Here is a 55148-nt window from a genome sequence, read left to right as displayed (position 1 = left end):
ATGAAAGGTTTCTCCTTAATGTGGTTTGGTAGATTTACATTATATCAGAAACCTTTCTTTTTTTGTATATGCTTGTCACATATGTATTATCTCACAACATATAAAAGATTTTTATTCAATAATTTTTCGAAGAAGTTTTTATTTTAAAAAATATTTTAAATTTTCTTCCTGAATTTCCCATTTTCCATTCTGGCTTGTTCCTTCATATCTTAAAATATTCTTTTGCTTAAATTTTTTCATGTAATATTTTACTTTATTTACTGTCCAGTTTAGATTATCAGCTATCTGTTTTTGAGACATTTCAGGATTATTTATTATTGTGTTTATTATAGTTTTATCTGTTTCTGTAAGATTTTTTATATCTAATTTTTCTTTTTCAGAAATATCTTGGGTAGTGTTGATTCTATTTTGGGTACTACCTTGGGTACTTTGGGTAGTATTATAGCTTTTTCTGTAAATATTAACTCTAAAATCATTTTCAAAAGCGATAAATTCAGGCTCTTGCAATCCATATTCTCTTATTTCATCCATAATTCTAGGAATACCACTTCCCCATTTCTCAATAATATTTACATAAGCAAAAACTGAGGCGATTGCACGGTTACGAAGTTTGGAATATCCCTCTTTCATTCTTTTTACATTTACTCCTGAAAGCAACATTCCTGGCGAAGTAATTTCTAACCTGTTATCATAAAGTGCAACTTGAATATCGTTTGGCTCAAGATAGCTTCGATGAATTACAGCATTTGCAATTACCTCCCTTATTGATTTAGGTGGGATTTCATATTTATCAACTCTGTAAATTCCAACAATATCTGAACCCAAATTTATTTTTTCAAGCACATATTGATACGCTTTTTCCAGCTGCATAATAATTGAGCCTTCAAATTCCTTCTTATCAACAAATATGCTTCTAGTTTCTCCTTTAAACACACCACATTGTATCTTTCGTGAAACTTCCCAATTTTCCTTGCCAGATAGTAAAATATAGGCATTTGTCGGAAAAATTCTACCATTTTTTTCTTCCAGAACTTTCCAGCTTAACAAAGTATTTCTAGTAACTTTTCTTATTTCTGTATCATTTTCAGAATTTTTCCTTGCCAATTTCTCCAGCCATTCACAAAATTTTTCAATTTCTTCATCGCTAACACTTTCCCCATGGCAAACTTGCTGATCAAAATACTTGTTTTCCCCTTCTAAAACTAATTCCTTCAAAACATAATCTTCTTCGATAATTCTAGTTGTAGCGCCACTTCTAATATAAGTTCCTTTCTGCATCCCTTTTGACTTCAAATAATAAGGCTTTTTCTTACCTCCTTCAATTTCCACAAGGATAACGGTCTTATTTTCAAGCGTATGCAAACTTATATCTGGCACAATCATTGGATAACAGCTATCTGAAATCGCATTAATTATTCCATCCATAACTTCAAACTCATTTTCAACTCCAACAATTTCTCTATTATCTTTTACTCCAAAAACTATTTTTCCACCATTTCCATTTGCAAATGCTACAACTGTTTTTATATAGGTATTAGTTTTAGCATTTTCCTTAAATTCAGTCTTTTCGCTTTCCCCTTTCAATATTTCCTCAATTAACATTTGAAGTCTCTCCTTTAATTTTTTATTTTTGTTCTATTATACAATATAAATTTATCCTTTTCAATTAAAAAAAATAAAGTACCTATCCAAATTTCTTCAAAGCACTTTATTTAAAATTTTAAATTATTTTTCTCTTAAATATTTTTCAATACCATTTACCATTCCTGTTACCATCTTTTCCTGATATTCTGGTGTTGACATTTTTCTGTCTTCTTCTGGATTTGACATAAATCCAAATTCAATCAAGGTGTTTGTAACTTTTGACCAGTTTGTTCCTGTCAAGTCATCTCTGTATGAAACTCCGCGATTTTTAGCCCCTGTTGCCTTTACATATTCTGATAATATGTCACGTGAGAATTTGTCGCTTGATTTTTGAACACTTTTTGTGTATGGATTTTTTGATGAAGATGTTAGTACTGAAGCCCCTTGTGTTGAGGAATTATTAATTCCGTCAGCATGAAGTCTTATGTATAATGAACATCCTGCGTTATTTGTCTTGATTGCACGTTCTTTATTACTAATGTTGACATCATGAGTCTCTCGTACCATGAACACTTTATACCCTTTATTTTGCAACGCATCTCTTAATTTTAGCCCAACTTCAAGTGTAAGCTCGTATTCATATTTTTTGGTTGCCACTCCTCTTGTTCCGGATGATACTTTGGGCTTTTTCTTAGTTGAACCAGGCCCAATTTCTTCAAGTCCTGAATTTCCCTTAAGCTGATGCCCTGGATCGATACAGATTAACTCATTGCTTTTTTCAGCCGCATTCAATGGAAATGCCATCATCAATCCTGTTATTGCCAAACACAATATTTTTTTTATTCCTTTTTTCATTATTTTTCCTCCTAAATTTTATTTTAAAATCTAAAATATCAGTATATTTATGTCTAACCTCTAACTCTCCTTTTTAATTTTACTTTTAAAGTTCTCCATCATTTTAGTCTACCACATATCAATAAAATTGACAACAACTTTTTTTAAATTTATGTTAATTTTTTAAAAAATACACTTGTTTTTTTGCAAAATCAGGCTATCATATTAGTAGAATGATTTTAAAAATTTTTATATGATAAATAAATGAATATTTAAAATTATAGGAGGTTTTTATTATGATTTCTTTTATTTTGGCAATTGTCGCACTTATTTTAGGTTACGCATTTTACAGCAAGTTTGTAGAAAAAGTTTTCGGAATAGAACCTGACAGAACTCCACCTTCAATCGAATATTACGATGGTGTCGACTATGTAGAAGTTAGCACTCCAAAAGCGTTTTTGATTCAATTTCTGAATATTGCTGGAACAGGTCCAATTTTTGGAGCTATTGCAGGTGCTTTATGGGGTCCAGCTGCATTTTTATGGATTGTCTTTGGATGTATTTTTGGAGGAGCTGTTCATGATTTCTTGATTGGTATGCTTTCACTTAGGGATAAGGGAAGCAGTATTGGTGAACTTGTGGGACAAAATTTAGGCGTTGTGATGCAGCAAATTATGAGAGTTTTCTCAATTGTTTTACTTCTTTTAGTTGGAGTAGTATTTATAAAATCACCTGCTGATATCCTTCACAATCTGATTCCAGGCGTGAGTGCCATGACTTTTACAATCGTTATCATTGCTTATTATATCTTGGCTACAATTCTTCCACTTGATAAAATCATTGCTAAAATTTATCCAATTTTTGGTTTTGCGTTGCTGTTTATGGCGATTGGTATTGGAGGAATGTTAATTTATGGACAATTTACAGGTGCTTTTGCAATTCCCGAAATTACTGAAATTTTTAAAGGAAATCCACATCCTAAAGGAGTATCAATGTTCCCTTACTTGTTTATCTCAATTGCCTGCGGTGCTGTAAGCGGTTTCCATGCTACTCAGTCTCCAATGGTTGCACGTTGCATAAAAAACGAAACTGAAGGAAGAAAAGTATTTTATGGTGCAATGATTGCAGAAGGTGTTGTTGCATTAGTTTGGGCTGCTGCTGCAATGACAGTATTTGGTGGAATTAAAGAACTTGCCGCTGCTGGAACTCCTGCAGTTGTTGTAAATAAAGCATCTGTTCAATTGCTTGGTGTATTTGGAGCATTTCTGGCTGTGCTTGGTGTTGTTGCCTGCCCAATTACGTCAGGAGATACTGCCTTTAGAGGCTCAAGATTAATTATTGCTGATATTTTCAAAATTAAACAAGCTCCAATAAAAAATAGATTTTTAATCGCAATACCTTTATTTGTTGTTGGTATTTATTTAACAACTATTGATTTTAACATTATCTGGAGATATTTTGCGTGGGCAAATCAAACTTTGGCAGCAGTTTCATTATGGACTGCGACAGTATGGCTTGTTAAGAAAGAAAAACCATTCTTATTCGCATTAATTCCTTCAATGTTTATGACAATGGTTGTTACAACTTACATCATAATTGCTCCAGAAGGATTTGTAAGATTTTTCAAGAATGTGCCTGTTCACACTATTGAATTTTACGGAATATTAATCGCAAGTGTAGTTACAATTATCTGTACAGCATTATTATTTAACTATAAACATCATTTGCATGGAAAATCTCATCACGCTGGACATTTACACATTGCAAAAAATAATTAAATAAACAAAAAAAATACAGTCAAACAAGGTTTTATTCAGAATTCTTTGCTTGACTGTTTTTTTATATTCTCTATTATTTCAAGGGATTCCAGCTTCTTTCAACGTTTTTTTGCATTTCATTTACATTTTGAGGCGAGCCTTCAACACTTATTAAATAAATCTTTCCATTATATCCAATATAGTTACTTATCCAGCTCTTTCCAGAGATTCTTTTAACTTTTACCTGTTTACCTTTATATCCATTTATTATAATACTTCTCATTTCAAGATTATCTCTTGTATGCCCAGCATTCAAAAGTCCATTATATTGGTTTTTTGCCACTTCATCTAATAAATCTATCAAATTATTATTTTTATTATTTAAATAAATTATATCAAGCGTGTAAATATCAAATCCATCTCTTGTGATTTGCATAGTTGTTTTACCCGAATCTGCGTCTACAAACATTTTCCATCCTCTCGGAAAATCAATAAATCCTACAGTTTTATTTCCAAATCTGCCATTTTTCAAACTTTCTTGCGATTTTTCAAAAAGTTCTGATTTTTGTTTTTTCATCTCATTTAATTTTTTCTTTCCAGTTTCAGTTGTTATATCTGTTACGCAAGTCAGTTCACCCTTCGGAATATAACATCCTTTTTTGCTATTTGTTGCAGCATTTGAATTAATCACAATTCCAAAATTTATTAGCCAAATTATTAAATTTATTTTTTTCATTTCAATACCTTCTTTCTTATTAAAAAATATAGTAATTTTAGTATAAAACAAAAGTAGAAAGTCAGACTGTATTTATAAAAACTCATTACTTTTATATATTTATTTCCGTTTTTAAGCGGATTGAGTATAATTCCTACTTTATTTTTCAAGCTTTTTAATATATAATATCTGTAAAATAAATTATTTAGGAGAAAAAATGTTAAACTTTATACAAAATATTGATATTTTTATTATTAAACAATTTTACAATTTTCAGCACAGCTTAAATTCTAAGCTACTAAGCAGTATACTGATATTTTTTACCAACTTAGGAAATCACGGATTAGTATGGATTGCAATAACATTATTTCTGCTTTCTAGCAAAAAATATCGAAAAATCGGATATTTAGCCATAATTTCATTGATTATAAATGCAATTATTGTAAATGTCATTTTGAAAAACCTTACACATAGAGCAAGGCCCTTTACAGAAATATCTGACATTATTCTTTTAGTCAAAGCCCCAAAGGATTTTTCTTTTCCTTCAGGACATACCTCAGCATCTTTTACAATGGTATATATTTTTTACAAACATTTAAAAAAATATTTTCCAGCTGTACTGATAACAAGCATTATTATTGCCTTTTCAAGGCTATACTTAACTATGCATTTTCCAAGTGATGTTTTGGCTGGATTGCTTATTGGATTGTTTGCAGGGTTTTTGGGGGAGAAAATTTTTAATAAGAAAAATAATTTGATGAAAAGTTAGGATTTCCTAGCTTTTTTTTATAAAAATTTATTTTTCATAATTAATACTCCGAACATTTTATAATCAGTTGCAGTATAAAAATTATAATTCCAAATATCATCCAAAGATTTGATTTTTTTCTTTCATAAGTTTCTTCCTTTATATTTCTGCCTTTAGAATTTTTTTCTATAAAATATATCAAATCGTTATCGTATTCAATTTCATAATTTTTTTCTGAAATTTTATCGCCCGCATATTCTCCCATTTCTTCCAGAAAATTCTGTGCATCTCTTATTGTTTCTCTCCCAAGTTCGATCAATCCTGTTTCATTTAATACTTTAAATGCCCATTCCTTTGATTTGTTCCCATTTTCCTGTCTATTAGTGTAATATATCATATCACTAATTGCAGGAGCATATTTCATATTAGCCGCTTTTTCATATAGCGTGTATATTTCCTCTTCACTTTTTCCAAATTCCCTACTGCATTCATAAAGTATCCCAAGTTTATAAATAGATTTTGCATCTTCCATTTCCTGTCCAATTTTATACCATTTTTCAGCTTCTTTCTCATTTTCTTCAACTATATCAAAATATTTCCCCAGTTCATAAGTCGCTTCTTTCACTCCTAAAGAATAAGCCTTTTCATACATATCTTTGGCTTTTTCTCCATTGCCTGCAACATAATATGATTTTGCAAGCGACAAATATCCTCTTTCATTATATTGTGCCGCTTCAAGAAACAGTTTTTGAGCATTTCCCTTATCTTTCTTTTCCAAAAGTTCATTTCCCTGATTAATCAATTCCACGTATTTTCTGTCTTTTTCATTTCCGAGCATAAATTCAATATTCTTGATTATTTCAGAATTCAATCCCATAATTTGCTTTTCATTTAACAATTTTTCCTGCCATTCTAGTATTTTTTCTCTTTTATTCTGCTTAAAGTAAATTCTTACAAGATTGTATATTAATTCAGCATTTTTTGTATCAGCAATTTTTAGATAAATACTTTCTGCTTCTTCATAATCCTTCTTTTCTTCAGCAATTTTTCCTAGCCTAATTATCGAATTAATTTCGCCATTTTCCGCACCTGCTACATACCAGCCTTTTGCAATTTCATAATTTCCCGATTCTTCTTCAATCAACCCTATGTAATACATAGCCTCCTTTATTCCTGAATTGTATGCCAAATTTAATGCGTTTACAGCACTTTGGTTATCTTTCTCGCAATAATAGTAATACTTTCCAAGCTCGTAATTTGCTCTTTGGCTGAATTTCAAGGATTCAGCTATTTTATCCCTTGCTTCTCCAAAAAATCCTGACATTATAAATATATTCGCTGTTCTAATATTTTCTTGATATTCCTCGCTTTCCTTTTTATCATATTCTATAAAATCTTTCCCATAATCTTCTGTAACAATATCATCCAATGAAACTATCTTCACGCCAAATTTATCTACATTCGATGTCTTTTCATTTTGTTTAGGCTCACTTTCCGAAGAAATTCTATTTTCATCATAAGCACTTTCACTAAAACTTGCTCTTTCTTCAGCTTCATATTTTTGAATTTCACGAACTTTTCTTTTTCTTTTTTTCCTTTCCTGCATTTCTCTCGAAAAGTCATCAAATTCATCCATTTTTTTACGATTTCTAAAGTTCATTATTATCAAAATTACAATTCCAATAACTGCGATTAATACCGATATTAATATTTCCATATTTTATCTTCTACTCCTGCACTCACTGTTATATTTACGATTTTATCCATTATCTTAAACATTATCAATTCAGAATCTATTTTTATCATTCAATGTAAATATGTCCAATATAACACTCATTATTTTTTTAGTTTGTCGCAATATATTATACAATCTATGTTATATTTTTCTAAAACTTATTTTTATCTTTTATCCGACAATATTCATCGTATTCATGATTTTTATCTTTTATTTTCACAATTTCTTCTCTATTTTCATCTTTTTCTTTAAAAATTCTAAATGTTTTATAATCCGCACCTTCTAATATTCTACCCTTACAATAAATATTCTTTCTGTCCTTTGCATAAGATGTATAGTCTTCTCCAACTTTAATCAAATTAAATGACTTTCTATCTGCCTCCATTTTTATTGGCATCATATATTCCAAATTTGGATACAAAAAATAAATATTGCTTTTATCCCTTGCATAGCCGTTCCCGATAACTTCAAATGTATTTGCATCTGCCTTTTCAAATTTTATAAATTTATTATCTTTAAAGAAATATACATTATTTTTGTCTTTTATAAGTTTATCCTCCAAAGGCTTAAAAGTTTTTACATCTACTTGCTTTAATTCTTCAAGTTTAAAATCCTCTTCAGAATATGGATTAGATTTCATAAAATATAGTTTCCCGTCATTTTCGACAAATATTTTATCATAATCTGAATTATCTATAATAACTTTAAAATTTTTAGGAACTATTCCTTTTATTTCTGGCATACCAAGAAAAAATGATTGACAATAATCACCTGAATAACTACAAAATCCACCAGATAGTCTAACAAAATAAACTTTATTTTTATCTTTCACAAAATTTCCAGATACTTCTTTAAAAGTTTCATAATCTACATCTTGTATTCCAAAAAAAGATTCACCACCGAGTCCATACACAGCATATATTTTTTTATTATACTTAAAAAAATAAAAATATCTGTCTTTTTCTCTGCTAGGAATTAACTCAATCTTTTTAACATCATATTTTATTTCTTTTTGTTCTTCTTTTCTTTCTTTTGAAAAAACACCAATAAAATCTTTTGAATTCCTAACATATGGCGAAATTGTCCTATATCCTCTAAAATATACATTCTGACTATCTGCCGCAATTTTATCATTTAAAATCCTAAAACTCTTCATATCCTCAACCCAAACTTCTTTCCCATTATAGAAAACTTTCCCGTCTTTCACAACATATTCTGAAAATGATAAATTCCCAATTAAAAATAATAGCATTAATATTTTCAATAACTGCTTTTTCATTCAAACCTCCTTTTACAAATCAGTATAATTTCAAACATTTACTCATATATTTATCACATCATATTTTCTCATATTTTCATATTCATAAGACTGATTAATCCCTTTCATGAATATATCTCTGCTTTCCACATCTTCCGTCAAATTCTCCTTCAAAAGAAATTTCAATTCCAAATCATTAACCACACTTCTTTTTATCGCTGATAAATAGTCATTTCTATTAATATTTTGCCAATTCACACACATTCCAAGCCTTTTTATCAACATCTGATCTAGCCAAATCCTAGTCGTTCTCCCATTTCAATCATAAAACGGATGCATTATATTCATTTCAATATATTTTTCAATTATTTCCTCAAAAGTATTTTCAGGCATTTTAGAAACTGTCTTTAAATTATCTTCAAGATACATCGCACGACAAAACACTGTATCGCCTTTTCGAATATCGTGTTCCCGTATTTTTCCTCCAGTTCCATAACATTCCTGAAACAAATACCAATGTATTTTCTTCAAGCCTTCAAAAGTTCCCACTTGAATATTTTTTAATATTCCATTATCAAATAATTCTTTTGCCCTTTTTTTACTCAAAAATTCTTCATCATCTTGTGAAACTAGCCTTTTTAAGATTTTGTTACTTTCGTTTTCCCAGCTGTATTTATTGTTTGCCATTTGTTTTTCCTGCTTTCATAAAATTATTCTTATTTTTGAAAAACCATTGAATTATACAATGCCTCAAATAAAGGAAGTTTTACTACCGCTGTTGCCCTTTCAGAAAAAATTATTTCATCTTCTCTTGTTTTTATTTCTAACATTCCTCCAAAATTTCTAGAAACTTTTATTGGCTGTAGTCTATTCCACGGATAAATTGCACCATCTACAACTAATCCTTCTTTTTTTATTATCAACTTATTATTTGGGGTTTCAAAAACTTTACGAGCCTCATTTTGAAGTCTGTCAAGAGGCACAACTTTATCTCTCATAGCTCGATAAACTCTATCTCTACGCTTTCCAAGAAAATCTCTTTTACGGTAATCAGCTTTTATATCTTCTTCTGAACGTACACCAAAAACTTCTTCCCCACCTGAATTTATAATTTCTTTGGAAACAGGGATTCTGTCAAGCAGATGATTTTTTAGAAGACTTTGTATAGTTTGTGATGGAAAAGCTATTTCAGATATTGTTCTCCAGTAGTTCTTATTATTTCTATAAGCCAGGAAATCCCCTGAATATGTTGTTATTATAAAATATCCCAAAGATTTATAATCTATATCTTCATTTTCAACATTTGTAACAAAAGTATTTTCCTTCAATTCCACAGTTCTTATCCCATTAAACAATATTGTCATCAATATCGAAAAACAGCAAAATACCGAAATTATCACACCAAGCATCGCCACTTGAAAAAAAGGCATCAAAATCCCACAAATTCCACCAATAATAACCCATTTTATTAAATTTCTATACGTAACTGTGCTAAATTTTATAAACACTTTCTGACTGTCTGAAATATCCACACAGTTTACTATTTTTTCTTCTTTCCTCCCTAATTCTGATTGCTCTCTTATTCTTTCCGTTTCTACGTAGCTTTTTTCATCTTTCATAATTTTTATCCTCCTACGTTTTTTGTATTTTTATTTAAACATTATTTTTTATTATTTTTAAATTTTTCCAAATGAATTTAAATCCTACTCCAAACTCTCCAACTCCCCACTCTTCACATCCCATTCTTCCATCTTCTCCATCTCTTCTTCTTCCAACCTATCCAGTTTTTCCTGCACTTCCATCAGTTTTTCAATATTGTTTTCTTTTCCAGCTTTTTCGTATTCGGCGTTCAAGTTTTCTCTCATTTCTGTGATTTTTTCCATTTCCTTTTCCAGTTTTTCAATATCACGTTTCAATTTTGCGATTTTTCTTGACTGTTCCTTCTGCTCCTGATATGAAAGTTTTTTCTCTTCCTTCGTTTCTAGGTCTGTTCCTTGAGAAGCTGATTTTGCTGTTTTTAGGCTTTCTTTGTAGTCTTCGTAATTTCCTTTGAATTTTGTCAGTCCGTTTTCATCAAGGCAATAAATTGTATTGCAGACTGTGTCTAAAAAGTGTCTGTTGTGGGAAACAACAAGCATTGTTCCGTCAAAATCCTCCAAAGCGTCCTCCAGCACTTCGATGGAATAAACATCCAGATGGTTTGTCGGCTCATCCAGAATCAAAAAGTTGGCTTTTTCCATATAAAGTTTCAAAAATGCCACACGGACTCTTTCTCCACCGCTTAACATGCTAATTTTTTTCTGTACATCATCTCCTGAAAACAAAAATCCACCTGCGAGTGTTCGCAAATATTCTTCTGTCAAGTCAAGTGAATTGTTTATTTCCTGTAAAATCGTATTTTCTTGCGAAAATTCCTGATGATTCTGATCATAATATCCGATTTTTAGCCTTGTTCCAAACTCAATTTCCCCTGTATCTTTCGGCAATTTATCCAAAAGTATTTTTAGAAGTGTAGATTTCCCAATCCCATTTTTTCCAATAATTCCAACTCTTTCTCCACGAAAAAGCTCAAAATTTATATTATTCAAAACTTTTTTCCCATCAAAGCTTTTAGACAAATTTCTAACTTTCAACACATTTTCCCCGCTCATTTTAACCGCTTCAAATTTTAGCCTCATTCTTTGTGGATTAAATATAGGATCTTCCATTCTCTCGATTCTATCCAGTATTTTTTGCCGTCCTTTCGCTTGTCTTGCCTTTATTCCAGCCCGAAATCTGTCAATATATTCCTCCATTTTCTTAATTTTTTCCTGCTCCTTCTCATACCGCTTGATTTCCCCCTTCAAAATCATCTCTTTTTGAAGAATAAACGATGAAAAGTTGCCATCATACTTATGTAATTTTTTATTTTCCAACTCAAAAATTTTCGTACAGACATTATCCAAAAATATTCTATCGTGAGAAACAAGCAAAAACGCCTTATTATACTTTTTCAAATAATCCTCAAGCCACTCAATCGAAATCAAGTCCAGATGGTTTGTCGGCTCGTCCAGAATCAGCAAGTCAGGTTCAGACAAAAGCAGTTTTGCAAGCGAAACACGTGTTCTTTCCCCACCGCTCAAATCCTGTAATAACAAATTCTCGTATTCCCCAGTAAGCTCAAGCCCTGTAAGCACCTGTTTAATTTTGTATTCAATCTCATAACCATTTTTTGCCTCATAAATAGAAGAAAGTTCAGCAGACTTGTTAATCAGCTTTTCCATTTCATCCTCATTTGCTGTTCCCATAAGCATATTAACCTTCTGAATCTCGTCCCAAATTTTTCTCTCTTCCTCAAAAATAGTCATCATTTCCTCGTAAATCGTATTTTTTTCATCCGAAAACTCCGTATTCTGTGACAAATACCCAATTTTTGTAGCCCCACTTTTCACAATTTCCCCAAACTCATTAAGATTATTCTCATTTCCATCAATCCGCTCTTCCCCCAAAAGCATCCTGATAATTGTAGACTTTCCAGCCCCATTTACCCCCACAAGCCCAATCTTATCCTTCTCTTCAATCGTAAAATTAACATCTCTCAAAATATATTCCCCTGCAAATTGCTTATATACCTTGTTAAACTGAACTAAACTCATTAAATTTCCTTTCCTTTTCTCCATTATTTATCAAATTATTTTTATTTAAATTTATTTTTTAGATTATATCACTTTTGGTATTTGTTTACAATGTTTGTGAAATTTTATAAAAACTTGAAATAAAAGAAACATTCAGGTATAATATTAATAAAAAGTAAATACAAAGTTAAGGAGATAGAAAATGAAAAAATTTATATTTTTAGCAATTATTTTATTGTTTGTAAGCAGTTGCGGAGTAATCCAAAGAGCAAATATGAGAAGAGCAATAAGAAATAGTGGCGGTTCGTGTGAATACGTACAAGGTGTTGGAGAAATCTGTGCAGTGCCTATAAGACAATAAATTCTACTGAATACTATAAAAATAAAAAAGGCTTCTATTCAATCAAGAACAGAGCCTTTTTTCATAAATTTTACTCCTCAATTCCTAAAACTTTACAATTTCTCACAAATAAAAACGAAATATCTTCAATCATTATCTCAGATTTAGCAACAAAAATTCCAGTCATTTTATCTATTTCTTTTAAAATTATTTTCTTGTTATCAAATCTTTCAATTATCCCAAATTTTTCAGAATATGATTTCTCATGCTCAAAATGCACTAATATTTTATTTTCAAAGCATTTTTTCAAAACTTCTTCTATTTTCATTTTTACAATATTTTGAAAAATTTCTTCTAAATTTATCTCTTTTGTTTCTATTAAATTTATTCTATCATTAATTTCTTCAATATCAGACATTTTTAATATTGTAAATTTATAATCGCCAAAAAATAAATCCTTTTCATAAATCAAAATATAATTATCATCTTGAAAGATAATATCACCTAAAACATCATCTAAATCGTAAACTTTTATTAATTTATTTTTTTTAATTTCGCTATCTTCTACAACAATATCTTTTATAACGTTTTTTCCTGTTCTTATAATTTTTACTCCATATTTTCTTATAATTTCTTCTTCGTCTTCATTTTCTTCATCACAAAAATGAAACCAAAAAAACTCATCTGAATTTTTAATTAAATAGCCATTATTATTCCAATCTCTATCATAAGAAATTTGTAATCTTATTTTATTTTTTACAAAATACTCAAATAAATGTTTAAAAAAACTATCTTTTCTTAAAATAACCGTTTTTCCCTCATTGGAAAGTCTCTCTTTTATATTTCCCTTCATTAATTCTAAATACCATTTTTTTCTTCCTAATTTTTTCAATTCTTCATTTTTTAAAAATTTGTATCCTTCATACTTTCCGTAAGGGTTAATTGATGTGAAAATATGAAATTTACTACTATTTCCAATATAATTCCCAACAGAAAATCTATCTCCTAAACGTGAATACTCCAGCAACTCATCTTTCCCAATTTTCTCTAAAATCTTTTTCATAAAATTCTCCTATTCTACAAAACTTTTACTCAGTTGTAAAAGTCTAAAAATCACGATAAACACAATATTTTTTAATGTTTGATTTTTTCTACACTCTTTGACAAGGGGTCTTGACTCCTTGCTATACTATTCAATTTCTGTAACTTTTTACTCTTATAACTGGCTACAAACCAATTACAGTTCTTTCTTACTTTCATCAGATTTACCATTAACATTCTCTTCCTTATCCACGTTTTGTTCATCAGAATCCTCGTTTTTTCCTTTATTAGAATGAATAACGTATCTTGAGCCTGAAAACATTATTTTGGAAAACATGCTTTTTATTCTACTGCTTCCGCCAGGATACACAAATGTTTTTTCAAATGAATAAACCCTTGTTAATTCCAGCAATGAAAATAATCTCAAAATAAATCCTATAACAAAGGCAAATCTTATTGTGTAAAATTGTTCCCCAAAAATATAAATTACTCCGTTATTTATGAATTTTCCCAGCATACCACCGAACAATCCTGCCGATATTGCTGAAAGTCCCGAAACCATCGCATAAGCTCCTACATAAGCATCAGCAGGCTCGCCTGAAACTTCCATCATAAGATTCAGTAAACTTAATGTTATCGCTGTAAATCCTATTGCATCAATTACTGCAGCTGCAAAAAGCATTGACATTTTATTGTCCTGAGTCATTGAAAAATAGGTAAGCACGTAATATGTCGTAAAAAATATTCCCATTCTAAGCATTGTCTTGTTTCCGTATTTATCAGATAATTTCCCGTAAACTAGGTAAAGTACACTTGACAATATCGCTGTTAAAACTCCCATTTGGGAAATAAACATTGTATTTACACCAAGTATTTTTATCCTGTAATATTCTGTCATTGGCTTTAGAAATTCCCATGTAAACAGCCATACAGAAGCAAATTTCAGATAAACGACAAAATTTTTATTTTTAAATGCCGTTTTAATACTCACATTTTTTATATCCGTTCCCAAATCAGGAACATAATGAAGGCACATGAATATCGCTGAACCTATTGCCGAAAGCGACATTATTGTTGTCAATATAAGCATTGCAGTTTTTCTGTCAGGCATTGATAAAACATATCCATAAATCAACGTGTAAACTACGGTAGAAAGAGATGAAAATAAATTACGCACTCCAAAATACTTCCCTCTTTCCTTTTTATTAATAATCTTCGTCATTACAGCCGTCCACACATTATTTGAAAAAGGTGCGACAAGCGCATAAATAAGCATTACAGCAAAATATACTTCCTGCTTTCTGACATCAAAAAAAACAGCAAAAGGCATTACACATATAACCAACCTTGAAAGAGTAGCCGCTATTACCATTGTCCTTTTCCTACTTCCAAGCAAAATATTTACCCGCTTAGTAAATATTTGAAGCAAATATCCCGCCGTTGGCAGCGATGACACAATTGATATAAAAAAAGAACTCATATTAAAATAAATCGCCAAGCTCAAAAGCACAAAACTCTGCATTCCTACTGTATATCCATTAAAGAACATAACCTCCATTATTGCATATTTTTTCGTATTTTCTATTGAATGTTCGTTATCCATACTAACTCCTTCACTAAATATCCAAGTTTTTATACCAAAATTTAATAAAAATATTCAAATTTTTTTACATTACAATCTTTATGCCGCTCTAACAACTCCCCTTCCAATAAAAACTCCCACAACCGACAGCACAATACTCAAAACCGCATATCCCAATGCAATCCAAGTATTCCCCTTCTCAATCAAGTTATACGTTTCCAGCGAAAATGTAGAAAATGTCGTAAATCCTCCACAAATCCCCACTCTCCAGAATAAACTCCAATTCTGTGAAACCTGCTTCCCAGCCACCATCTCAACAACAATCCCAATCAAAATTGCTCCCAAAATATTCGTAACAAAAGTCTGCACAGGAAAACTCACTTTTAAAGGCACAGCACTAATCAAATATCGAAGAATCGCCCCAATTCCCCCACCAATTCCAATCATCAAAAATTTCATTATTTACCATCCTTAATAATTAAAAATTTATCTAAAAAAAAATTAGGCTTTTGTGAGATACCTTTAAAAATAAAATAGTCCCTTTGCCTAATTTCATACTTATTTTTTACACTTTCTATTTTTTACCGCCAAAAAATTTTCCAACTAATCCCATTACATCATCCATTACGTTTCCATCTTTATTTGCATCCAGCATATTTGTAATCATACTCATCATTCCACCTTCACCTGTAAAGTTTGCTGCAAGGTTTGAAGTTAAGTTACCAATTCCTTCTGCATCTAGATTATTTTCCTTTTTTTGCTGTCCTAATGCACCTAATACAAGTGGAGCCAATGTTTGCAAGATTTTCATGCTTCCTTGGTTATCTAGTCCACTTGACTGTGAAACAGCGTTTGCCACATTTTGTGTATTATTTCCAAACAGATGTCCCAATATTCCCGCTCCATCTTTTAAATCAGGATTTTGCAAATAACTTCCAAGGTTATTTAATATTGAACCATCGTGCTGATTTAATGCGTTATTCAACCCTTCTGCTTTTTCACTGTTATTTGCATTTTTATTAACTGCTGCCAATATTGCAGGTAAAGCTGCCGTTACTCCATCTTTTACTTGCGTACTGTTTCCTCCTATCTGTTCTGTCAATTTTCCTAGATCCTGTCCCTGTAAAAGTCCAAATAATGCTTCTAAATTCATTTTACCTCCTAAATTCTATATTATAATTTATTCTATTTTTTTATATCTAAATCTTTTTCATATCAATAAAATCAAATAATATTAAAAGTTTGAACGAAATAATAATTTTTTATTTACAATCCAAGTTTATTTAGATTAATAAATATTTATTTTTTTTCTTTTAGGTTTACTATTTTTTCAGAAGTTCCTTCATTTTTATTATTAAATTTCAGATTTTGAATACTTGTAACTGCATTTTCATTTTCTGATTCTCTAGCAAAAAATATGAATTCACCTGTAATTGAGTCTATTCTTATTCCATATATTATTCCATTTGTATATGATAATAAGCTTGATAGCTCCTTTTCTCTCATGCTTGCTAAGATTTTTGTATAAATTGCTCTAGCTTCAGAGTCATTAATTTTTTCATCAGATACCTGTATAAGATTAACCACCATATTTTCAATTATTCCCAAGTTAGCTCCATCCACCTTGCTAACCTTCAGAAATATACTTGTTGCACTTATCCCGCTATAATCAAGTGCATAAATAGCATCTCCTCTAGAATGTATCTTGGCATAGTAATAATTTTTGTTCTCATATACCAGTTTTTCAAAATTTCCTATGCTTATCTTATTCTCTTTCGATTTTTTCGTAAAAGTTTCAATTATTTTCTCTATTGATTTATTCGAAAAAACATTTTCTTTTGTGGTTTTATTTTGTACATTATCGTGTTTCTTTTCTTTTTCTTCGCTCTCCTTTTTACTACAACCTATTATAAAAACAAATAAAAAAAGTAAAAATAACCCCAATTTTTTATTCAACATTTTTACTACCGCCTAATTTTTATTATATAAAAAATGTCTTTTTAAATACATTTGATACATTATACAATATAAATCTTAATTTTTCCATATTTTTTCACAAAAAAAGACTATCTATAACAAGTTAAAACTTATTTTAAATAGTCTAAATTTATCAAAAAATAAAATTACTATTATTTTTCAATTTTTGTATAAGGCATCAAAGCGATTTGTCTAGCTCTTTTAATTGCTTTAGCAATTTTTCTTTGAACTTTAGCTTCTAATCCTGTTACTCTCGCTGGAGAGATTTTACCTTTATCATTCATAAAGTTTTTCAATAGTTCAACATTTTTATAATTAATATCTTCTACTTTAAATTTAACTTTTGGTCTTCTTTTTCTTCTTTTAAATTCTGTAACTGGTTTAGCTCTCATTAATTTACACCTCCTAAAAACTTTTATAGTAAATTTCATTTTTAAAAAATATCTAAAATATTTTAATTTACAAAATTTACTTAGTTATTATTAAAATGGAAACTCTTCATCGTCATCCATATCATCGTTATCATTTTCAAATGAATTATTTTGTACTGGTTTGCTATTGCTGTTATTATTGTTAAAAGTCTGCTGTTGTTGGTATCCTCCACCATTACCTGAATTTTCAATAAATTCAAAACTATTTACAACAACTCTTGTCATTCTCCTTTTTTCACCGTTTTGCTCGTAACTGCTTACGTTTAATCTTCCTTGAACAAGAATTTTATTTCCTTTTCTAAAATATTCTGCAATAGTTTCTGCTGTTTTTTCCCAAACAGTACAATCAATAAATTCTGCTTCATCTTTTGTTTTTTGTACAGCTAATGTAAAATTGGCAAATGCTTTTCCTCCTGAAGTATATTTTAACTCAGGATCTCTTACCATTCTTCCCATCAGTATTACTACATTCATAAATTTTCCCCCTATTTTAATATTTTTAACATTTAAAATAACAAAACCTCAAATTTTTATAAGTTTAACCCTCTTATAATAACGCTATTTTAAATTAGTCATTTTTAACAATCATGTATTTTAAAATTGATTCGTTAATGTTTAATTTTGATTCGATTTCAGTAAATTTAGTTCCATCTGCTTGGAATGTTGTTAAAACATAGTATCCGTTTTCTTTTTTCTTAATTGGGTAAGCTAATTTTCTATCTCCCCAAATTTCTGTCTTAACTTCAGTTGCTCCAGCAGCTGTTAATGTTTTTTCTACAAATTCAACTCTAGCTTGTTTTTCTTCATCTGTCAATTGTGTAGACAAAATAAACATAATTTCGTAATTTCTCATTTTCTTTCTCCTTTCCTATGGCTTTTTAGCCCTACTTCTGTAAATAGAGCAGGTCTTATTATTATACCAAAAAAGTCCAATAAAATCAAGTCATTTTCAAAAATATCGAATATATTTAAATAACTTTAATCATACTAGACTATTTTTATTAATAATTACTCTTCAAAAAATGGTGGTAATACAAAATCAATATCGTCTTCTTCTTTTTCATAATTATCTTCTTCTTGATAATCATTTTCTTCAAGATTTTCTTTAGTATCATTTTCTGTTTCTTCTTTTTCTTCAGATGGAGCAAATCTAATTGTATTTGAATTATCAGCTGTCAAAAATTCTTCTTCAAAGTCTGTTGCTACTAGTGATACACTTATTGTTCCTTCTAATTCAGGTTCCATAATATAACCCCACAACAAGTTAGCTTTGTCATGTCCAGCTTTTTCTGAAATTGTTTGAGCAACTTCTTGAATTTCTTGTAATCCAATATCTGGTCCTGCTGTAACGTTTATTAGAATTTTTCTTGCTCCTTCGATAGATTTTTCCAATAATGGACTGTTTAATGCTTGAGCTGTTGCACTCTTAGCTTTTTCATCGCCATTTGCTTCTCCAAATCCTAACATTGCAATTCCAGAATTTTGCATAATAGATTTTACATCTGCAAAATCCAAATTTACAATTCCTTGCTTTGTAATCAAGTCAGAAATACCTTTTATTCCCATTTTAAGAACTCCATTTGCTTCTTTAAAAGCATTCATTAATGAAATATTCATTCCAGGTATCTCAAACAATCTATCATTAGGAATAGCAATCAAAGTATCTACATTTTCTTGTAAATTATCAATACCTATTGCAGCATTATTTTTCTTTAATGGTCCTTCAAACCCAAATGGTTTTGTTACAATAGCTACAGTTAAAATCCCCATTGCTTTTGCTACTTCAGCAATAATTGGAGAAGCTCCTGTTCCTGTTCCTCCACCCATTCCAGCTGTTATGAATAACATATCTGTGCCTTCTAGCACTTCTTTTATTTTTTCTTCAGATTCTTTTGCGGCAATTCTACCTTTTTCAGGATCTGCTCCAGCACCCATTCCTTTCCCTAAAAGTACTTTTATAGGTGCTTTTGATCTGTCTAAATCTTGCTGATCTGTATTTATTGCTATAAAATCAACAGTTGTTATATTACTCTCAATCATATCATTTATTGCATTTCCACCTGCTCCACCTACTCCTACTACTTTCAGTTTCGCTGCATTACTAAAGTTATCCATTTTTTCTTTGCTACTTATGATTATTATAACTTATTTAAAGTAGCTTCTCCTTTCCTTTTTTTTACGATTTCACAACAATATCTATAAATCTCAAATCCATAGAGATTACTGGACGTTCTTTTCTTAGTCTTTCGTATAATTTGTATGCATCGTTGTATTTTTTTTCTGTAACTAATGTATCTGTTATTATTCTTACATTATTAGTAAGAAGTATTTCATAATTTTTTTCAGATTGTCTTATCTCTGAAATCATAGCATAAAAATCTTTATTTTGTATTTTAGAAAGTATCGTTTTTATCTCTTTCAAACTTTCGTCATTTGTGTAATTTATTACAGGGATATTTTTGGATGGTTCTTCTAAAATATCACCATATATATTTAAATCTTTATCTGCTAAAAATGTTTCATCTCCTTTTTTCACATATACATAAGGTTCTCTCTCTTCTAAAGTGACCACAATTTTACTTGGAAAAAGTTTTTTTACTGATGCTTTTTTTACTCTTACATCAGCTTTTATACGCTTTTCAATCTCATCAGTATTTAAATATACAATATTTTTGCCTTTCATCTGTTCAAGTTGAGTTACGATATCTTGTTTTAGTAATTTAGATTGACCTTCTACCAAAACTTCCTGAACTTTGAAGTAATCTGTATCAATAAATCTTTTACCAAAAAACATCATTCCTGCTAATAAACACAATAAAATCAATACATTAATCGACTTTTTCATATTAAAACTCCATTTTTTCTATTATTATACACTTTTTTTTGATTTTATTCAATATATTAACATAAATTTATTTTAATTTAATAGTAAAATTATTTATAATTAACTTTTTAAGACGATAATTTCTGTTTCTAATTTTACTCCAAATTTTTCAAAAACTACTTCCTTTACGTGTTCAATAACTGAAATTATATCATTAAATGTTGCATTTCCCAAGTTTGTAACAAAATTTGGATGTTTTGGAGAAATTTCCACATCTCCAACTCTATATCCCTTTAAACCAGCATCTGAAATTAATTTTGCCGCAAATGTACCTTCTGGATTTTTAAATGTACTTCCTAAATTTGGTAAATCTAATGGATGTTTTGTTTTTCTTTGCTCCCTTTTATCCTGTGAGGCAGCCTTATCAAATCCAAAACCAAATTTAAACAAGGCAGAGATTACAATCCATTTATTTTCTTTTATTTCAGTAGTTCTATATTTAAAGTTCAAGTCCGTTGTCTTAATTTTTACAATTTCTCCATCATTTTTACAAACTTCCACTTCTTCAATGCAGTCAAAAATCTCTGTTCCATAAGCACCGCCATTCATATTTACAAGACCGCCTACAGATCCTGGAATACCAGTAATATTTTCTAGCCCTGAATAATTATTTTTTTCCATAAAATCTATCAAATCATCCAAGTCCAATCCAGCTTCCACTCTTACCAAATCATAGTCACCTTTTTTTTCTTCAATTACTATTTTTTTTAATTTTTTTAATGATAAAAAGTTTATATCTAAATTTCCATCATTAATAAGAGTGTTTGTTCCATTTCCTAAAAGAAAAATATTATTTCTAGTTTGTAAAACTTCCTTTAATTCATTTTTATCATCTATGAAAATAAGCTCTTTTGCAGTTCCGCCAACTTTCATATTTGAATATTCCTTCATCTTGGCATTTTTTATTATTTCCATTCTTATTTCATTCTCACTTTCTACGAATCTTTATATAAAAATTTCAGTTATTCTACAATATTAGTTATCCTAACCGTCAATCTCCATCTTTTTCAAGTCATCGGCAATCTCATGAGCAACTCTTGATACACTTCCAGCTCCCATAAACACATACGTATTTCCACTATTTCTGTCCTTTTTTATAATGCTTTCTATTTCTTCTTGAGTTTGCACTCTGACATTTCCTCCAATTTTTTCTGCAAGTAATTCTGAACTTACGCCATAAGTATTGTCTTCGCTTGCCGCATAAATTGGAAGTAAAATCAAGTCATCGGCATCTTTTAATGAATTTACGAAATCATCAAAGAAAAATTTTGTACGGCTGTATCGGTGAGGCTGGAAAATTACAGTCACTTTGCCTTTTTCAGTATTATGTGCCGCATTAATTGTTACTTTTACTTCTGTTGGATGATGTGCATAATCATCAATTATTCTCAAATTATTGTCATAAATAACTTGGTATCTTCTGTTTGCACCTTTAAATTTAAAGATTCTATCTTTTACTTTTTTCATATTACATTTAAACTCGTGAGCAAAGTAAATTACTGGAAGTGAGTTTGCAACATTATGGTCTCCAGGAATACTTAAACTAAATGTTCCTAAATCTTCACCTTTTTTTATAACTTCAAAACTTGTTATTCCATCTTCTACCCTTATATTTTTAGCATAAATATCAGCTGTTTCATCTTTTATGCTATACCATACTACATTTTTATTTTTTATATTAAGACCAACTTTTTCAACTGTATCTTTACAAAGTATAGCTATTTTTTCTGTACTATCAATAAACTGTTCAAATGATTTCTTTATATTTTCAAAAGTCCCGTGATGATCCAGGTGATCAGCTTCGATATTTGTTACAACAGAATATTTGGGTTTTATGTACAAAAATGAATTATCGCTTTCATCAGCTTCAGCAATAAAATATTCTGAATTACCAATCTGGCTGTTGCTGCTTATTTCTGGAATAATCCCTCCAACCACTATAAACGGATCCTTTTCCAAAAGTGCCACGCTCATCATTGAGCTTGTAGTAGTTTTTCCATGAGTTCCTGCCACAGCAATTCCATCAAATCTATTCATTATTTCAGCAAGCAATTCTCCCCTTTTGACTTTTTTTATATTATTATCTACAATATATTTATATTCAGGGTTTGTTTCCTTAATCGCTGTTGAATATACAAACAGATCTATTCCTTTATCTTTCACATTTTCTTCTACTTGTCCAATATAAACTTTTATTCCCATATCTTCCATATCTTGTGTTACAGACTTTCTTTCCAAATCTGAACCTGCCACATTAAATCCATCTGCTGCCAAAATTTTTGCAAGCCCACTCATCCCAATTCCATTTATTCCGCTAAAGTATACATTATTCACTTTTGTTAGCATAATTTCCTCCAAATTTTCTTTTCCTTAATTTATTTAATTCCCATTTCATTTACAATTATTTCTGCTGAATTACCTTTTTTCAATGTTTTTACATTTTCACTCATAAATTCCAGCATTGAGGCCTGACGCACTATTGATAATGTTTCGTCTATTGCTTTTTCTACTGTTTCATTTGTAAATATTTTTGCGCCATTTACATATTCCAGTACATCTGCATTTTCCTTTTGTCCAACAAAATCGTATGGAATCAATACTGACGGTTTTTCAAGCTGAATAAGTTCAGAAATTGTAGAAGCTCCAGCACGGCAGATTACAATATCAGAAGCTGCCATCAGCTCTGGAACATTTTCAAAATATGGCTCAACTACTGCTGTTCCAAAATCTCTTATTCTATAAGTAGATGCTTCATAATTATCTTTTCCAGTTGCCCAGAACAATCGTATTCTTGCATCTTCTGTTATTGTTTTCCATTTTTTCACAATAGCTTCATTTATATTCTTAGCTCCAAGACTTCCACCTATAACAAGAATAACTCTTTCATCATCTTTTATTCCAAGTTTTTGCCTTTCTTCCTGCTTATTTTTCCCATAAAACTCTTCTCTTAACGGATTTCCAGTCACAACAAATTTACTTTTATATTTTTCCTTAATACTTTCAAGCGTATTTTCAAAAGCAATAAATACCTTCTTTGCACCTTTATAAAACCATTTGTTAGCCTGCCCCATGGTATGATTCTGTTCTTGCAGATAATATGGTATTCGTAGCACATTAGCCGCTATTAGCACTGGTATTGTTATATAATTTCCAAATGCTATAATTTTTGTAGGCTTTTCTTTTTTTAGCAATTTTATTGCACTTATTGTTGCCGTTATCATTTTAATTACTGATTTAACACTTCTTAATGGCAACACATCAAGTCCTATAAATCTAAAATTTTCATTTGGAACAATATCTTTTTCCATTCTATGCTTTGTTCCGATAAATAATGTATCTATACCTTTTTCTCTAACTTTTTTTGCGATTGACAAGGCTGGATAAATATGTCCGCCTGTTCCTCCTGTAGTAAATACTACTTTTTCCATTGTTTTATTTTACCTCTCATTATATTTTTTTACATCATGTAATCAATTTCATTCAGTTCATCCAACTTGCTTCCCATTTCCTGCTTATACAAAGCTCTTATTATATTGTAGACGACTCCTAGCATCATCATTACAGCTATCATTGTACTTCCTCCATAACTCATCATCGGAAGCGGAATCCCTGTAGAAGGTATTAACTGGCTTGCAACTGCTACATTTCCAATTACTTGCGTTGCAATTATCATGAAAATTCCAGCTAAAAGATATTTTGCATATAAATCTTTTATTTTTTTCAAAGCAACCCCAATTATTACTAGTAAAGCAGCATACAACCCTAATAAAAATACTACTCCTAAAAATCCATTTTCTTCAGCATATCCTGAAAAAATATAATCCGTGTGTATTTCTGGAAGAAATCCGTACTTTTGCAATCCATTCCCATAGAATTTTCCAGTAAGTCTACCGTTAGCTATGGCTATTAATGATTGTGATGTCTGAAATCCAATATTTTTTGAAGTGTGTGCCGCAATTCTGCTTGCCCTATATCCTACTTTCATCACACTAAACCATCCTGCAATTCCAGTCAATATCGCATAAAAGCCAATTACTGAAAATTTTATTTCTGAAACAAGTAAGTAGGTAAAACCAATTATAGCAATTTGAGCTGTATTACTAAATGATTTTTCAAAAAAGACAAGAATTATATATATTCCAGTAGTCATCATTAAAACTAAACTTGTTTCCCAAGGAAATTTTTTTATTTTATTTCGTGTTTTAAAATTATAAACAAGAGCCGAAAGTACAATAATCAGTATTAATTTTGCAAATTCTGAAGGCTGTATAACTACTCCCATTCCAAGGTCAATCCAACGTTTTGCTCCATTTACAGTTTTTCCGATTACTAGTACCATAACAAGCATAATAATTCCTGTTCCGTATAGATATTTTCCTATTTCCCTGTATTTTTTATAATTAAGATTGGCTGTGAAAATAAATCCTCCCCAGCCTATAACTAGCCATATTGTTTGCCTTAACAAAAAATAAGATGCTTCTCCATATTCATTTTGCGCCTTTGGAAAACTAAGGCTTGCCATTGTTATAATACTCAATGCAGAAAGTATTAAAATTACTATTATAAATCCTGTTCCCAATATCTTTTTACTGTTCAATTTTTTCTCCTAAATTACATTTTCATAAAAACTAAATTATTTTCCTATAATTTTTTGTGTCAATTCCTTAAAAACTTTTCCTCTATGTTCAAAACTCTTAAATTGACAAAAGCTCGATGTTGCAGGTGAAAACAGTACTGTCTGATTTTGTGAGAAATCCACATTTTCCTTCAAGTAATTTAGTACATTTTCAACTGTTTCTAAATTTTTATAATTTTTATATCCAACCTTTTCCATATCGTCAATTAAAATCTGAGCATTATCTCCAATTAAATAGACAAAGTCAACTTTCTCCTTAACTCTTTTAATCAAAGGCATATTATCAATTTTCTTATCATCTCCACCAAGAATCATAATAATCGAATTATTAAATGAATCAATTGCTTTTAATGTTGATTCTACATTTGTTCCCTTAGAATCATTAATAAACGTTGTATTTCCTTTCACAAAAAAGTTTTCAAGCCTATGTTCAAGAGCATTCGTTGATTTTAAAAATTTAGCTAATTTTTCATTTTTTACATTTAATATTTTTGCTGAACTTATCAAAAATAACATATTTTCCAAATTATGTCTACCTTTTAATGACAATTCTTCAGTTTTTAACAAAATTTCTGAAATTTCATCAATTTTTTCACCAAAATTCTGAATTTCATCAACCCGTTTACTCAAATCCTTCATTATACGAATATTATTTTCATAAACAAAAACTGTTCCTTTTGTTTCTTTACTCAAATATACTTTTTGAGCCTTTATTTTCTCCTTTATCTCATTTCTTTCATACAGTTCTGCAAAAACTTCATCATCCAGATTAATCAATGCAAAGTCATCATCTGTCTGCTTATCAAAAATCGCAAACTTTGTAATATAATAATCTTCCACCGAATCATATCGTGTCAAATGATCTGGAGTTAAGTTGATTATTCCAGCGATATTTGAATGAATTTGCGGATTATTTTCCAATTGGTAGCTGCTAAGCTCCAGCACAATATAATCAAGCTCTTCTTCATCAGCCACCAGTTTTGCAAATGAAAAACCTGCATTCCCGGCAAGTTTTGCACGAAACCCAGCAAAATTAAGTAATTCTGCCATTTTAGTAGATGTAGTAGTTTTCCCATTTGTCCCAGTGAACGAAATAATTTTTATATTTTTATCCACATATTTATAAGCCAAATCAATTTCTGAAATAATCTTAACACCTTTTTCCTTGGCAACTTTCAAAAGTTCTGCCTTCCAAGGAATCCCAGGACTTTTTACTATGAATTCAACCTTTTCCTCATTCAAAAGTCTTATTCCCTCTGCCGATGGCATTGCAACCTTATCATCTATCAAATACACTTCATATCCATTTTTTTCTAGCAATTCCTTAGCACCAAGCCCACTTAACCCAGCACCAAATACAATTCCCTTTTTATCCATGTGATTCTTTCCTCTTTCTATTATTTATTTTATATTTCTAAATTCCAAATTCTTAAGTACTCAACTAAATTATTTTTTATAAAAGTAAATTATTGTTAATAAATATTATTTCTTTTATTTTTTATGTTATTTTTTATTTCAACGCAAAGGGGAACAGTCGCCATCCCCTTTTATTTCGCAATATTAGTTATTTTAATTTCTTCAAATTATAACATCTGAAGATTTTAGCGAAAGCGCTACGCACTAATCCCCGCTCGTCTAAGCATTTTTTGAAAAAAATCACGACACTTTTAATTTTAATTACGAAAGTTATTTTAATAAATTAAACAAGCAAAATTTCGTTAAAGGAAAAAGAACTGTTTGAGCTTTTGGAGGTATTTTAAATAAAATTTATTTATTTATATTCAAAATAACCTAAGTTCAAAAGCGAGTTTTCTTTTTTCTTTATTAAGAAAGTTTTGCGTAAAGCGGGGTAGTTCGTAGAACGTTTCGCCATTATCTTTAAATAGTAACCAGTTATACATAGTTAAAATAACTGCTATTGCGAAAAAGGGCATGGCGTCTGATGCCCTTACGTTAAAAAAATTAAAATATATAATAAAAAATAATTATTAACAAACATCAAAATAGAAAAATTATTTAGTTAAATACTCAAAGACAAAATTCAAATTAGTTTGCAGGGGAAAAATCCCCCGCTTTATTTATCTTAATTTCAAAATTACAAATGTTAATAGACATGTCATTATTGAAACAATCCAAAATCTTATTGTAACTTTTGTTTCAGGCAATCCTAGCAGTTCAAAGTGGTGATGTATTGGTGCCATTTTAAACACCCGTTTTCCAAAAGTTTTAAAGTGCCAGACTTGAATCATAACTGACAAGGCTTCCATAATAAATATAAATCCAGCAATCGGCAATAACAGCTCTTGCTTTATAAAAATAACAATAATTCCTAAAATTCCACCCAATGTTAAAGAACCTGTATCTCCCATAAACACTTGTGCTGGATAGAAATTATACCATAAGAACCCAATTAAAGCTCCGATTACTGAGGCTAAATAAACTATCATTTCAGCTGCCTGCGGAACGTAATAAAGATTTAGGTATTTTGCATATTTTACATTTCCAGTTAAATAAGTAATAATTAAAAGCGTAATACTTACTACAATTGTAGGTCCGCTCACAAGACCATCCAGTCCATCTGTCAAATTTACTGCATTTGAAGAACCGATTATTACAAATGCCACAAAAATAAAGAACAAGATTGGAGTTATATATAAATATGAATTTTTAATTAACGGATTTATTATTGAAAAATCGATAGTTTTACTTACAAGTCCGAATTTATATACGAATCCGAATGTTAATGCTGTGATTATTAGTTGTCCTAATATTTTTTTCTTCCCAGAAAGCCCTTTTTTGTGTTTTGTCAATTTTAAATAGTCATCATAAAATCCAATTGTTGTAAATAAAATTGTAATTACAAACAAAAACACAATGAATTTATTTGTAAAATTACCAGCGATAGCCGTTGCAAATAAAATTGCACCAATTATTAGAAGTCCTCCCATTGTAGGCGTTCCCGACTTGTCAAAATGTGATTTAGGCCCTTCTTCTCTTGCTGTATCTCCATATTTTTTCTTTTTAAGCCAAGCAATAAACGGTTTTCCTAAAATTAACATAAACAGAAACGCAATCATAAACGCCACAGACGCTCTTAACATTATTGATTTAAAAATACGTAAAACTCTCCAGTTATTGATAAATAACTCTTGCAGTAAATATAACATTCTTTATTATAGAGTTTTTTACCCAATAATCCATATTTAAACAAATTATACAGTAATAAAAAACTCTTCTCCTTTCTTTGTTTATAATATTTATTTTTCTATGATTTCTTCTAGTCTCATTCCTCGTGATGCTTTTAACAGCACTACCTTTTGTTCAGAAATCTGTCTTATTTTTTCTTTTATTTCTTCTTTTTCATCAAAATGTCTAAATTCCTTGTTTTTTAAATTCTCATTGTCCACATTTTCCTTTATTTTTTCGAATAGGCTTTTCATCCTTTCTCCGAATAAATAAAGTTTGTCAAATTTTGTATTTTTTATTGTATTAAAAAGATTACTATGAAGTTCAAGCTCATTTTCTCCTAGTTCCAGCATATCTCCTAGAACCATTATTTTTAGTCTATCGTTATATATTTGGGAAAATGTTTCAAGTGATTTCTCCATAGACATTGGACTTGCATTATAGGCATCGTTAATATATGTTGTATCGCCGTTTTCAATTATTTGAAACCGCATTCCAGTCAAGCCAATATTTTTCACAGCTTCACTGATTATTTTATCTTCCATTCCGAATTGTTTAGCCACAGCAATTGCCATAACTAAGTTTAATACATTATGTTCTCCTAGAACATTCGTCTTATAATTTCTCTCAACCATATTTTGACAAATTTTTCCAAAATATTTTAGAAAAAAATCAGTTCCGCTTTCGTTAAAATGAACGTCCCCATAATAAAAATCAGACGTCTTCTCCCTAAACTCATTATTTTCTAGATTCAAAGCCTTTACAACTTCGATATTTTCAGCTTTTACATTTTTTAAATAATCATCATCTCCATTGATTACAAGTGTATTTTTAATATACGGAATAATTTCCGTTTTCGCCAAAAATACATTTTCCTTCGTTTTTAAAAATTCCAGATGTGATTCCCCAATGTTGGTAATTACATTAATATCAGGCAATGCAATCTGTCCCAGAAGATCAATTTCTCCAAAACCGCTCATTCCCATTTCCAGAATAATGAATTGGTCATCTTCTTCAGCACGCAACAAAGTGAAGGGTAATCCAATATGATTATTGTAATTCCCTTCAGTCTTTTTTCCTTTATATTTTTGTGAAAGCAAATGGTAAATCATGTCCTTTACAGTAGTTTTCCCATTACTTCCTGTAATTCCAATTACTTTTATATCTAAATTTTTTCGCCATTCCCTAGCAAAATTTTGTAAAAATTCAATACTGTCATTCACAAAAAATGCACGATTAGCATATTTTTCATCTATTTTTAAAGTTTTACTGTCGTAAACAGCAAAAGCACCTTTTTCCAATGCTTCATTAACAAAATTGTTCCCGCCTCTAATGGCAACAAAAATATCATTTTTATCAAGTTCTTTCGAATTAATCGAAATATTATTTATCTCAAGATCTGATATTTTTTGCTTGTTAAAGAAACTTTGAAACACTTCAGCTTTATTCATAAAATTTCTCCAGATTCCTATCTAATTTAATACTTTTTTCATAATCATTCGCATTATAAAATTATATCATTTGAAGAGCATTTTTTCAATATATTTTTATTTTTTTTTCAAATTTTTCTAAAAGAATTTATCTTATATCCGAACCTATTTAAAAATGAATTATATAAAAAAAACATCTGATATTTTCGCAACCTTTACATTCTATTCATTTTTACTTTTTGAATACCACAAAATTAAACTCAAAATATTTCCTATTCCCCTATGTAATTCTATATTTCTTCTAAAACCGTATTTTTCTCTTATTTTCAATATTATTATATTTCCATTTTTAATAAAAAGCAATCTCTATTTCAAAAAGATATATATTTTAAGCTATAATAACTATTCCTTATTCTATAATGAATATATAGAAAAAATAGTACAATATATGCTATAATAACAAAACAAAATCTCCTAGCAAGAGAAGCAACTTATGAAAAAACCATTTAAAAGCAAAATATAGATTGTAGAATTTTACTAAAAATTTTACTATATTAGAATATAAGCCAGATTATATAAATAATATACAAAATATAATTCAAAAACAACAAATGAAAATACCTACAAAATGAGAGAAAGGAGATATCAAAATGTCAGAATGTACAACAATTTGGGAAGCAGTAAGATTTGGAACATTAAAGGATGTTATAGAAATATTCAAAAAAGGAGATGAAAAAATTGGAGATGCATCAGGAGATAGTATATTATTTCATGCATTAGCAAATAATGATAGTACTGCACGTTATGAAATTGCTAATTTTTTAATAAATAAAGGGGCAGATGTTAAAATAGTAAGAGAAGACGGGATGAGTTTGTTCTTTCCATTATTTTATCATGGACGACGAGATATAATAAAAATGACAATATTGTGTAAAACATTATTGGAAAAAGGTGCAGATATAACAACAATATATAAGAAAGAGAAAACTGTTTCATTCAAAGGATTATTTAATATCGGCACCCCTGAAATAGAGATGTTACCGTTATACCAACTGATATTTTCTCAACCAGGACTTCCTCTTTTAGTAAAAGATAAATGGGGACTAACAGTAATTGAATTTGCGAGAAGGTTTAATAGACCAATAGCAGTACAAATGATGGAAGACTATGTAAAAAAATATAATTTGAAATAAGAAAATTAGAATTTTTAAATAATCGTTGTTGTAAAAGACAGCGGTTATTTTTTTAGAATCAAGCTGTTTTTATTAAAATATCCTTTAATTAAATTTTATCATTAAGTATCCATCTTAAAGACTTTTATAATTTTATTTATAAGTATTATAATTTAATAGTTTTTTATATTTTATTATTCAATTTTTTTGTAACGTAAGGGCATCAGACGCCATGCCCTTACAACCCCGCTTACGCAAAACTTTCTTATAAAGAAAAAATAAAACTCGCTTCGTAAAACTACGCTCACTTTCGCAAATAAGAGTTATTTTTACATAAATAAGTTTTAGTTTTATAAAAATTATGGCGAAAGAAATACATTCGTATTTAGTTATTTTTCCTTTAACAAAATTTTGCTTATTTAGTATTTTTAAAATGTAAAAGCTTAAAACTTAAATATGATAATCTTTATAATTTAATATAGAATGTCGTGATTTTTTTGGAATGAAAACGACTAAACACATTTATGTGTTTCTTTCGCTAGAACCTTTATAGTAAATATGTTTTATGGAGTTGTTATAGTCTTTATTTGCGAAAGTGAGCGTTAGCGAGTTTCGTTTTCGTAGTAATTCAGGTTTATCCAAAAAATAAATATTTAGACTACTTCCCCAAATAAAATTTGGGAATATTTCAAAAAAATACTTAGACGAGCCAGGGTTAGTGCGTAGCACTTTCGCCATTATCTTTAATATGCCATTATTTAAATTTGTTAAAATAACTTTTATTGCGAAATAAAGGGAAATGGCGATTGATTTCCCTTGCTTTATAAAAAGATTATTTTATTTTCAACTTCCTATACCTATTCACCGCCCCACAAAATTCCTGCTTTCTAGGCAATGCCAAATTTCCTGGATGCCCTGTGTACGAAGAAATTGAATCAAGCCCGTCCTTTTCAATCTTTTCATAAATCCTGTCAGCCGCTTGCGAAAGTGTCAATTTTTCATCTAGCACCTTATTTTTAAAATAGTCAACCATTACAGCAATGCAGTTTGTCTGGCTGTCATCCACAAGCTGCTCCAGCCCGGAAATGTCGATTAATTCTTTTCCATATAGAATGCTGTATTTCCCTTTGGCTTTGGTTTTATCCAGTTTTCCAGATTGTGAAAAACTTTTTTTGAGTGGAATACGCTGTGTAACTCCTTGAAATTTATCATTTGAAGAAAATTCTCGCTTGTTTTCATCTAATTTTGCAATCTCTTTTGCTTTTTCCGTTACATCTTTTGGCACATATTCATCCATCATTATAACATGATTTGCCACATCAAAATAATCTCCAGAGCCGCCGACAATCAATATCGTAGAAACTCCAAAATCGTCATAAAGTTCCTTTACCCTGTCAATAAACGGTGTTATCGGCTCTTTCTCCTTTACTACAAGTTTTTGCATTCTTCCGTCACGAATCATAAAATTAGTAGCCGAAGTATCCTCATCTATTAGAAGTAAAGAAGTCCCATATTCCAGTGCTTCTGCCACATTTGCCGCCTGCGAGGTACTTCCACTAGCATTTTCAGTAGAAAAAGCCCTTGTATCTTTATTTTGTGGCAAGTTATTAATAAATCCGCTTATATTCACCTTTTCCACATTTCTTCCATCTTCTGCACGTATTTTTACCGCATCCAATTCAGAAATTATAAATTCACGCCCATCTTGAGCAATGTGATTGTAAACCCCTCTTTCAAGTGCCGCAAGCAACGTGGATTTACCGTGATAACCTCCACCCACAATTAGCGTAATTCCTTTGGGAATTCCCATTCCGCTTATTTCTTTCCCACTTGGAAGCTTTAATGTAATCTCAAATTTTTCTGGACTTTTAAACTTAACTGCATTTTTCATAGGTCTATCCGAAACTCCACTTTCACGTGGAAGCACAGAATCATTAGCCACAAATGCAACAAGCCCTTTTTCCTTCAACATTTTTCTCGCATATTCCTGATCCATCACTAGAATTACCTGCTCATTTAACGCTTTTTTATTCAAATTATCATAAACAATGGATTTTTCCACAATTTCAGGCAACTGCTCAAAAATAATTTTCTGTGCGGCTTTTCCCATTATCCGTCTGCCTCTCGCAGGCATCCCCATTTCAAACCTCACTTCAACTTTATCTCCCTTTATCATAACCGAAGTTCTTTCCAAAATTTCCTGTCCGCACCTGTCAATAAAAATTCTTCCACTTCCCCCAGTTCCTGTACTGTCATTTCCACTTTTCTGAATTTCCCTGTAAAAATTTCTCGTAAGAAAATCCGAAACTGCAATATTCTTATCCTTCGTATCCGTCAACTCATAAGGAATTCCGCAAATTTTCCTATCCATTATAATTCTCATTTTTGAAGGCGGAGCATAAGGATCCGACTGCATGTGATCAATCGCAAGAACATACTTTTCAAACCTATATTCCCCTTTAAGCGACTTATATGCCGAATAACTTTTCCCATCCATTGAAAATAATATTTTTTCTAATTCTTTATAATTTTTCATTTCTGTAAACACTCCTTTCCCAGCCACATATCTTTCTATTCTTATTTTAACACACTTCTCTTTTATTTCCCAAATTCTTTTTTTACTACAATATAAAAACTCCACAGGTACATTAAAATCTGTGAGGCTGAAATATTCAAGAACGAATTAACAGCTTCTATTTAATCTTACTAAACTAGAAATACACAACTAGAATAATAAATACTAGAAAGTCCTGTTAATCATAACTTAGCACCTCTTTCCATAGTTTGATTGTGAAAAAGGTAAGTCCTCATAACAATACAAAAAAATAACCGCCGTCTTTTACAACAACGATTATCTAAAATTTCATAAATTTTTCAGCAATAAACTTATTTAAAAGTTAAAATTTACATCAATATCTATATTTATATCTCCCATTTTTAAACCTCCTTCCCCTCAATACGTTTTTAACACGTATTAAGTGTTTTTAAGAAAATTTTTTATTAGGTTTTACCCTAATAAAATTCTGATTTCTATAATTCTTCCAAATACTCTACTACAGCTCCTACTACTGATAAGCCACCTAATAATAATCCTAACATATTAGTACCTCCATAATTTTATTTGTTTTTATTTCTTAATAACTTACAAACTAAGTATAACACGTATTCAATCCGTAGTCAATACCTTTTTTTAAATTTTTTATTTTGATTAATATTTATCCACGGTATCTGTTACGATTCCTTTTGTAATATTTACATCTTCTAACAATCTATCTAACACGCCCATAAATATCTCCATTCTTAAATATATTAAAACTGCTTTAAAACCAAAATAAAAAGTTATGATTATTTTACTCAAACCCTAAAATATAATTTTTAGTGATTTAATTTTAAATAGGTTTGAGTATATTTTATAAAAATGAAGGAATTGATAAAACTTTCTTCATTTTTTTTATTCACAAACTTTTTTAAAAGTTAAAGTCTACATCAATATCTATATTTATATCTCCCATTTCTAAACCTCCTTTCTCTCAATACGTTTTTAATACGTATTGAGTGTTTTTTAGAAAATTTTTTATTAGGTTTTACCCTAATAAAATTCTGATTTCTATAATTCTTCCAAATATTCCACAAACTCTTTTACAGCTCCAACTAAAGCTAATCCACCTAATACTAATTTTAACATATTGGTACCTCCATAATTTATTTAATTTGTTCTTTTTGATTTACAAACTTAGTATACCACGTATTTGATACGTAGTCAATACTTTTTTTAAATTTTTTTCAAAATATTATACATTTTAATTTTTGTACTATTTCCCATTTGAATAGTAGATTAGTTATGGTTTTTTAACAAGGGAGACAAGACTCCTTGTTAGCAACTAACATAAAATATAATTTCTGTTTTAACTTAGCATTAATTACCTGTACAAAAAATATCTTTAATACAAGCCAAATTTAGGTTTTAGATCCCTTCGTTTTTGGGGTTATCTATATCAGTTTTTTCGACAAGGAGTTGATTTATTATGGTTTTAGACCCCTTCGTTTTTGGGGTTATCTATATCATATTATAAGGAGAATAAAATGAATAAAGAAGGTTTTAGACCCCTTCGTTTTTGGGGTTATCTATATCATAGTAAAACTACTTTAGCAAGTGGTACAGAGGTTTTAGACCCCTTCGTTTTTGGGGTTATCTATATCCATAAGGTGCTGGTATAGGTGTATTTTCAGGAGTTTTAGACCCCTTCGTTTTTGGGGTTATCTATATCAACAACATAACGACCATTTGACACCATTATTTGTTTTAGACCCCTTCGTTTTTGGGGTTATCTATATCAATATTGGGAAAGTTAAAGAATTTGGTGACAGGTTTTAGACCCCTTCGTTTTTGGGGTTATCTATATCCCATCCGAATATTGAATGGGATATTTGTCGATATAGAGAACCCTCTATTTATATTCTATCACAAATTTACCAAAAATCAATACTCTAAGATACGATTTTGCTTTTTTAATATTTTTTCTCCAAAAGCTAACTCTCCTGATAAAATTTTCATCTTATTAAATTGATCGTCTGTTAATGTTAAAGTTCTAACAGATGAATTTGAGGGAACTAGCATTGATAATTGTTTTTCAATAACATTTAATTTTTCTTTTGTACTTGTGCTTACAATGTAAACTGATTTTTGTATTTGATAGTAGCCTCTTTTTATTATCTCTTTTCTAAAAGTTGTATATTCTTTTCTTTCTTCTCCCGTTTTCATAGGAAAATCATACATCAATAAACCCACATAATTAATACTCATAATCATCAATCCTTAGTTCTGGTATTTCAATTTTTGTATTTTCATCAATAAAATAATTTCTGATATTATCTAAAAAATAATCAATTACCTGTGACAACTCATATTTTTTATTTTTCCAATACACTTTTTGAGTTAATATTAATAATAGATTTTGTCTCAATTCTTTACTTAACTCAGCTTCTTCTTTTTGATTAAAATAAACAACATAATCTACCATCGGTCTAAATATTTCAATAATATCATCTGCAAAATTATAGTTATTAAATTGTGATTTATGATGAATACCTAAACTAGGATGAAAACCTTTGGCAACAATTTTTGAAGAAATTAGACTTCTTAAAAGTGCATAACCATAATTTAAAGCCGAATTTATGCCATCATCATTAAACCTTTTAAAATTTTTTCCAAAGAGTTCCTGAAAATACATTCTCGCCGCAATTGCTTCCTGATGTTCTGCTTCTTTTTTTTCTTTAGAAATATTTTCTTCATACATTTTTAGTTTTGATATCGTATTTTCTGATTTCTCCAAAAATTGTAATAAATTTCTTTGATTCTTAATTTTTTGAATTACTATTTTTTCCCAAATTTCATCTTTTTTTATGTCTAACCAATTTACTTGCTCATTTATTCTCATCGTTACTTGAAAATGATTATACAAACCTAATGAATGAAGTACTGGTTGATGCTTTTCATTACATATTATTAATGGAATATTTTTCTCACTTAATCTTAATTGCAATATTCCAGTAATTTTACATCTACAGTTTTCAATTATTATTGCCAATATATCTTTTAATGAAATTTTATTAACTTGCTTATTATTCTCTATCTCAATATTTGACATAACAAGCTGATTGTTTGAAATTGATAATTCATTTGCATTTGTAATATGAACAACACTAGACATAATCAGTCTCCTTTTATTTTTAAGATTTTTTATATTCTAACATCACTTTTACAAGATTGCATAAATCTTCAGAGTTTCTTGTTGTTACTAATCCATTATTTTTTAAATGTTTTATTTTTTCTGATTTTACATCTAACACTTTTATTTTTTTACTATTACTTTCATGAGATATTTCAAATTCTAGAATAAATCCATATTCTTTAAAAATATCCTTTACAGATTTCATAACCGCATTTTTTAGCTTTCTATCGTATTTTAGCAACTCTCTCAATTCTTCCAGCATTTCTAAAATAGATTTTTCTGCAGCAGGAATATAATTAAAGTGAGCTATATAATTTCTTATTATGAAACTTCCTTCTTTTTCCGATCTTTTTTTAACTTTATTTTTACCAGCTCTTTTCCCTTCTTCTTTTTCAATTAAAAAATCAACATATTTATACGCTATTCCACCGCTTTTATACTTTTGATTATTATTTCTATCAGAATTAAATATTTCATCAATATACTTATCTTCAGGAAATTCCCCTTTTAATTTAAATTGTAAATCTCTTTCCCAAAGCGAAGTATAACCCGCAAGTCTATGCAGTATTCTAAATAACAAACTTTGTAATAAATTCAAATCATTAAATTCAATCTTATTTTTTAATTGAGTATAATTTTGTATATTTTCAATAGCTTTTTTATAATCATTAAAATCTTTTTTATTTTCAATTCTTGAAATCCAATTTGGTTTTTGATTATATTTTCTATGAATATTTTCCTGAATTTTATAAAAATCATTTTTTTCTAATTCTTTTTGTAAAGTTTTATATTCTTTTATTTCTTCTTTTGTAATTTTTAAATCAGCTTTAGCCACAATTTTTTCAAGTAAATCTAAAATACCATATTTTTTAATATTGTAAAAAGATCTATGTTTTATAACATTTTCTCCATCAGCAAATATTTCACTAAAATTATTTAATTGATTAATATTTTTTATCGAAGTTTCAGTTTTTAAAAATTTTCCTATATCTTCAGGCTTCAAATTAAAATTAGCTCTCACTTTATTATTATCCAAACTTACTAAATTAACTATGTTTAATTCTTCTGAATAAATTTCATTTTTATTTATACTCTCATATTTTTCAAGATTTCCTCTTAAATTAGTTAATTCTCTATGATCAATAAGTTTTAAAAGCAAGTAAAAAATACTCATTCTATCACTATAGTTTATTTTAGTTATTTTAATTTTTTTTATATAATCATATATTTCTTCTGGCATTTTAGATAAATTACTTCCATTATTTTGCCATAATTTTAATTTTTCAGCATAAAAACTTTTTTTATTAGCTATTGCTTCATCTTTTTTTAAATTCAATAAATTTAACGATTTTAATGAATCTGACTCTTGCAAATAATTAATAAATCCTTTTAAAAATATCTTTTGCACAAAATCAACATATATATCCTTATCTTCTTCTATTTTTTCTCTATCATAATTAATCTGATGCAAACTTTGTAATTTTTCAAGATATTCTGTCGGAGTATTTTCTTTTAATGCTTCAAATTTTTCTAATTTATAGAAATTTGTTTGTTTATTTCTTCCAGCATTTTTATTTATTTCAATAATTTCTCTAAATAATTTTTCAAAATTATCATTATTATTAACAAATTTTTCAACAAATTCCCCATAATAAATATTTTTTAATAAATAAATTTGTGAATCTCTAGCTTCTTTTCTTTTTGGAATGTTAATGTATCCTAAATTTAAAGCATTGCTTCCTTTTAAATTATCTATTCTATTATATAATTTTGTAAAAGATGGAACAAAAGGAATATTCTTATTCACAAATTTAAATTCTATATTTTCTAAATATTTTTTTATTTTCCAACTTTCCCAGTAATCAAAAACACCAGCACTATTTAATTGTCTAAATATTTTAAGTTTCAATTCTCTTTTGTCTGTTTCTTTTTCAAAAATATTCTTTAATAGCCTTGAAACTTCAATATCAGAAAAATTAAATATATTTTCAGAATTCGTATTCATATTATAATGAACTACTTTATGCCTGATACTTGTTATTGCATTTAGCATATTTACAAAAAATTGCTTTAATTCATCTTCATCGGCATCATCAAAACTATCTCCGTAAAACATTTTCAAATTTTCTTTTATGCTATAAATTCCTTTTTTTTCAAAACTTTTATCTACAACTTCTTTAAAGAAATTTTTATTTGTGATGTCTTTTTTTGCATTTTCTAACAAATTATTTTTCTTTTCAGTTAAATCTTCTTCTATTTCATAAAAATCATCATCATTAACTCCAAGAATATTTCTTAGTGAGAAATATCCAAATGATGAAACACCTATAATACTTCTCAAAAAGGCTTCTGTCTGTCTATTTCTCATATTAATATCGCTCGTTGCTATATCCCCATTTTCCATATGATAATTATATTTCCCACAATTTCTAACATAATTATTTAATTTATTTTCAAGCTTATTTATAACTAATTTTTTTAGTTTATTATATTCAAAAGTATTTTTTATTTTATTTTCATAAATTTTGCTTACTCTATAAACATTTCCCTTTAATAAATCATTTACTTCTATTTCTACAAAATAGCAAAATACATTTTTTATATTCTCATCATCTAATTCTTCATTTTCTAAAAAATATTTATAAAAAATTTGTGATTTTGTTAATTCTTTTAATTGTAAATTTTCTATATTTTCTAAAAATTTAACAAATTTTTCTTTTTTTTCATTTGATCTTATTATCTGATTATATAAAATTGATATTCCATCCTCACCTTTTTCAGAAAATTCACTCTCTCCAATTATTTCATTTTGATAAAATTCTCGTACAATTGATTTTAAATGTGTTTTTTTTAAAACTTCTTCTATCTTTGAATATAATTCTTTTATATTTTCTTCAGTATATAATTTTTCAAATGCTTCTGTTATATTTTTTCTAAATTTTTCATGAGTTTCAGATTTTTTATAATATTCATAAACACGGCTTCTTTTATTTTCACCTTTTACATTCTCATATTTATCATTTCCTATTTCAACAAAATCTTTTTTATAATTAGCTCTATTTATTTCTAACGATTTTTTTACTGCTTCTATTTTCGATACTTTTTTAATAAAGTCTTTTTCAAACGCTTCTTTTAATTTTTCTGAATCAAAATCTATATTTTCTTCTTGATTTTCTTTGATTTCTAATTCTAAAATTTCTTTTAATACATCAAAAATTTCTTGCTGATTTTCTTTCTTTTTTATATCATAATAATCCATTTCTTGATTAATATTTTTAAATTTTTTAGTTTTTACTAGGAGGTATTTCTTATCTTTTTCTCTTAAAATTATTTCTGAAAAATATTTTTTTAAATTAGTTCTTCTGATTTTAGTTTCTTTCTCTGCCTCTTTATCTTCATTTTTTACATTTTCAGGATTTTTTATATAATTATCTAATTTTAATTCCTTTAATTTCTCTAGTCTTTCCTTCATTTCATTTATATTTTTATTATCTCTAAATTTTACAAGTTTTCCTTCATCTTCAAATTTTTTATGAGATAAACCATCAATCTTTGTTACTTTCATATTTTACCCACTTTCTAAAATTTATATTAAATATACTCAAATAATTAAAAATTGAAAAAATGTACAATATTAAAATTATTCGAGTATTTCTAAAACTTTATTAATTAACATTAAACTATGAATCCAATTTAAGTACACTACTCGATTCCCAATTCTTTTTTTAATGCTTTTTGTAATAATTGTGAAAAATTGATTTTTTTCTCTTGAGCCACTATATCTAACCAAGCTGGTATATTTACTGTTTTCTTTTTCAATACATTTGTTACTTTGGCTGCTTCATAAACAGGATCTACCGAAATCACTTGGATAAACTGATTTTTTTTCAATTTTATATCTTCTAGTTTTGATGGTTCTGGAAATTCTTTTTTCATATCTAACAAATCCGCCAAATACAATGCTAAACTTTCTCTAATCGCTGCACTCACTTTCTCTAAATCTTCGGAATATGTTGCATAATAATTTATATTCCCGTCTTCTAACCTATCAAAATCTACAAGTCCAACATAGTACACTTCATCTTCTTTTGTTACTATCGCTGGATACATCACATCTCTTTTTAACATTTTTTGCTCCTTATCCGCATTAAATACGTATTATATTTTTGTGAGAAAAAAAATTAGTCTAAGACTAAAAATTTTGCAAAGACAAGAAGTATAGACAAGGGATTAGAATTTAATCCCTGATTGTCTTTCAATACTTCTCAAAGTTCCTAACGGAATATCTTTTTTTGGATAAGGTACTGTTACTAAATTCCCATTTAATAGCCTATATTGTCTATGGCTTCCTCTTGTTCTTACTAGTTCTCCACCGATTTTCTCGATTATTTTACAGACATCTTTAGCACTCATTGCTAAACCTCCTTAAAATTATTTACGTTGAATAACGTAAAAACCTCTTCATTATGTAAATTATTTAAGGTTTTCTTCATATAAAATAATCAATCAGTGATTTCCCTTATCACATTATTAGTATACTACATTTTTTACACGTAGTCAATACCTTTTTAAAATATTTTTTATTAAAATATAATTAAAAAGTTGTGATATTACAAAAACTAAATAACCTATATTTTATGCAATTTTAGTTTGTTTGATAACAATCCAATTAATATCGTCACTGCTATTGATAAACTCGATAGTAGCGGTAAATCTTTAAGATTATTTACTTTTTTTTATTTTAAAATTTCATTTTGTTTTTCTATTTCTGACGACTTTAACGAATAATTATATTCATGACATAACTCTTTCGCTTTCATTCTTTCTTTCAAAAGTTCTTTATAATAATTAGCATCATAAATCATTCCTACTAGCTTTTTTTCTTTTTCTTATCTTCCCAATTTATCTATATTTTTCGTTTCTATTCTAATTTTATCATACTTTCTTTTTATTCCCTAAATCATTTTTCTTAGCTATAAAAAAATACTTCAATCAATTATGACCAAAGTATTTTTTTAGTTTGTCGCAATATATTTTATAATCTATGTTTACTAAAAAATTACTCTACCAAACTCTTTTCTAAACTTCCTGAAAATTAAAATTCAATCCCAATCTATCGCCTGTTGAGGTATATTCCCTAAATTTATAAATTAATGGTTTCCATTTCTTTGTATCGATGTGAGAATCATCCTTCATTATTTTTTCATCAACAAAAATTCCCTGTATTTCACAGGTTACTATGGCAAACCAGTCTTTTTTTTGAATATCTGTAACTTTTGCCTCTATGTGAATTGGACACTCCTTTATTCTCACAGAATTTACCATTTTACCAGCTAGTTCAGTAAATCCTGCAATCTTAAACTTATCTTCACAGTATGTATATCCAAGATTTTGCTTTACTTCTGATATTTCTGTATCGCCTGTAAATTTTTCAATATTTTTCACACTTTCGTATAAGTTTTCATCTGGAACATTAAAAGTTACGTCCGATCCAGCTTCAATATTCTTAAATCCTTTATTTCCAAATCCTATTCCCACAACTATTGATTTTCCAAGTACAAATGAAGATGATAACGGAGTTACATTGCTTTTGCCTGTTTCTTTATCCTTTGTAGTCATCAGTAATACTGGAAATCCATAATAAAATCCATTTTTTTCTAATTTTTTAAACATAATTACCACTCCTCAATATATGAAAATTTTTATGTATCTTTTTAGTAATTATACTCCCCAAATCTTTTTTCTCAATTTGCAAACAAATATTTTATCATTCTGTTATTTCAATTAAATTCCCTTCACAATCCTCAATAACGCTCTCATAATATCCGTCTCCAGTCGTCCTAGGCCCACTTAAACATCTAAATCCATCATTTACAAGTCTTTTTGTCAATTTATCGACATTCTCTTTGTTTCCAACGCTAAAAGCAAGATGAATAAAGCCTTCATTCATTATTTTATCATTTCTTTCCGAAAGTTCAGGACGTGACATTATTTCAAGCCTTGCTTCACTATCAGGAAAAGTTAGGAAATAAGTCTGTAATCCAGTATTTTTATTATGATATTTTTCATTTGCCCTTGCTTCAAAATATTTCTCATAAAATTCCTTTGTTTTTTCCAAATCTTTTACATAAATTGCTACATGATTTATTTTCATAACTAATCTCCTTCAATATTTTTTATAAAATTTATCTTTTATTCCAATCCTTCTATTTCCTTCTCAATCTGACTTTTTCCATCAACTAAATCCCATTTTTCGTAGAGTTTTTCAATTCTTGGCATAAATATTCCAAGTAAAGGCCCAAACAGAGCCATGCTAATTATCGTTCCTTCACGCAAACTCTATTCTAAATTCCTATTTTAAAACATAGTCTCAATAGCCCTAAAATTAATAAATGTACAGGATAAAACAAATAATTCAAAATTTTATTCTGTTTTCCTCTCTTCCCATTATAAGTAAGTGTCAATCCAAATCCTAGCAAAGCCCATGGAGTCTTAACAATCGAAAGATATCCTCCTATAATTGATAATATTGGATTATTACGAAATATATAGAAAAAATATGCAATCAAAATTCCGTGATATTCATAGTCCAATCCCCAAATCATCGACAACAGGCAAGTTGTTATAACAATTATTATTGAAACAGGAAACCATAATACTGAGGGAATTATATATGATTTTGGCACTTTCAATTCATCAATAACCCAAATCATAACTAATGCTAAAGCCAATGTAAACATTACGTTATTTGAATTTGGCTGAAAAAGTACTGCTGACTGGAACAAGTCAAATGGGATTTCAGAAATAATTCCAAAAACAATCAAATTTAAAAGATATTTGAATCTATTTCCTGTTTTAAAAAAGCCTTCCACAAGAAAAAACATAAAAAGCGGAAATGCAACTCTTCCCAAAATATCAAATACATCACTCACATATCTTAAAAATCCATTTTCTGTTAGCAAAGGATACATCAAAGCCTTATTCACATGATCTATCAACATTGATAAAAAAGCGATATATTTTAATTGTGCTCCTGAAAAGACTCTTATCTTGCTAAATCTATTATTCCAATAAAATATACTCATACCAATTCTCCCTTTGTATTTTTATTTTTTATAAAATTCTGATATTATTTAAATTTCTCAATTTCATTTTAATACTAATCCGTCGGAGCGTTTTTCTGTGCTGGCAAAACTGTTTGAGCATAGCGAGTTTTTTGTCAGTGCAGAGAAATGCCGTAGAGTAGCCATAGGTTATTGCGTAGCAATCTTGCCATAATTTTTAATTATTAGGATGAATCTTTATTGCAAGGTAAGGATTTGCGGCAATGAGCAATCCTACGAAAATAAAAAAGAAAAAAGTTGAATAATTATGAAATAGTTATTATAAAAATTTATTCCTATTTTCAGAAGGATTTATTATTACATTTTTATTTTTTCTATAATTCGCATTTTATTTAAGTTTCTCAATTTCATTTTAAAAAGTTTGACATAAAAGCAAAGGGGATTCGCTATTTTAAAAATCCCCTTATTTTTTACTAATTTCTTCAATAAATAATTTCAAATGCTAATCCAAATCTTCTCCATTACTTGCAATAACTTTTTTATACCAGTCAAATGATTTTTTCTTGCTTCTCTTCAATGTCCCATTTCCATCGTTATCTCTATCTACATAAATAAATCCGTAACGTTTTTTCATTTCTCCTGTTCCCGCACTTACTAAGTCGATAGGTCCCCAAGTTGTATACCCTAGAAGTTCTACTCCATCCAGTTCAACAGCTTCCTTCATTGCCTTTATATGATCTCTCAAATATTCAATTCTATAATCATCTTCCACATATCCATCCGCATCTGGAACATCCACAGCTCCAAGCCCGTTTTCCACAACAAACAACGGTTTTTGGTATCTGTCATAAATTTCGTTTATTGTTGTTCTAAATCCTAACGGATCTAATCCCCATCCCCAGTCTGTCACTTCAATATATGGATTTCTTATTGTTTTTAGCAAGTTTCCTTCTCCAAGTTTATCAGCTTCAGCAGAAATACAACGAGTTGTATAATAAGAAAAACTAACAAAATCAACTGGATTTTCCCTCAAAATTTGCTCATCTTCATTTGTAATTCCAATATTTATATTTTCTCTTTCAAAAAATTTCTTAGCATAATTAGGATAATATCCACGAGCCTGCACATCTATGAAAAAATAATTTTCTCTGTCTTTTTCAAGTGCAGTCCATACATCTTCAGGTTTTGAAGTAAGTGGATAAAATTTTCCAGCTGCAAGCATACATCCAATTTTATTTTCAGGATCAATTTCATGTCCAATTTTTGTAGCCCAAGCACTTGCCACCAATTCGTTGTGTGCCGCAGTATATAAAACCTGATTTTTATTTTCCCCTTCTTCAAAAACAATTCCTGCTCCCATAAATGGTGCGTGTAATAAAATATTAATTTCATTAAATGTAAGCCAGTATTTTACAAGCCCTTTATATCTAGTGAAAATTACAGTACACAATCTTTTGTAAAAATCAATAACTTTTCTGTTTCTCCATCCGCCATATTCCTTGATTAAATGAATTGGAAAATCAAAGTGCGTTATTGTAACTAATGGCTCAATACCGTATTTTCTACATTCCTTAAATACATTTTCATAAAATTCAAGCCCTTTTTCATTTGGAGTTTCTTCATCTCCATTTGGGAAAATACGAGTCCATGCTATCGACATTCTATAAGTCTTAAATCCCATTTCTGCAAATAATGCAATATCTTCCTTGTATCTATGATAAAAATCAATCGCCCCTTTAGCAGGATAAAAATGCTCATCGTCAAATTCCAGCATTTTTCGCTCCCCAGTAATCACAGCAAGCCTGTCTTCCCCAACTGGCGACAAATCTACATTGGCAAGCCCTCTCCCATCCACATCAAATGCTCCTTCAAGCTGATTCGCAGCAGTAGCTCCGCCCCACAAAAAATCTTTTCTAAATCCCATTTCTACCTCCTCCTAAAAAACTTTTGTATTTAATATTTTTAATAATTTTATTTACATCAAAAATATAGCACTAAAACCCCACAAAAACAAGAATATTTCTTATTTTTTTACAATATTTTTCTTTGGCGAAATATTAACAATCTGAAAATAAAAAAGGCAAAACCAAAGGTGGAAAACGTTTATTAGAAGCATTTCCCGCCGTTTCAGTTTTGTCTAATCCAAATAGTAATAACCTTAATTTATAATTTTACATATTCTTTACATAAACATTATACCCCAACTTTTGCTTTTGTCAATAGCAGTTTATTTTTTATTTTTGTTTTTCCATTTGAAAAATTATTCTGCGTAATCAAAGTCTTCTATTATTTTTTCTAGATTTTTCATAGTAAAATTTTTTCTCAAATGTTCCAATTTTCTCTTCAGTTCTTTTTCTTTCTCAAATATTCCAAGTTTGCTCTCATATTCATCCAGTTTTTGAACTCCTTTTTTTATATTGTCAAAAACTGCCTGTCTTGTTACTCCATATTGTTCAGCGATTTCTGAAAGAGAACTGTTCTCTTCAAGATAAAGTTCCAGATACTGCCTTTTCTTTTTCGGGAAAAGTTCGCCATAATAAGAAAATAGCACAGAATATTTCAAAAAATCTTCTAATTTATCCATAATTTATTCAACTCCATTTTTTATAGTTTATCCTGTTTAGTTTTAAATTGCTAATTCTTTAATTTTCTTACAGCTTTATTTTTCCAAACATACTGTTCCATTTTATTTTTATCAATCTCTTTTTTTACAATCTTTATTTTTTCTAAAATATTTTTATAATTTTCATTTTCAATTCCTAAAATTTTCTTAGAAATTTTTTCATATCTTTCTAGCAATGCTAAAGTTTTTTTATAGCTTTTATTTTCCAAATAGACGTTTATCAAGTTATTCAAAATATTTAAATATAGATTGCTATTTTCTCCAACTTGATTTTGTAATATTTCTAAAGCTTTTTCCATTGTATTTTCTGCCAACTTTTTTTCATTCAGCTTTATGTAGGATTTTACCATATTGCTTAATATAATTGCTTTCTGAATTTCGCTATTCTCCAACTCTTTTAATATTTCCAAACTTTTTTTCTGCCATTTTATTGAATCCTGATACTGTTCGCACTCTTCATAAAAAAGCCCTAAATTATTACATATCCCTGAAAATACATATCCATTCCTAAAATTATTTTTTTTATATATTTTTATAGCCTTATGATATCTTTCCTCAACTTTTTCATACTTTTTCATAACTCTATAAACTTCAGCAATATTAGCATTACAAGTTACAAAAGCAAGACTATTCTCTCCATAATTCTTTAAAATTATTTTTTCCGCCTTTGTTAAAAGCCTTATAGATTCTTCAAATTTTTCCACATACTTTAACGCATTTCCAAGTTCTGTCAGAATCTTCGCATTCTCTTCACTTTCCTGTCCAAAAACTCTCTTGAACAATATTCTTAATTCTCTTAAAACATTAATTTCTTTTTCAATTTCGCCATTATTTAAATATTCTTCCCTTTTTGCTAGCAATTCTTTTATTCTAGCCTCTTTTATTTCCTTTTCTCTCCCAGTCATCTACAAGTTTCCTTTTTTAAAAAATTTTATTTTCTAATTAAAATGCCATTATTTATAATACCATAAATTCTGCAATAAATCTAATTTTTTTCAAGAATACTATAGTAAAACTAGTTTAAAACAAAACTCAGAAATTATAACTATTTTACTCAAACCCTAAATTATATAATTTCTATCAGTTCGATTTTAAATGGGTTCGAGTATAATACAAATTTCATCAATTCGCTATTCTATAATTTATATATGAAAAAAATAATAAAATATATGCTATAATAACAAAACAAAATTTAGCAGTAAAGGAGGAAAATTATGAAAGAAATGTTCAAAAGTAAAATAGAAATTATAGAATTTCTAAAAAAATACTATAAAAATAAGCGAAAAAAAGAATTAAACGACAATACAAAACTGTTAAATGAACTAAATAGAAAGTTGAGACTTCTGAATGAAAAATTGAAGCAAGCAAAATTCAATAAAAATAAAATTAATAAAAAAATAGAAAAGATTCAGGATGTAAAAAGTGGAAAAATATCAATTATTAACACAAATAGTTATATTATCAGAATTTTGTTTATAACCTTATTTTATATTTCTTTTTTAAATATATCGTTAAATTTAAAGGGATATAATTATTTTATCTATGTTTTTGCCATAATCATCATTATCTTATCACTTTTTTCAATATTAATTACCACAATTATAAAAAAGAAAATTTTTAGTGCCTATTATTACAATTTCAATATAAAAAAAATATTTCCTGCAATAATAATATTTCTTGGAATAGGATATTTTCTCAATTCCCACAAAAATGAGCTGGAAATGTTAAATAAAAAATCTATTCTGATAAAAAATGCTGAAATAAATTCTATTGATGACTTAAAAAACAGTTCCATCGAAATAATAAACAAAGACAGCAAAATAAAATGGAAAATAGACAAAAACCTAAAAATTATAACTTACGAGGATTCTCAAAAGGGATTTATAAATATTAAAGATACTGTGATTGATGATAACAACAGGGTAAATTTATCTTTTATCAATGAAAAAAATGAAATTATGTGGTTAAAAGGAAAAATTATCTACTTTAACTGGGATATTGTAAAAATAAAACTAAAAAATAAAGAAACTATCGAAGGAGAAGTATACGGAAAAATAATTAAACTGGAAAATGGTGAAACTTTAATATTAAACAATAATTTTGAATTAAGAGACACTAGTAAGAAAATTAGCGATTTTGGGGTAATGGGAACAAATTTACAGATAAAAAAGACAATAAATATATTTTTATTTGTATTTTTAATAATTTTTATTCTAATAGAATATGAATATTACAATTTCCCATTTGAAGAAAAAGAAAAAATTATTAACTCTCTAATGTCAGATGAAAAAAACATACAGACAATAAAAAAATCTGTTTTTGCTATCCTAAGAACAATAAAGCTTATAATGTTCCCAATAGCATTAATTCAGACTCTATTAATGAGAAATATAATATTTAATTTGTTCTTTGACACAAATTCAAAAAAAGGTTACAATCTGACAAGCATTATTTTTTCATATTTCTCAAAATCTTACCTGCTAATTTTTATTATAGTTCTTCTTCCAATATTCATTGAAATTTACAAAATTTTAAAATTAATTGAAAAATATATAAAACTTCACCCAGAAAAGACTTTTTTCAAAAAAAATATAAAAAAATCTTATTCTAGAATTATGATATACAATCCCAGAAAAACAAATAAATGTATTCATATTCCAAAAAAAACTAATAAAAAAAATCAATAAACTTTTATAAAATTATCATAATTTTAAAATGACTTTACTATAACAATTTTTATTTGGAAAAAATCAAAAAAGATTGTATAATTTAATTGGTGATGATAAATAAAAAAACTGTAAATTACAGTAAATTAATTAGGAGGAAATATGAAAACATATCTAGTGACAGGTGCCGCAGGCTTTATAGGTGCCAATTATTTAAAGTATATTTTAAATAAATATAAAAATGATGAAATTAAGGTAATTGTCGTAGACATGCTAACTTATGCTGGGAATTTAGGTACAATTGCTGAAGAAATTAAAGATGAAAGAGTAAAATTTGAAAAAGTTGATATTCGTGATCAAAAGGAAATTGCGAGAATTTTTTCTGAAAATGAAATTGATTTTGTTGTAAACTTTGCAGCCGAATCACACGTTGACCGTTCTATTGAAAATCCACAAATATTTTTAGAAACAAACATTCTTGGTACTCAAAATCTTCTAGAAAATGCTAAAAAAGCATGGACGGTTTCAAAAGATGAAAATGGATATCCAGTTTACAGAGAAGGCGTAAAATATTTACAAGTTTCTACAGATGAAGTTTACGGAAGTCTTTCAAAAGATTATGACACAGCGATTGACTTGGTAATTGACGATGAAGAAGTGAAAAAAGTTGTAAAAAATAGAACAAATTTAAAAACTTACGGAAAAAATTTCTTCACAGAAAAAACTTCACTTGACCCAAGAAGCCCATATTCAGCTTCCAAAGCGAGTGCCGACCACATCGTAATTGCCTACGGTGAAACTTACAAAATGCCAATAAATATTACAAGATGTTCAAACAACTATGGACCTTACCATTTTCCAGAAAAATTAATTCCACTTATGATTAAAAATGTACTGGAAGGTAAAAAGCTGCCAGTTTACGGAAAAGGTGACAATGTAAGGGATTGGCTTTACGTAGAAGATCATTGTAAAGGAATCGACTTAGTTTTAAGAAATGCTGATATTTACGAAATTTACAATATTGGTGGTTTTAACGAAGAACAAAATATTAATATTGTAAAATTGGTTATCGACATTTTAAAAGAAGAAATTGAAAATAATGACGAATATAAAAAAGTTCTAAAAACTGACCTGCAAAATATAAATTATGATTTAATTACTTATGTTCAAGATAGACTTGGACACGATATGAGATATGCCATTGACCCTTCGAAAATTGCAAGGGATTTAGGATGGTATCCAGAAACAGATTTTGAAACAGGTATCAGAAAAACTGTAAAATGGTACTTGGAACATCAGGACTGGGTAAACGAAGTAGTATCAGGAGATTATCAAAAATATTACGAAGAAATGTACAGAAATAAATAATCAAATTTATACAAAAAAGGAGCAAATTAATGAATAATTTTACAATAAAAGAAACCCCAATAAAAGATTTAGTAATAATCGAACCAAAAGTTTTTGGAGATGAAAGAGGATTTTTTATGGAAACTTACAACCAAAAATCCTTTGAGGAATTAGGACTTACAATGAACTTCGTCCAAGATAATCACTCAAAATCTAAAAAAGGCGTTTTACGTGGACTTCACTTCCAGACAAAACACACTCAAGGAAAATTAGTACGAGTAATAAAAGGAAGCGTCTACGATGTGGCAGTTGATTTAAGAAAAGAAAGTGAAACTTTTGGAAAATGGTATGCAGTAAAATTATCTGCTGAAAACAAATTAATGTTCTATGTTCCAGAAAGCTTTGCACATGGATTTCTAACACTTGAAGATGAAACAGAATTTGTTTACAGATGTACAGATTTATATGCTCCAGAATACGACAGTGGACTTTTATGGAGCGACAAAACTTTAAATATTGACTGGAAATTTGAAGAATTTGGAATAAATCCCGATGAACTGACAATTTCTGAAAAGGATAAAGTTCAACAAAAATTTGATAAAAATAAAAATTATTTTGAATAAAAAACAATCTAAAATTAGCTATTTCTTATTGAGATAGCTTTTTTCTTTTACAAAAAAGACAGAAAAATTTCTTTTCAAAAATCTTCCTGTCTAATTCACCTATATTCACGCTAATCAAATTAATACTAAACTCCGTTTAAATAACGAAATTATTACAAACTTTTCTAATTAATAAAGTATATAAACCTAATATTTTCAAATAATTAAAATATAATTTTCATTTTTTAATCAGATTCTAGTATAAATAACCCGTCGGAGCATTTTTCTGTGCTGGCAAAACTGTCTGAGCATAGCGAGTTTTTTGGCAGTGCAGAAAAATGTCGTAGACTAGCCATAGGTTGTAGGATTTGCGGCAATGAGCAATCCTACAAAAATAAAAAAAATGATTTAATTTAATGATTATGAGTTAGCTATTAAACAATCCTATTATAAAAATTTATTCCTATTTTTAAATGGGTTTGGTATAAATTATTTTTTCTGATAAACCCTTACATAATCAACTTTCATTTCTGTCGGAAAATTAACATCCCCATCTTCTCCAGTTTTCTTGCTCAAAGCAACATTTATCATTATGAAATATGGCTGGTTAAATGGATTTTGTAAACCTCTTTTTTCCAGTTCCTTGTAAGAGAATTTTTTATATACTTTATTATTAAATAACCATTTTATTCCTTTATCATCCCATTCCACCGCATAAGTATTAAAGTTTGTCAATTTTTCCCTAGGCCATTTACTTAGCTTATAATCATCTCCATCAAATGTCTCATAAGTATTATCACTTTTAAGAACGTGAAGTGTCCCTGTCGCACGTCGCATATCATCTCCATAAGTTTCTACTATATCGATTTCACCATTTGCATTTCCATCCACTTGAGAATATCCTGCGGGCCACATCCAAAACGCAGGCCAAGTCCCAATTCCTTCAGGCATAGCCGCTCTCATTTCAATTTTTCCATACTGCACATTATAAAGATTTCTTGTGTGAATCGCACCTGAACTATAAAGAATACGTCTTTCTACACCATTAATATTAACTTTTTTATCAGTTTCCTTCTTTAGTGTTATAATCATATTCCCATTTTCAACTCTAACATTGTCTCTCAAATAAAAATGTTTCGCATCAAATCCATATTGATTGACCAAATTTCCATTTTCATCTAAATAGTTCCCCGCATTCCAAGGATTCCCATTTTCCCAATAAGCCCATTTCGTACTATCTAGCTGATTTCCATTAAATTCATCATTCCAAACCATTTTCCAGCTTTTTCCTGTTACTTTGGAAATAAATCTGTTCAACTTGCTTCTTCTAGAACTTTTCACCTCAACTTCAGCTTTCCCTTCTATATTTCCAATCTTTTGTTGCACTTCACTTTCAATAACCTCGATTTTTTGAGAAGTATCTATCTTTTTATTCTCACCTGCTGCAAATACCATATTTCCAACCAGTACAAACAAAATTGCCCTTAAAAAAATCTTTTTTTTCATTCTTCTTTTTTCTCCTTTTTTAATTATCTTTTTTTCATTTATAAAAGTTTAAAATCCCTAATAACTACAATATTTTTACAATTTTTCTCCAGTACCTTTACCGTAAAATTTTAATATTTTGCATAGAAATTCTTGTATTCATTGAGTTTTTATATTATTATTTTTACAATTATCTATAAATCATACTTACATTTGTAAAAATTTAAAACAATTTTATAACATACTCTCAAGTATTTTATACTAATTCACAAATAAAATCAACTAATTTTTTATTCCGTAGATTGTATAATTGTGACAATCCTAGAAAATATAAAAACCATGATAATTTCTTGTTAACACTATTCTCCGTTAAAAAATAAAAATAAATTTTTATAATAAGGTTGTTCAATAACTAATTCATAAACATTCAACTTTTTTATTTTTTACTTTCATAGGTTTGCTCATTACTGCAAATCCTTATCTTACAATAAAGATTTATACTAGTAATTAACATCTATGTAGTTTATTAAAGCAAAAAAATTATATTTTAATTATTTTGAAATACTAGATTTTCATCCTTTATTAAAAAAATTCATAATAAATTCATTATTTAAACAGGGTTTAGTATAAAATGTTAATTACTACAAAAATATTAATAAAAAAATATATTATGAACTATGAATATTTTACCATAAATCAAAAAATAAACTAAAATACTACTAAAATATTTAATAGATACAGAATTAATATTTACCCATTAATAACAATTAATATTATCCTAAAAATGCCAATTAAACATAATACAATAACTAAATTTTTATTACCCAAGATATTCTAAATTCATAATATCATTAGATTTACAAACAAAACTACTTTGTAAAATAAGTAAATACAACATTTCAGTGGTAATCTATTTTTTATACTTTTTCATACATTCCATATTTTTCTCTTTCCGCTCCTTATCAAAAAACCATCCCCACTTATTAAAATACTTTATAGCCGATTTTACATGCATCATCATCATTTTCCATGACTTATAAGATGCCTTCCCATGCTCATGAATTATTTTTGCTTCAGGATAAAAAACAGTCCTATACTTCTTACCAATCTGTCTACATAAGTCATAATCCTCCATATACATAAAATATCTTTTGTCAAATCCATGAATTTCCTTTAACACATCTGTACGAACAAAAATAAAGCATCCTGATAAAATTGGAACATCTATTATTTCTTCATAATCATACCATTTCATTTCATAATCATAATCCAATTTATCAACAATCACCTTAATTGGTAAAAATCTTCTAAATATTAAATTCATAGGCGATGGAAACAATCTGCAAGATTTTGTCACTTCTCCATCAACCCCATATATTTTGGGCCCAATCTGTCCAATATCTTTATTCTCTCTCATGTATTCTACAATTTTCTCAATAGTATTTTCTTCAAAAAAAACATCAGCATTCACCATCAGATGGAATTCCGACTTTACTTCTCCCAAAATCAATTTCTTAATTACAACATTATGCCCTGCTCCAAATCCATCATTTGAATTATTAAAAATATACTCAATTCTATCATCTGAGAATCCCTTTATAACTTCTCTCAATTCATCTTTTTCAGAATTATCAGAAATCCATAACTTAAATCTAATTCCTATATTTTGAAAACACCCAATAATCTTCCTTAATTCATCATGCTTCGTATTATATGTAACAATACAAGCTGTAAAATCATACATAATCCAACCTCTATACATATTTTTTATTTATAAAATTATACCATTTTCCCTATAATCAAACAACTAAATTTTTACATCGTAAATTTCAATGTTAATTGCGACATTTTACCATTCAAAAATTAAAATCTTATATAAATCACTATTCATTCAAAATTATAGAAAAATATTTCAAAATATATAATGATTCAAAAATTTCCACAATCTTTTTTAAAAAATTTTTATTTATTCAGGCTCTATAATATACACGGGTGCAAAAAAATAAAAGGAGCAAAAATAGAAAAAACTACTTGCCAACAATATCTACCATGTATATGAAACAAGATATATAATATAAAACTGAATTATTATAACACATGTAATACAAGGATTGAATTTACATAATTACAGAACTGTTAATATAAGAAAACTATGTTAAGGAAACAGGAGAATTATACTTCGTATAGAAAAAGAGATATGTGTCTGTACTACATATATCAAAAGAATAACTTCTTTAATAGAAATTATAGACAGGAATTACACAATTTCAAATAAAATAAAAGATAAGATAAGAAGAAAACTTTCAGAGGTAAAGTAATTCGCTTAGCTAGAAAGATAAGAAAATACAAACATGTAATATTTCATGACATTAAAGTTTCAACAAGGGCTTAGAACAAAGTTTTAAATATATTTGAAATAAAAGATGTTACTGTATTCAGTAATGAACTGAGAAAACTGATATAAGAACTGAAGAAATCTGAAATAAAGGAGTGCATTAAATTAGAAGAAACATTATCAAACTGAAAAAAAAATAAGTAGTATACAAAAATATAATACAATAAAGGATTAGTTGAAGGGAAAAATAACAAGATAAAAATAATAAAAAGCTATCTTCTAGGATAAAAAATTCAATAACTTGAAAAAACTTATTAAACTTAGAATCTCTTAAGTTTAGTCTATCAGACTTTTTTCCTCTACATACTTA

Annotated in this window: 49 protein-coding genes, 1 pseudogene and 1 CRISPR repeat array; of the genes and pseudogenes, 9 read left to right on the top strand and 41 right to left on the bottom strand. The window is 28.4% G+C overall.

From position 1 onward, the window contains the following. Positions 1-138 precede the first annotated feature (138 nt). Complete coding sequence (locus ACEG17_RS09100) at positions 139-1602, bottom strand: ATP-binding protein (RefSeq protein ID WP_372583468.1); 1464 nt, start codon at positions 1600-1602, stop codon at positions 139-141. Between the two features lie 123 nt (positions 1603-1725). Then, positions 1726-2439, bottom strand: a complete 714-nt coding sequence (locus tag ACEG17_RS09095) for an N-acetylmuramoyl-L-alanine amidase (RefSeq protein ID WP_372583467.1) — start codon at positions 2437-2439, stop codon at positions 1726-1728. A gap of 275 nt (positions 2440-2714) precedes the next feature. On the opposite strand from ACEG17_RS09095, the gene ACEG17_RS09090 reads away from it, so the two are divergent. Further along, complete coding sequence (locus tag ACEG17_RS09090) at positions 2715-4196, top strand: carbon starvation CstA family protein (RefSeq protein WP_372583466.1); 1482 nt, start codon at positions 2715-2717, stop codon at positions 4194-4196. A 73-nt stretch (positions 4197-4269) separates the two neighbouring features. Here ACEG17_RS09090 and ACEG17_RS09085 read toward each other — a convergent pair whose 3' ends face one another. Next, on the bottom strand, positions 4270-4911 hold the full coding sequence (locus ACEG17_RS09085) for a hypothetical protein (RefSeq protein ID WP_372583465.1): 642 nt from the start codon (positions 4909-4911) through the stop codon (positions 4270-4272). Between the two features lie 196 nt (positions 4912-5107). Between ACEG17_RS09085 and ACEG17_RS09080 the strand changes: the two genes are divergently transcribed. After that, a complete protein-coding gene (locus ACEG17_RS09080; protein WP_372583464.1) occupies positions 5108-5659 on the top strand; it encodes a phosphatase PAP2 family protein in 552 nt (183 codons plus the stop codon). A 40-nt stretch (positions 5660-5699) separates the two neighbouring features. Here the strand turns inward: ACEG17_RS09080 and ACEG17_RS09075 are convergent, their stop codons facing one another. The 6 genes from ACEG17_RS09075 to ACEG17_RS09055 form a co-directional block, all read right to left on the bottom strand. Beyond that, entirely contained in the window at positions 5700-7355 is a 1656-nt protein-coding gene (locus tag ACEG17_RS09075; RefSeq protein WP_372583463.1) for an SEL1-like repeat protein, read from the bottom strand. Between the two features lie 169 nt (positions 7356-7524). Then, complete coding sequence (locus ACEG17_RS09070; protein ID WP_372583462.1) at positions 7525-8652, bottom strand: DKNYY domain-containing protein; 1128 nt, start codon at positions 8650-8652, stop codon at positions 7525-7527. A gap of 42 nt (positions 8653-8694) precedes the next feature. Then, complete coding sequence (locus ACEG17_RS09980; protein WP_443674900.1) at positions 8695-8916, bottom strand: cell filamentation protein Fic; 222 nt, start codon at positions 8914-8916, stop codon at positions 8695-8697. A 33-nt stretch (positions 8917-8949) separates the two neighbouring features. Next, positions 8950-9318, bottom strand: a complete 369-nt coding sequence (locus ACEG17_RS09975; protein ID WP_443674899.1) for a Fic family protein — start codon at positions 9316-9318, stop codon at positions 8950-8952. 29 nt (positions 9319-9347) lie between these two features. Next, positions 9348-10250 carry a regulator gene (locus tag ACEG17_RS09060; protein ID WP_372583461.1) on the bottom strand — a complete coding sequence of 301 codons (903 nt, stop codon included), beginning with the start codon at positions 10248-10250 and terminating at the stop codon, positions 9348-9350. A gap of 84 nt (positions 10251-10334) precedes the next feature. Next, a complete protein-coding gene (locus tag ACEG17_RS09055) occupies positions 10335-12266 on the bottom strand; it encodes an ABC-F family ATP-binding cassette domain-containing protein (RefSeq protein WP_372583460.1) in 1932 nt (643 codons plus the stop codon). A gap of 181 nt (positions 12267-12447) precedes the next feature. Between ACEG17_RS09055 and ACEG17_RS09050 the strand changes: the two genes are divergently transcribed. Further along, positions 12448-12606, top strand: a complete 159-nt coding sequence (locus ACEG17_RS09050; RefSeq protein WP_372583459.1) for an antifreeze protein — start codon at positions 12448-12450, stop codon at positions 12604-12606. 70 nt (positions 12607-12676) lie between these two features. Here ACEG17_RS09050 and ACEG17_RS09045 read toward each other — a convergent pair whose 3' ends face one another. From ACEG17_RS09045 to ACEG17_RS08965, 17 genes are all read right to left on the bottom strand, one after another. Continuing rightward, positions 12677-13648, bottom strand: a complete 972-nt coding sequence (locus ACEG17_RS09045; RefSeq protein WP_372583458.1) for a transposase — start codon at positions 13646-13648, stop codon at positions 12677-12679. 174 nt (positions 13649-13822) lie between these two features. After that, on the bottom strand, positions 13823-15229 hold the full coding sequence (locus ACEG17_RS09040) for an MFS transporter (RefSeq protein WP_372583457.1): 1407 nt from the start codon (positions 15227-15229) through the stop codon (positions 13823-13825). Positions 15230-15307: 78 nt separating this feature from the next. Beyond that, entirely contained in the window at positions 15308-15667 is a 360-nt protein-coding gene (gene crcB / locus ACEG17_RS09035) for a fluoride efflux transporter CrcB (protein ID WP_372583456.1), read from the bottom strand. A 115-nt stretch (positions 15668-15782) separates the two neighbouring features. Next, positions 15783-16361 (bottom strand): DUF937 domain-containing protein, encoded by a 579-nt coding sequence (locus ACEG17_RS09030; RefSeq protein ID WP_372583455.1) that lies wholly within the window; start codon positions 16359-16361, stop codon positions 15783-15785. Between the two features lie 146 nt (positions 16362-16507). After that, positions 16508-17167, bottom strand: coding sequence for a lipoprotein (locus tag ACEG17_RS09025; RefSeq protein ID WP_372583454.1), 660 nt, complete (start codon positions 17165-17167; stop codon positions 16508-16510). A 170-nt stretch (positions 17168-17337) separates the two neighbouring features. Continuing rightward, the gene (rpsR, locus tag ACEG17_RS09020; RefSeq protein ID WP_006806119.1) at positions 17338-17577 is read right to left on the bottom strand and encodes a 30S ribosomal protein S18; all 240 of its coding nucleotides are present in this window, start codon (positions 17575-17577) and stop codon (positions 17338-17340) included. Between the two features lie 90 nt (positions 17578-17667). Then, positions 17668-18090 carry a single-stranded DNA-binding protein gene (locus ACEG17_RS09015; RefSeq protein ID WP_147004738.1) on the bottom strand — a complete coding sequence of 141 codons (423 nt, stop codon included), beginning with the start codon at positions 18088-18090 and terminating at the stop codon, positions 17668-17670. A 94-nt stretch (positions 18091-18184) separates the two neighbouring features. Further along, positions 18185-18469, bottom strand: coding sequence for a 30S ribosomal protein S6 (gene rpsF / locus ACEG17_RS09010; protein WP_372583453.1), 285 nt, complete (start codon positions 18467-18469; stop codon positions 18185-18187). Between the two features lie 155 nt (positions 18470-18624). Beyond that, the gene (gene ftsZ / locus ACEG17_RS09005) at positions 18625-19731 is read right to left on the bottom strand and encodes a cell division protein FtsZ (RefSeq protein ID WP_147004737.1); all 1107 of its coding nucleotides are present in this window, start codon (positions 19729-19731) and stop codon (positions 18625-18627) included. A 61-nt stretch (positions 19732-19792) separates the two neighbouring features. Then, on the bottom strand, positions 19793-20461 hold the full coding sequence (locus ACEG17_RS09000) for a cell division protein FtsQ/DivIB (RefSeq protein ID WP_372583452.1): 669 nt from the start codon (positions 20459-20461) through the stop codon (positions 19793-19795). Positions 20462-20560: 99 nt separating this feature from the next. Continuing rightward, positions 20561-21415 carry a UDP-N-acetylmuramate dehydrogenase gene (gene murB / locus ACEG17_RS08995; protein ID WP_372583451.1) on the bottom strand — a complete coding sequence of 285 codons (855 nt, stop codon included), beginning with the start codon at positions 21413-21415 and terminating at the stop codon, positions 20561-20563. Between the two features lie 69 nt (positions 21416-21484). Further along, on the bottom strand, positions 21485-22846 hold the full coding sequence (murC, locus tag ACEG17_RS08990) for a UDP-N-acetylmuramate--L-alanine ligase (protein WP_372583450.1): 1362 nt from the start codon (positions 22844-22846) through the stop codon (positions 21485-21487). Positions 22847-22875: 29 nt separating this feature from the next. Beyond that, positions 22876-23928, bottom strand: coding sequence for an undecaprenyldiphospho-muramoylpentapeptide beta-N-acetylglucosaminyltransferase (gene murG / locus ACEG17_RS08985; RefSeq protein WP_372583449.1), 1053 nt, complete (start codon positions 23926-23928; stop codon positions 22876-22878). Positions 23929-23957: 29 nt separating this feature from the next. Continuing rightward, entirely contained in the window at positions 23958-25097 is a 1140-nt protein-coding gene (locus ACEG17_RS08980; protein WP_372583448.1) for an FtsW/RodA/SpoVE family cell cycle protein, read from the bottom strand. Positions 25098-25133: 36 nt separating this feature from the next. Further along, on the bottom strand, positions 25134-26513 hold the full coding sequence (murD, locus tag ACEG17_RS08975) for a UDP-N-acetylmuramoyl-L-alanine--D-glutamate ligase (protein ID WP_372583447.1): 1380 nt from the start codon (positions 26511-26513) through the stop codon (positions 25134-25136). A gap of 701 nt (positions 26514-27214) precedes the next feature. Beyond that, positions 27215-28303, bottom strand: coding sequence for a phospho-N-acetylmuramoyl-pentapeptide-transferase (gene mraY, locus ACEG17_RS08970; protein ID WP_021744609.1), 1089 nt, complete (start codon positions 28301-28303; stop codon positions 27215-27217). Positions 28304-28393: 90 nt separating this feature from the next. Continuing rightward, positions 28394-29773 carry a UDP-N-acetylmuramoyl-tripeptide--D-alanyl-D-alanine ligase gene (locus ACEG17_RS08965; RefSeq protein ID WP_372583446.1) on the bottom strand — a complete coding sequence of 460 codons (1380 nt, stop codon included), beginning with the start codon at positions 29771-29773 and terminating at the stop codon, positions 28394-28396. Positions 29774-30402: 629 nt separating this feature from the next. Between ACEG17_RS08965 and ACEG17_RS08960 the strand changes: the two genes are divergently transcribed. Continuing rightward, positions 30403-30945, top strand: a complete 543-nt coding sequence (locus ACEG17_RS08960; RefSeq protein ID WP_372583445.1) for an ankyrin repeat domain-containing protein — start codon at positions 30403-30405, stop codon at positions 30943-30945. An 811-nt stretch (positions 30946-31756) separates the two neighbouring features. On the opposite strand, the gene ACEG17_RS08955 is transcribed toward ACEG17_RS08960, so the two are convergent. The 10 genes from ACEG17_RS08955 to ACEG17_RS08910 all read right to left on the bottom strand — a co-directional run bounded on the left by ACEG17_RS08955 (position 31757) and on the right by ACEG17_RS08910 (position 43741). Continuing rightward, complete coding sequence (locus ACEG17_RS08955; RefSeq protein ID WP_372583444.1) at positions 31757-33460, bottom strand: ABC-ATPase domain-containing protein; 1704 nt, start codon at positions 33458-33460, stop codon at positions 31757-31759. A gap of 1425 nt (positions 33461-34885) precedes the next feature. Continuing rightward, a CRISPR array of direct repeats spans positions 34886-35328; the repeat unit is 36 nt; unit sequence GTTTTAGACCCCTTCGTTTTTGGGGTTATCTATATC. Between the two features lie 76 nt (positions 35329-35404). After that, entirely contained in the window at positions 35405-35728 is a 324-nt protein-coding gene (gene cas2, locus ACEG17_RS08950) for a CRISPR-associated endonuclease Cas2 (protein WP_372583443.1), read from the bottom strand. Next, positions 35718-36635 carry a type II CRISPR-associated endonuclease Cas1 gene (cas1, locus tag ACEG17_RS08945; RefSeq protein WP_372583442.1) on the bottom strand — a complete coding sequence of 306 codons (918 nt, stop codon included), beginning with the start codon at positions 36633-36635 and terminating at the stop codon, positions 35718-35720. The genes cas2 and cas1 overlap by 11 nt, the downstream gene beginning before the upstream one ends. A gap of 19 nt (positions 36636-36654) precedes the next feature. Further along, positions 36655-40221, bottom strand: a complete 3567-nt coding sequence (gene cas13a, locus ACEG17_RS08940; protein ID WP_372583441.1) for a type VI-A CRISPR-associated RNA-guided ribonuclease Cas13a — start codon at positions 40219-40221, stop codon at positions 36655-36657. A gap of 137 nt (positions 40222-40358) precedes the next feature. After that, on the bottom strand, positions 40359-40784 hold the full coding sequence (locus ACEG17_RS08935) for an antitoxin HicB (RefSeq protein WP_372583440.1): 426 nt from the start codon (positions 40782-40784) through the stop codon (positions 40359-40361). Between the two features lie 102 nt (positions 40785-40886). Then, on the bottom strand, positions 40887-41069 hold the full coding sequence (locus ACEG17_RS08930) for a type II toxin-antitoxin system HicA family toxin (RefSeq protein ID WP_372583439.1): 183 nt from the start codon (positions 41067-41069) through the stop codon (positions 40887-40889). A 323-nt stretch (positions 41070-41392) separates the two neighbouring features. Next, positions 41393-41521 carry a maltose acetyltransferase domain-containing protein gene (locus ACEG17_RS08925; protein WP_372583438.1) on the bottom strand — a complete coding sequence of 43 codons (129 nt, stop codon included), beginning with the start codon at positions 41519-41521 and terminating at the stop codon, positions 41393-41395. A gap of 214 nt (positions 41522-41735) precedes the next feature. Beyond that, positions 41736-42329 (bottom strand): flavin reductase family protein, encoded by a 594-nt coding sequence (locus ACEG17_RS08920; RefSeq protein WP_372583437.1) that lies wholly within the window; start codon positions 42327-42329, stop codon positions 41736-41738. Between the two features lie 94 nt (positions 42330-42423). Continuing rightward, positions 42424-42810, bottom strand: coding sequence for a VOC family protein (locus tag ACEG17_RS08915; protein WP_372583436.1), 387 nt, complete (start codon positions 42808-42810; stop codon positions 42424-42426). Positions 42811-43000: 190 nt separating this feature from the next. Beyond that, positions 43001-43741, bottom strand: coding sequence for a TraX family protein (locus ACEG17_RS08910; RefSeq protein ID WP_372583435.1), 741 nt, complete (start codon positions 43739-43741; stop codon positions 43001-43003). 97 nt (positions 43742-43838) lie between these two features. Between ACEG17_RS08910 and ACEG17_RS08905 the strand changes: the two are divergent. Continuing rightward, positions 43839-44021 (top strand): annotated as a pseudogene (locus ACEG17_RS08905) (hypothetical protein). A gap of 201 nt (positions 44022-44222) precedes the next feature. Here ACEG17_RS08905 and ACEG17_RS08900 read toward each other — a convergent pair. The 3 genes from ACEG17_RS08900 to ACEG17_RS08890 form a co-directional block, all read right to left on the bottom strand. Continuing rightward, positions 44223-45644, bottom strand: a complete 1422-nt coding sequence (locus tag ACEG17_RS08900) for a 6-phospho-beta-glucosidase (RefSeq protein ID WP_372583434.1) — start codon at positions 45642-45644, stop codon at positions 44223-44225. Between the two features lie 336 nt (positions 45645-45980). Further along, the gene (gene ylxM / locus ACEG17_RS08895) at positions 45981-46304 is read right to left on the bottom strand and encodes a YlxM family DNA-binding protein (RefSeq protein ID WP_314114574.1); all 324 of its coding nucleotides are present in this window, start codon (positions 46302-46304) and stop codon (positions 45981-45983) included. Positions 46305-46354: 50 nt separating this feature from the next. Continuing rightward, on the bottom strand, positions 46355-47248 hold the full coding sequence (locus tag ACEG17_RS08890; RefSeq protein ID WP_372583433.1) for a tetratricopeptide repeat protein: 894 nt from the start codon (positions 47246-47248) through the stop codon (positions 46355-46357). Positions 47249-47557: 309 nt separating this feature from the next. Between ACEG17_RS08890 and ACEG17_RS08885 the strand changes: the two genes are divergently transcribed. The 4 genes from ACEG17_RS08885 to ACEG17_RS08870 all read left to right on the top strand — a co-directional run bounded on the left by ACEG17_RS08885 (position 47558) and on the right by ACEG17_RS08870 (position 51375). After that, entirely contained in the window at positions 47558-49030 is a 1473-nt protein-coding gene (locus ACEG17_RS08885; protein ID WP_372583432.1) for a hypothetical protein, read from the top strand. A 141-nt stretch (positions 49031-49171) separates the two neighbouring features. Further along, a complete protein-coding gene (locus tag ACEG17_RS08880) occupies positions 49172-50377 on the top strand; it encodes a dTDP-glucose 4,6-dehydratase (protein ID WP_299574049.1) in 1206 nt (401 codons plus the stop codon). 29 nt (positions 50378-50406) lie between these two features. Further along, positions 50407-50979: a dTDP-4-dehydrorhamnose 3,5-epimerase gene (rfbC, locus tag ACEG17_RS08875; RefSeq protein WP_372583431.1), complete on the top strand. Its 573-nt coding sequence runs from the start codon at positions 50407-50409 to the stop codon at positions 50977-50979. A 267-nt stretch (positions 50980-51246) separates the two neighbouring features. Then, entirely contained in the window at positions 51247-51375 is a 129-nt protein-coding gene (locus tag ACEG17_RS08870; protein WP_372583430.1) for a hypothetical protein, read from the top strand. 72 nt (positions 51376-51447) lie between these two features. Here ACEG17_RS08870 and ACEG17_RS08865 read toward each other — a convergent pair whose 3' ends face one another. Both ACEG17_RS08865 and ACEG17_RS08860 read right to left on the bottom strand, forming a co-directional pair. Beyond that, entirely contained in the window at positions 51448-52464 is a 1017-nt protein-coding gene (locus ACEG17_RS08865; protein ID WP_372583429.1) for a glycoside hydrolase family 16 protein, read from the bottom strand. Positions 52465-53353: 889 nt separating this feature from the next. Further along, a complete protein-coding gene (locus tag ACEG17_RS08860) occupies positions 53354-54187 on the bottom strand; it encodes a glycosyltransferase family 2 protein (protein WP_372583428.1) in 834 nt (277 codons plus the stop codon). Between the last annotated feature and the right edge of the window lie 961 nt (positions 54188-55148).

This window comes from Leptotrichia hongkongensis, from assembly GCF_041538065.1.
Lineage (GTDB): Bacteria > Fusobacteriota > Fusobacteriia > Fusobacteriales > Leptotrichiaceae > Leptotrichia > Leptotrichia hongkongensis.
The sequence above is the reverse complement of the archived record's forward strand: the minus strand, read 5'-3'. Positions and strand labels throughout refer to the sequence as shown.

Excerpts from the sequence above, each read along its gene's own strand:
- mraY (WP_021744609.1), bottom strand. The coding sequence starts at position 28,303 with ATGTTATATTTACTGCAAGAGTTATTTATCAATAACTGGAGAGTTTTA.
- ACEG17_RS08900 (WP_372583434.1), bottom strand. The coding sequence starts at position 45,644 with ATGGGATTTAGAAAAGATTTTTTGTGGGGCGGAGCTACTGCTGCGAAT.
- ACEG17_RS08890 (WP_372583433.1), bottom strand. The coding sequence starts at position 47,248 with ATGACTGGGAGAGAAAAGGAAATAAAAGAGGCTAGAATAAAAGAATTG.
- ACEG17_RS09095 (WP_372583467.1), bottom strand. The coding sequence starts at position 2,439 with ATGAAAAAAGGAATAAAAAAAATATTGTGTTTGGCAATAACAGGATTG.
- ACEG17_RS08960 (WP_372583445.1), top strand. The coding sequence starts at position 30,403 with ATGTCAGAATGTACAACAATTTGGGAAGCAGTAAGATTTGGAACATTA.
- rpsF (WP_372583453.1), bottom strand. The coding sequence starts at position 18,469 with ATGAGAAATTACGAAATTATGTTTATTTTGTCTACACAATTGACAGAT.
- cas1 (WP_372583442.1), bottom strand. The coding sequence starts at position 36,635 with ATGTCTAGTGTTGTTCATATTACAAATGCAAATGAATTATCAATTTCA.
- ACEG17_RS08865 (WP_372583429.1), bottom strand. The coding sequence starts at position 52,464 with ATGAAAAAAAAGATTTTTTTAAGGGCAATTTTGTTTGTACTGGTTGGA.
- ACEG17_RS09045 (WP_372583458.1), bottom strand. The coding sequence starts at position 13,648 with ATGAAAAAGATTTTAGAGAAAATTGGGAAAGATGAGTTGCTGGAGTAT.
- ACEG17_RS08955 (WP_372583444.1), bottom strand. The coding sequence starts at position 33,460 with ATGAAAAATTATAAAGAATTAGAAAAAATATTATTTTCAATGGATGGG.
- ACEG17_RS09100 (WP_372583468.1), bottom strand. The coding sequence starts at position 1,602 with ATGTTAATTGAGGAAATATTGAAAGGGGAAAGCGAAAAGACTGAATTT.
- rfbC (WP_372583431.1), top strand. The coding sequence starts at position 50,407 with ATGAATAATTTTACAATAAAAGAAACCCCAATAAAAGATTTAGTAATA.
- murD (WP_372583447.1), bottom strand. The coding sequence starts at position 26,513 with ATGGATAAAAAGGGAATTGTATTTGGTGCTGGGTTAAGTGGGCTTGGT.
- ACEG17_RS08965 (WP_372583446.1), bottom strand. The coding sequence starts at position 29,773 with ATGAATAAAGCTGAAGTGTTTCAAAGTTTCTTTAACAAGCAAAAAATA.
- ACEG17_RS09090 (WP_372583466.1), top strand. The coding sequence starts at position 2,715 with ATGATTTCTTTTATTTTGGCAATTGTCGCACTTATTTTAGGTTACGCA.
- ylxM (WP_314114574.1), bottom strand. The coding sequence starts at position 46,304 with ATGGATAAATTAGAAGATTTTTTGAAATATTCTGTGCTATTTTCTTAT.
- rpsR (WP_006806119.1), bottom strand. The coding sequence starts at position 17,577 with ATGAGAGCTAAACCAGTTACAGAATTTAAAAGAAGAAAAAGAAGACCA.
- ACEG17_RS08920 (WP_372583437.1), bottom strand. The coding sequence starts at position 42,329 with ATGTTTAAAAAATTAGAAAAAAATGGATTTTATTATGGATTTCCAGTA.
- cas13a (WP_372583441.1), bottom strand. The coding sequence starts at position 40,221 with ATGAAAGTAACAAAGATTGATGGTTTATCTCATAAAAAATTTGAAGAT.
- ACEG17_RS09060 (WP_372583461.1), bottom strand. The coding sequence starts at position 10,250 with ATGAAAGATGAAAAAAGCTACGTAGAAACGGAAAGAATAAGAGAGCAA.
- ftsZ (WP_147004737.1), bottom strand. The coding sequence starts at position 19,731 with ATGGATAACTTTAGTAATGCAGCGAAACTGAAAGTAGTAGGAGTAGGT.
- ACEG17_RS09000 (WP_372583452.1), bottom strand. The coding sequence starts at position 20,461 with ATGAAAAAGTCGATTAATGTATTGATTTTATTGTGTTTATTAGCAGGA.
- ACEG17_RS08925 (WP_372583438.1), bottom strand. The coding sequence starts at position 41,521 with ATGATTTATGATGCTAATTATTATAAAGAACTTTTGAAAGAAAGAATG.
- ACEG17_RS08930 (WP_372583439.1), bottom strand. The coding sequence starts at position 41,069 with ATGAGTGCTAAAGATGTCTGTAAAATAATCGAGAAAATCGGTGGAGAA.
- ACEG17_RS08880 (WP_299574049.1), top strand. The coding sequence starts at position 49,172 with ATGAAAACATATCTAGTGACAGGTGCCGCAGGCTTTATAGGTGCCAAT.
- ACEG17_RS08910 (WP_372583435.1), bottom strand. The coding sequence starts at position 43,741 with ATGAGTATATTTTATTGGAATAATAGATTTAGCAAGATAAGAGTCTTT.
- ACEG17_RS09070 (WP_372583462.1), bottom strand. The coding sequence starts at position 8,652 with ATGAAAAAGCAGTTATTGAAAATATTAATGCTATTATTTTTAATTGGG.
- ACEG17_RS09055 (WP_372583460.1), bottom strand. The coding sequence starts at position 12,266 with ATGAGTTTAGTTCAGTTTAACAAGGTATATAAGCAATTTGCAGGGGAA.
- murC (WP_372583450.1), bottom strand. The coding sequence starts at position 22,846 with ATGCTAACAAAAGTGAATAATGTATACTTTAGCGGAATAAATGGAATT.
- murB (WP_372583451.1), bottom strand. The coding sequence starts at position 21,415 with ATGGAAATAATAAAAAATGCCAAGATGAAGGAATATTCAAATATGAAA.
- murG (WP_372583449.1), bottom strand. The coding sequence starts at position 23,928 with ATGGAAAAAGTAGTATTTACTACAGGAGGAACAGGCGGACATATTTAT.
- ACEG17_RS09080 (WP_372583464.1), top strand. The coding sequence starts at position 5,108 with ATGTTAAACTTTATACAAAATATTGATATTTTTATTATTAAACAATTT.
- ACEG17_RS09030 (WP_372583455.1), bottom strand. The coding sequence starts at position 16,361 with ATGAATTTAGAAGCATTATTTGGACTTTTACAGGGACAGGATCTAGGA.
- ACEG17_RS09075 (WP_372583463.1), bottom strand. The coding sequence starts at position 7,355 with ATGGAAATATTAATATCGGTATTAATCGCAGTTATTGGAATTGTAATT.
- ACEG17_RS08860 (WP_372583428.1), bottom strand. The coding sequence starts at position 54,187 with ATGTATGATTTTACAGCTTGTATTGTTACATATAATACGAAGCATGAT.
- ACEG17_RS08915 (WP_372583436.1), bottom strand. The coding sequence starts at position 42,810 with ATGAAAATAAATCATGTAGCAATTTATGTAAAAGATTTGGAAAAAACA.
- ACEG17_RS09025 (WP_372583454.1), bottom strand. The coding sequence starts at position 17,167 with ATGTTGAATAAAAAATTGGGGTTATTTTTACTTTTTTTATTTGTTTTT.
- ACEG17_RS08885 (WP_372583432.1), top strand. The coding sequence starts at position 47,558 with ATGAAAGAAATGTTCAAAAGTAAAATAGAAATTATAGAATTTCTAAAA.
- ACEG17_RS09040 (WP_372583457.1), bottom strand. The coding sequence starts at position 15,229 with ATGGATAACGAACATTCAATAGAAAATACGAAAAAATATGCAATAATG.
- ACEG17_RS08935 (WP_372583440.1), bottom strand. The coding sequence starts at position 40,784 with ATGTTAAAAAGAGATGTGATGTATCCAGCGATAGTAACAAAAGAAGAT.
- ACEG17_RS09085 (WP_372583465.1), bottom strand. The coding sequence starts at position 4,911 with ATGAAAAAAATAAATTTAATAATTTGGCTAATAAATTTTGGAATTGTG.
- crcB (WP_372583456.1), bottom strand. The coding sequence starts at position 15,667 with ATGAAATTTTTGATGATTGGAATTGGTGGGGGAATTGGGGCGATTCTT.
- ACEG17_RS09980 (WP_443674900.1), bottom strand. The coding sequence starts at position 8,916 with ATGTTGATAAAAAGGCTTGGAATGTGTGTGAATTGGCAAAATATTAAT.
- cas2 (WP_372583443.1), bottom strand. The coding sequence starts at position 35,728 with ATGAGTATTAATTATGTGGGTTTATTGATGTATGATTTTCCTATGAAA.
- ACEG17_RS09975 (WP_443674899.1), bottom strand. The coding sequence starts at position 9,318 with ATGGCAAACAATAAATACAGCTGGGAAAACGAAAGTAACAAAATCTTA.
- ACEG17_RS09050 (WP_372583459.1), top strand. The coding sequence starts at position 12,448 with ATGAAAAAATTTATATTTTTAGCAATTATTTTATTGTTTGTAAGCAGT.
- ACEG17_RS09015 (WP_147004738.1), bottom strand. The coding sequence starts at position 18,090 with ATGAATGTAGTAATACTGATGGGAAGAATGGTAAGAGATCCTGAGTTA.